The sequence below is a fragment of the Paenibacillus rhizoryzae genome (assembly GCF_059686995.1).
The window spans coordinates 1,094,693-1,152,363 of the sequence record NZ_JCAALT010000001.1; the positions used below are offsets into that span (position 1 = coordinate 1,094,693).

59 protein-coding genes and 2 pseudogenes (1 of these 61 cut by a window edge) are annotated in these 57,671 nt (G+C 47.7%); 49 read left to right on the plus strand and 12 right to left on the minus strand.

What is annotated here, in order from left to right; translation table 11 throughout:
* Positions 1–305 carry the 5' portion of a spore germination protein gene (locus AC6ESO_RS05000; RefSeq protein WP_497090412.1) on the minus strand. 1,168 nt of this gene lie to the left of the window's left edge, so the window shows 305 of its 1,473 coding nt (coding positions 1–305); the start codon lies at positions 303–305; the stop codon falls past the left edge of the window.
* Positions 306–512: 207 nt separating this feature from the next.
* Here AC6ESO_RS05000 and AC6ESO_RS05005 point away from each other — a divergent pair, with 207 nt between their 5' ends.
* The 11 genes from AC6ESO_RS05005 (at position 513) to AC6ESO_RS05055 (ending at position 9,922) form a co-directional block, all read left to right on the plus strand.
* Positions 513–878, plus strand: coding sequence for a DUF6864 domain-containing function (locus AC6ESO_RS05005; RefSeq protein ID WP_497090413.1), 366 nt, complete (start codon positions 513–515; stop codon positions 876–878).
* Positions 875–1,189: a hypothetical protein gene (locus tag AC6ESO_RS05010; protein WP_497090414.1), complete on the plus strand. Its 315-nt coding sequence runs from the start codon at positions 875–877 to the stop codon at positions 1,187–1,189. The genes AC6ESO_RS05005 and AC6ESO_RS05010 overlap by 4 nt, the downstream gene beginning before the upstream one ends.
* Positions 1,190–1,273: 84 nt before the next feature.
* Positions 1,274–2,272, plus strand: a complete 999-nt coding sequence (locus tag AC6ESO_RS05015) for a mannonate dehydratase (protein WP_497090415.1) — start codon at positions 1,274–1,276, stop codon at positions 2,270–2,272.
* A gap of 287 nt (positions 2,273–2,559) precedes the next feature.
* Positions 2,560–3,576 carry a LacI family DNA-binding transcriptional regulator gene (locus tag AC6ESO_RS05020; protein WP_497090416.1) on the plus strand — a complete coding sequence of 339 codons (1,017 nt, stop codon included), beginning with the start codon at positions 2,560–2,562 and terminating at the stop codon, positions 3,574–3,576.
* Positions 3,577–3,605: 29 nt separating this feature from the next.
* Entirely contained in the window at positions 3,606–4,430 is an 825-nt protein-coding gene (locus AC6ESO_RS05025) for an ABC transporter permease (protein WP_497090417.1), read from the plus strand.
* A 105-nt stretch (positions 4,431–4,535) separates the two neighbouring features.
* Positions 4,536–5,582: an ABC transporter ATP-binding protein gene (locus tag AC6ESO_RS05030; RefSeq protein WP_497090503.1), complete on the plus strand. Its 1,047-nt coding sequence runs from the start codon at positions 4,536–4,538 to the stop codon at positions 5,580–5,582.
* A 33-nt stretch (positions 5,583–5,615) separates the two neighbouring features.
* Positions 5,616–6,818 carry an extracellular solute-binding protein gene (locus AC6ESO_RS05035; RefSeq protein WP_497090418.1) on the plus strand — a complete coding sequence of 401 codons (1,203 nt, stop codon included), beginning with the start codon at positions 5,616–5,618 and terminating at the stop codon, positions 6,816–6,818.
* The gene (locus tag AC6ESO_RS05040; protein ID WP_497090504.1) at positions 6,818–7,660 is read left to right on the plus strand and encodes an ABC transporter permease; all 843 of its coding nucleotides are present in this window, start codon (positions 6,818–6,820) and stop codon (positions 7,658–7,660) included. The genes AC6ESO_RS05035 and AC6ESO_RS05040 overlap by 1 nt, the downstream gene beginning before the upstream one ends.
* Complete coding sequence (locus AC6ESO_RS05045; protein WP_497090419.1) at positions 7,660–8,127, plus strand: hypothetical protein; 468 nt, start codon at positions 7,660–7,662, stop codon at positions 8,125–8,127. Before AC6ESO_RS05040 ends, AC6ESO_RS05045 begins: the two co-directional genes overlap by 1 nt.
* Position 8,128: 1 nt before the next feature.
* Entirely contained in the window at positions 8,129–9,124 is a 996-nt protein-coding gene (locus AC6ESO_RS05050) for a CehA/McbA family metallohydrolase (RefSeq protein WP_497090420.1), read from the plus strand.
* A 42-nt stretch (positions 9,125–9,166) separates the two neighbouring features.
* A complete protein-coding gene (locus AC6ESO_RS05055; protein WP_497090421.1) occupies positions 9,167–9,922 on the plus strand; it encodes a glycerophosphodiester phosphodiesterase in 756 nt (251 codons plus the stop codon).
* A gap of 59 nt (positions 9,923–9,981) precedes the next feature.
* On the opposite strand, the gene AC6ESO_RS05060 is transcribed toward AC6ESO_RS05055, so the two are convergent.
* From AC6ESO_RS05060 to AC6ESO_RS05075, 4 genes are all read right to left on the minus strand, one after another.
* Entirely contained in the window at positions 9,982–10,215 is a 234-nt protein-coding gene (locus AC6ESO_RS05060; protein WP_497090422.1) for a hypothetical protein, read from the minus strand.
* Positions 10,215–11,414, minus strand: coding sequence for a Ger(x)C family spore germination protein (locus tag AC6ESO_RS05065; protein WP_497090423.1), 1,200 nt, complete (start codon positions 11,412–11,414; stop codon positions 10,215–10,217). The genes AC6ESO_RS05060 and AC6ESO_RS05065 overlap by 1 nt, the downstream gene beginning before the upstream one ends.
* 267 nt (positions 11,415–11,681) lie before the next feature.
* Positions 11,682–12,512 (minus strand): GerAB/ArcD/ProY family transporter, encoded by an 831-nt coding sequence (locus AC6ESO_RS05070; protein ID WP_497090424.1) that lies wholly within the window; start codon positions 12,510–12,512, stop codon positions 11,682–11,684.
* Entirely contained in the window at positions 12,509–13,993 is a 1,485-nt protein-coding gene (locus AC6ESO_RS05075) for a spore germination protein (protein ID WP_497090425.1), read from the minus strand. The genes AC6ESO_RS05070 and AC6ESO_RS05075 overlap by 4 nt, the downstream gene beginning before the upstream one ends.
* A 218-nt stretch (positions 13,994–14,211) precedes the next feature.
* Between AC6ESO_RS05075 and AC6ESO_RS05080 the strand changes: the two genes are divergently transcribed.
* The 8 genes from AC6ESO_RS05080 to AC6ESO_RS05115 all read left to right on the plus strand — a co-directional run bounded on the left by AC6ESO_RS05080 (position 14,212) and on the right by AC6ESO_RS05115 (position 20,605).
* A complete protein-coding gene (locus tag AC6ESO_RS05080; protein ID WP_497090426.1) occupies positions 14,212–15,141 on the plus strand; it encodes an ABC transporter ATP-binding protein in 930 nt (309 codons plus the stop codon).
* Entirely contained in the window at positions 15,134–16,078 is a 945-nt protein-coding gene (locus AC6ESO_RS05085; RefSeq protein ID WP_497090427.1) for an ABC transporter permease, read from the plus strand. Before AC6ESO_RS05080 ends, AC6ESO_RS05085 begins: the two co-directional genes overlap by 8 nt.
* 199 nt (positions 16,079–16,277) lie before the next feature.
* Positions 16,278–16,622 carry an ArsR/SmtB family transcription factor gene (locus tag AC6ESO_RS05090; protein WP_497090428.1) on the plus strand — a complete coding sequence of 115 codons (345 nt, stop codon included), beginning with the start codon at positions 16,278–16,280 and terminating at the stop codon, positions 16,620–16,622.
* Positions 16,623–16,673: 51 nt separating this feature from the next.
* A complete protein-coding gene (locus AC6ESO_RS05095; RefSeq protein WP_497090429.1) occupies positions 16,674–17,150 on the plus strand; it encodes an ArsI/CadI family heavy metal resistance metalloenzyme in 477 nt (158 codons plus the stop codon).
* Between the two features lie 51 nt (positions 17,151–17,201).
* Positions 17,202–18,494: an arsenic transporter gene (locus tag AC6ESO_RS05100; protein WP_497090430.1), complete on the plus strand. Its 1,293-nt coding sequence runs from the start codon at positions 17,202–17,204 to the stop codon at positions 18,492–18,494.
* Between the two features lie 22 nt (positions 18,495–18,516).
* The gene (gene arsC, locus AC6ESO_RS05105) at positions 18,517–18,942 is read left to right on the plus strand and encodes an arsenate reductase (thioredoxin) (RefSeq protein ID WP_494817663.1); all 426 of its coding nucleotides are present in this window, start codon (positions 18,517–18,519) and stop codon (positions 18,940–18,942) included.
* A 91-nt stretch (positions 18,943–19,033) separates the two neighbouring features.
* On the plus strand, positions 19,034–20,182 hold the full coding sequence (locus AC6ESO_RS05110) for a chromate transporter (protein ID WP_497090505.1): 1,149 nt from the start codon (positions 19,034–19,036) through the stop codon (positions 20,180–20,182).
* A 102-nt stretch (positions 20,183–20,284) separates the two neighbouring features.
* Complete coding sequence (locus tag AC6ESO_RS05115) at positions 20,285–20,605, plus strand: YolD-like family protein (RefSeq protein ID WP_497090431.1); 321 nt, start codon at positions 20,285–20,287, stop codon at positions 20,603–20,605.
* Here the strand turns inward: AC6ESO_RS05115 and AC6ESO_RS05120 are convergent.
* Positions 20,604–20,798, minus strand: a pseudogene (locus AC6ESO_RS05120) (cupredoxin domain-containing protein); the annotation flags it as partial. The gene AC6ESO_RS05115 and the pseudogene AC6ESO_RS05120 overlap by 2 nt on opposite strands.
* A 155-nt stretch (positions 20,799–20,953) precedes the next feature.
* Between AC6ESO_RS05120 and AC6ESO_RS05125 the strand changes: the two are divergent.
* The 3 genes and pseudogenes from AC6ESO_RS05125 to AC6ESO_RS05135 all read left to right on the plus strand — a co-directional run.
* A pseudogene (locus AC6ESO_RS05125) lies at positions 20,954–21,139 on the plus strand (aldo/keto reductase); the annotation flags it as partial.
* An 84-nt stretch (positions 21,140–21,223) separates the two neighbouring features.
* Positions 21,224–22,072, plus strand: coding sequence for an NAD-dependent epimerase/dehydratase family protein (locus AC6ESO_RS05130; protein WP_497090506.1), 849 nt, complete (start codon positions 21,224–21,226; stop codon positions 22,070–22,072).
* A gap of 69 nt (positions 22,073–22,141) precedes the next feature.
* Positions 22,142–22,318, plus strand: a complete 177-nt coding sequence (locus tag AC6ESO_RS05135) for a hypothetical protein (protein ID WP_494817669.1) — start codon at positions 22,142–22,144, stop codon at positions 22,316–22,318.
* 58 nt (positions 22,319–22,376) lie between these two features.
* Here AC6ESO_RS05135 and AC6ESO_RS05140 read toward each other — a convergent pair whose 3' ends face one another.
* A complete protein-coding gene (locus AC6ESO_RS05140) occupies positions 22,377–23,564 on the minus strand; it encodes an MFS transporter (protein ID WP_497090432.1) in 1,188 nt (395 codons plus the stop codon).
* 118 nt (positions 23,565–23,682) lie between these two features.
* Here AC6ESO_RS05140 and AC6ESO_RS05145 point away from each other — a divergent pair, with 118 nt between their 5' ends.
* The 3 genes from AC6ESO_RS05145 (at position 23,683) to AC6ESO_RS05155 (ending at position 27,814) form a co-directional block, all read left to right on the plus strand.
* Positions 23,683–24,582, plus strand: a complete 900-nt coding sequence (locus AC6ESO_RS05145) for a LysR family transcriptional regulator (protein WP_497090507.1) — start codon at positions 23,683–23,685, stop codon at positions 24,580–24,582.
* A 188-nt stretch (positions 24,583–24,770) separates the two neighbouring features.
* Positions 24,771–26,006, plus strand: a complete 1,236-nt coding sequence (locus tag AC6ESO_RS05150) for a plastocyanin/azurin family copper-binding protein (RefSeq protein ID WP_497090433.1) — start codon at positions 24,771–24,773, stop codon at positions 26,004–26,006.
* 14 nt (positions 26,007–26,020) lie between these two features.
* Positions 26,021–27,814, plus strand: a complete 1,794-nt coding sequence (locus tag AC6ESO_RS05155; protein WP_497090434.1) for a multicopper oxidase domain-containing protein — start codon at positions 26,021–26,023, stop codon at positions 27,812–27,814.
* On the opposite strand, the gene AC6ESO_RS05160 is transcribed toward AC6ESO_RS05155, so the two are convergent.
* Positions 27,811–29,871, minus strand: a complete 2,061-nt coding sequence (locus tag AC6ESO_RS05160; RefSeq protein ID WP_497090435.1) for an ATP-binding protein — start codon at positions 29,869–29,871, stop codon at positions 27,811–27,813. The genes AC6ESO_RS05155 and AC6ESO_RS05160 overlap by 4 nt on opposite strands.
* Positions 29,872–30,091: 220 nt before the next feature.
* On the opposite strand from AC6ESO_RS05160, the gene AC6ESO_RS05165 reads away from it, so the two are divergent.
* A complete protein-coding gene (locus AC6ESO_RS05165) occupies positions 30,092–30,370 on the plus strand; it encodes a hypothetical protein (RefSeq protein ID WP_497090436.1) in 279 nt (92 codons plus the stop codon).
* Positions 30,371–30,814: 444 nt separating this feature from the next.
* On the opposite strand, the gene AC6ESO_RS05170 is transcribed toward AC6ESO_RS05165, so the two are convergent.
* Positions 30,815–32,188: an APC family permease gene (locus tag AC6ESO_RS05170; RefSeq protein ID WP_497090437.1), complete on the minus strand. Its 1,374-nt coding sequence runs from the start codon at positions 32,186–32,188 to the stop codon at positions 30,815–30,817.
* A gap of 213 nt (positions 32,189–32,401) precedes the next feature.
* Here AC6ESO_RS05170 and AC6ESO_RS05175 point away from each other — a divergent pair, with 213 nt between their 5' ends.
* The 7 genes from AC6ESO_RS05175 (at position 32,402) to AC6ESO_RS05205 (ending at position 38,424) form a co-directional block, all read left to right on the plus strand.
* Entirely contained in the window at positions 32,402–33,232 is an 831-nt protein-coding gene (locus AC6ESO_RS05175) for a vWA domain-containing protein (RefSeq protein ID WP_497090438.1), read from the plus strand.
* Between the two features lie 11 nt (positions 33,233–33,243).
* On the plus strand, positions 33,244–34,017 hold the full coding sequence (locus tag AC6ESO_RS05180; protein WP_497090439.1) for a hypothetical protein: 774 nt from the start codon (positions 33,244–33,246) through the stop codon (positions 34,015–34,017).
* Between the two features lie 4 nt (positions 34,018–34,021).
* Positions 34,022–36,223, plus strand: coding sequence for a protein kinase family protein (locus AC6ESO_RS05185; protein WP_497090440.1), 2,202 nt, complete (start codon positions 34,022–34,024; stop codon positions 36,221–36,223).
* A gap of 213 nt (positions 36,224–36,436) precedes the next feature.
* Entirely contained in the window at positions 36,437–36,667 is a 231-nt protein-coding gene (locus tag AC6ESO_RS05190) for a DUF3221 domain-containing protein (protein WP_497090508.1), read from the plus strand.
* Between the two features lie 92 nt (positions 36,668–36,759).
* Positions 36,760–37,104 (plus strand): YojF family protein, encoded by a 345-nt coding sequence (locus AC6ESO_RS05195; protein ID WP_497090441.1) that lies wholly within the window; start codon positions 36,760–36,762, stop codon positions 37,102–37,104.
* Between the two features lie 23 nt (positions 37,105–37,127).
* A complete protein-coding gene (gene bshB2, locus AC6ESO_RS05200; protein WP_497090442.1) occupies positions 37,128–37,787 on the plus strand; it encodes a bacillithiol biosynthesis deacetylase BshB2 in 660 nt (219 codons plus the stop codon).
* A gap of 184 nt (positions 37,788–37,971) precedes the next feature.
* On the plus strand, positions 37,972–38,424 hold the full coding sequence (locus tag AC6ESO_RS05205) for a VOC family protein (RefSeq protein WP_497090443.1): 453 nt from the start codon (positions 37,972–37,974) through the stop codon (positions 38,422–38,424).
* Between the two features lie 53 nt (positions 38,425–38,477).
* Here AC6ESO_RS05205 and AC6ESO_RS05210 read toward each other — a convergent pair whose 3' ends face one another.
* Entirely contained in the window at positions 38,478–38,846 is a 369-nt protein-coding gene (locus AC6ESO_RS05210; protein WP_497090509.1) for an ArsR/SmtB family transcription factor, read from the minus strand.
* Positions 38,847–38,976: 130 nt separating this feature from the next.
* Here AC6ESO_RS05210 and AC6ESO_RS05215 point away from each other — a divergent pair, with 130 nt between their 5' ends.
* Positions 38,977–40,110 (plus strand): NADH:flavin oxidoreductase, encoded by a 1,134-nt coding sequence (locus tag AC6ESO_RS05215; protein ID WP_497090444.1) that lies wholly within the window; start codon positions 38,977–38,979, stop codon positions 40,108–40,110.
* Positions 40,111–40,280: 170 nt separating this feature from the next.
* On the plus strand, positions 40,281–41,762 hold the full coding sequence (locus AC6ESO_RS05220; protein ID WP_497090445.1) for an aldehyde dehydrogenase family protein: 1,482 nt from the start codon (positions 40,281–40,283) through the stop codon (positions 41,760–41,762).
* A gap of 67 nt (positions 41,763–41,829) precedes the next feature.
* On the opposite strand, the gene AC6ESO_RS05225 is transcribed toward AC6ESO_RS05220, so the two are convergent.
* Positions 41,830–42,486: a DUF1345 domain-containing protein gene (locus tag AC6ESO_RS05225; RefSeq protein ID WP_497090446.1), complete on the minus strand. Its 657-nt coding sequence runs from the start codon at positions 42,484–42,486 to the stop codon at positions 41,830–41,832.
* A 176-nt stretch (positions 42,487–42,662) separates the two neighbouring features.
* Here AC6ESO_RS05225 and AC6ESO_RS05230 point away from each other — a divergent pair, with 176 nt between their 5' ends.
* From AC6ESO_RS05230 to AC6ESO_RS05285, 12 genes are all read left to right on the plus strand, one after another.
* Positions 42,663–43,547, plus strand: coding sequence for a glycoside hydrolase family protein (locus tag AC6ESO_RS05230; protein ID WP_497090447.1), 885 nt, complete (start codon positions 42,663–42,665; stop codon positions 43,545–43,547).
* A 337-nt stretch (positions 43,548–43,884) separates the two neighbouring features.
* On the plus strand, positions 43,885–44,667 hold the full coding sequence (locus tag AC6ESO_RS05235) for a squalene/phytoene synthase family protein (RefSeq protein ID WP_497090448.1): 783 nt from the start codon (positions 43,885–43,887) through the stop codon (positions 44,665–44,667).
* 147 nt (positions 44,668–44,814) lie between these two features.
* Entirely contained in the window at positions 44,815–46,017 is a 1,203-nt protein-coding gene (locus AC6ESO_RS05240; protein ID WP_497090449.1) for an alanyl-tRNA editing protein, read from the plus strand.
* Positions 46,018–46,152: 135 nt separating this feature from the next.
* Positions 46,153–46,983 (plus strand): PPK2 family polyphosphate kinase, encoded by an 831-nt coding sequence (locus AC6ESO_RS05245; protein ID WP_497090450.1) that lies wholly within the window; start codon positions 46,153–46,155, stop codon positions 46,981–46,983.
* A gap of 236 nt (positions 46,984–47,219) precedes the next feature.
* Positions 47,220–47,453, plus strand: a complete 234-nt coding sequence (locus AC6ESO_RS05250; protein WP_497090451.1) for a hypothetical protein — start codon at positions 47,220–47,222, stop codon at positions 47,451–47,453.
* 219 nt (positions 47,454–47,672) lie between these two features.
* Positions 47,673–48,242 (plus strand): dihydrofolate reductase family protein, encoded by a 570-nt coding sequence (locus AC6ESO_RS05255; RefSeq protein WP_497090452.1) that lies wholly within the window; start codon positions 47,673–47,675, stop codon positions 48,240–48,242.
* Positions 48,243–48,501: 259 nt separating this feature from the next.
* Positions 48,502–48,876 (plus strand): hypothetical protein, encoded by a 375-nt coding sequence (locus AC6ESO_RS05260; protein ID WP_497090453.1) that lies wholly within the window; start codon positions 48,502–48,504, stop codon positions 48,874–48,876.
* A 156-nt stretch (positions 48,877–49,032) separates the two neighbouring features.
* Positions 49,033–50,058, plus strand: coding sequence for a polysaccharide deacetylase family protein (locus AC6ESO_RS05265; protein WP_497090454.1), 1,026 nt, complete (start codon positions 49,033–49,035; stop codon positions 50,056–50,058).
* Between the two features lie 621 nt (positions 50,059–50,679).
* Complete coding sequence (locus AC6ESO_RS05270) at positions 50,680–51,933, plus strand: RNA polymerase sigma factor (protein WP_497090455.1); 1,254 nt, start codon at positions 50,680–50,682, stop codon at positions 51,931–51,933.
* A 155-nt stretch (positions 51,934–52,088) separates the two neighbouring features.
* Positions 52,089–52,469 carry a YciI family protein gene (locus tag AC6ESO_RS05275; protein WP_497090456.1) on the plus strand — a complete coding sequence of 127 codons (381 nt, stop codon included), beginning with the start codon at positions 52,089–52,091 and terminating at the stop codon, positions 52,467–52,469.
* Between the two features lie 459 nt (positions 52,470–52,928).
* The gene (locus AC6ESO_RS05280) at positions 52,929–53,081 is read left to right on the plus strand and encodes a hypothetical protein (protein WP_497090457.1); all 153 of its coding nucleotides are present in this window, start codon (positions 52,929–52,931) and stop codon (positions 53,079–53,081) included.
* A 209-nt stretch (positions 53,082–53,290) separates the two neighbouring features.
* Positions 53,291–53,824: a hypothetical protein gene (locus AC6ESO_RS05285; RefSeq protein WP_497090458.1), complete on the plus strand. Its 534-nt coding sequence runs from the start codon at positions 53,291–53,293 to the stop codon at positions 53,822–53,824.
* A 64-nt stretch (positions 53,825–53,888) separates the two neighbouring features.
* On the opposite strand, the gene AC6ESO_RS05290 is transcribed toward AC6ESO_RS05285, so the two are convergent.
* Positions 53,889–55,237, minus strand: a protein-coding gene (locus tag AC6ESO_RS05290; protein ID WP_497090459.1) for an IS3 family transposase whose coding sequence is annotated in 2 segments (ribosomal slippage) — positions 53,889–54,793 and positions 54,793–55,237 — 1,350 coding nt in all. Because the reading frame shifts where the segments join, the coding sequence is not laid out codon by codon here.
* A 242-nt stretch (positions 55,238–55,479) separates the two neighbouring features.
* On the opposite strand from AC6ESO_RS05290, the gene AC6ESO_RS05295 reads away from it, so the two are divergent.
* Complete coding sequence (locus AC6ESO_RS05295; RefSeq protein WP_497090460.1) at positions 55,480–56,427, plus strand: phosphotransferase family protein; 948 nt, start codon at positions 55,480–55,482, stop codon at positions 56,425–56,427.
* 76 nt (positions 56,428–56,503) lie between these two features.
* Entirely contained in the window at positions 56,504–57,247 is a 744-nt protein-coding gene (locus AC6ESO_RS05300; protein WP_497090461.1) for a copper amine oxidase N-terminal domain-containing protein, read from the plus strand.
* The last annotated feature ends 424 nt before the right edge of the window (positions 57,248–57,671 follow it).

Sequence of the window (57,671 nt, forward strand, 5' to 3'; positions counted from 1 at the left end):
TCATCCAGAGCCGGATCCAGCTGCAGGAAAATGGAACCGCGAGCCAAACTGCGCAAAATATCCTGCAAGTTTGAAGAAGCTTGGATTCCTCCTATCGGAATTAAAGCTTTTAAATCATCCAAGCCGTTCAATTCGCAATTGGAAACTTGAATATAGGAGAGCACATCGTGGTGAAATTGTTCCTGATTGATCAGCGTTTTATAATACGAGAAATAAATGCATGTATCGTTTAACTTTAAGGTTGTTTGCAGAAAGTCGTCGGATTTTATACGCTCTTTCAAAGCTTTATGTAAATCCGGAAGCATACAGCATTCCACCTATCCAAGAAAAATAACTCATATTATTATGCTGTTCCGGGTAGTGGGTTATACCCTAAACTGTAATTGATCCGCGACAGATAGCGATTCCCGCTTCGTGTTAAGGCCATGGATTGATAGACATGAACGCTCGCACCTGCTCGTACACTATAATAGTGAGCTTGTTCGAAGACAAATTGTCGCGGAGGGATAACGATGAGAATAATGTCCGGCGGGTTCGAAGCCGTCTATCATGGCCGCATACTCGCCTACGATATGAATCCGATTGAAATCGTGCTGTCGGAAGAGAACGATCCGCTCACATTCGTGTTCTGCATTGAACATGAATCGGAACGGAATGACTTCATGACGGATATCCGGTTGGTCCGTTACAACGAAGTCCGAATCGCCTGTGTCAATTTTCCGCGGGGCAAGCCGATCGGAAATGAAGATATGATCCAGCTCGGCGTGTTGAACAACCGCAAACTATCGTTGCGTTACGAAGTGACCATTAATTACGATGCGACGTCCTGGGCACTGTCCTTTACGTTCTACTCGGGCGAGGGGGTCGGGCCGACATGAACAAAATCGAAATTCAGGATCCGCGGGTAGCCAGTAAGATCATAGCGGCGAACGCTGAGAATAATAAGCGAAAAGCGGAGCTCGGCTTCCTCGGCAAATTCTTCGGTTCGGGCGAGAATGTGCGCCTGTATATTGTAGGCACGATCACGCTAGGTGTTCTTCTCATCGCGCTGGTATATACGCTGATCCCCGACCAATTTCGTTCGCCCGATTTCGGCTTGAAGGAAATGTGGACGCTCGTGGTGCTTCCGGTCGAATCGACGATTATCGGTTATTTGATCGGATCGAAGTCGAAGGAAAACGGAAGTTAGTCACAGCGCCCAGTAATCTGGTACTATTGCAATAGAGTCAGTAGTTTACAAGATTTGCAAATTGGAATCGGACGGTGATGAAGTGTGAAGCAAAACATGCGGATTGCCTTAGGCCAAACGCAAGAACTGACACATGAAACCATGACTTTTGCCAAGCAATTAGGCGTAACGAGTGTTCAACTAAACACCCCAAAATTACCCGGAGAATATTGTTGGGCGTACGAAGATTTATCTGCGTTAAAGCAAACTTGCGACGACAATGGATTGTTCTTGGAATCCATTGAAAATGTCCCTATTCGCTTCTACGATAAAATTATGCTCGGATTGCCAGGCAGGGACGAGCAAATCGAGAACTATTGCACCATCATCCGTCATCTAGGGCGTGTTGGGATTCCGATACTCGGTCACCACTTCATGCCGAATTTTGTTTGGAGGACCTCCTCAGAGCCGGGCCGCGGGGGTGCAATGTGCACGGCATTTGATCTTGATGTTGCGGCGAGCGGCATTAACCAGGTGAAGTATGCTTCAAACCGGGAAGTAAGAATACCTGATGAAGCGGTTATGTGGGACAACTATGCTTATTTCTTAAATGCTGTGATTCCCGTAGCGGAACAATCAGGTGTGCGGCTTGCGCTCCATCCCGACGACCCGCCGGTTGCAATGCTTGACGGAACAGCTAGAATTTTCTATAAAGTGGAGAATTTCAAGAAAGCAGCGGCTTTAGCCAATAGCGATGCATGGGGATTGAATTTGTGCCTTGGCTGCTGTTCGGAGATGGTCTACGGAGCAGCAAATGTCATGGAAATGATTCGCTATTTCGGGCCGATAAATAAAATTTGTTATGTGCATTTTCGGGATGTTCAAGGAACGATGCCGAAGTTTCAAGAGTGCTTCCTGGGTGAAGGAAACTATCATCCCGCAGAAGTATTGCGGGAGCTGAAGCAATCGGGATTTACTGGTTTCTTAATGGACGATCACGTGCCAAGCGTCATTAATGATTCGGCATGGGGCCATCGCGCGCGTGCTCATGCCGTTGGATATATGCAGGGTCTATTGAATGCGCTCGAGCTCCTGGAAATATGAAGAATCAGCATCATTAAATGATCTATAGACTAAAGCTGCCACGGGATATCCGGGCAGCTTTTGTTTATTTACAGTCTTACTAAGGACATTGTAAATTTACATTTTACACAAAACCACCGAAATTAAGATATATTTCGGTGGTTTTTCATTTTAATGGCTATTTTTAGCGCCAGATTTACAATTCCTTTGGCCTGGTTTAACGCAGTAGAAACATCTACTCCTTAATCTATAGATATGGGAACGATCCCATGTGGGAACGGTCTCACAGCAGTGAAAGGGAGTGCATCGTGGATAATCCGACCATCAAAGAAATCGCCCGGCGCGCTGGAGTGTCCAAATCTACCGTTTCGAGGATTATTTCCGGAAATGGATATTCCAGTCCGGAAGCGCGCGATAAGGTGCTTGGGCTGATCGAGGAATTGCAATACAAACCAAATGCGGTTGCAAGGGCGATGGTATCGCAAAGGACGCATAACATCGGGTTGCTCTTGTATAGACGAGATCATCCGATTGCCTCACATCCCTTCTACGGGAAAATCATCGATGCCGTCCTGATGGAATCGGCACGGCTGAACTATTCGATATTCGTTACAACGGATCACGATATGTCGTATCGGTCAGCCGACTTCATGATCGAGAAACGAGTGGATGGCCTCATTCTGATCAGTCGGCTGCAGCAGAACGTCATCGATCATATTACAAACTTCGGCATCCCATTTGTCATGGTGAACGGTTCGACGGACGTCGATGGCGTCATCCATATCGTGAACCAGGATGAAGAAGGAGGCAGGATGGTCGCCGAACATTTGACGCAAACCGGGCATGAACGAGTATTCGTCATCGCTGGTCCGCAAAGCCATCGAAGTCACCATTTACGTTTGAAGGGGTTTATGACTTCAATCAGGCAGGCCGATATGCAAGATTCTGATGCGGTGATTCAATCCGCGGCGACTTCGACTTTTGGAGAAGGATACGAAATCATGAGCCGTCAATGGGGTCTATTTCGGGAGGGCGGATACACGGCGCTCTTCGCCACAAATGACATGCTCGCGATGGGTGCGATGAAATTTCTGCTGGATCAGTCGGTTCGTATTCCCGAGCAAGTCTCGGTAGTTGGATTCGATGACGTGGATTTCGCGGCTATGTTCTCGCCATCCTTGACAACGGTCAAGGTAGATACCGGGGAGATGGGCACGCAGTCCGTTCGGCTCTTAGACCAACTGATCCGTCAGGAACAAAACATTGAGCATCCCAAGCAGCTGCTCCCTCGGCTGATTATCAGACAGTCAACCCAATCACTATAGATCCAAATCGAAAGGAGCGATAACCCTTCATGCGCTGGTATTTCAAAGCACTTGGAACAAGGAAAATTATTGAATTTATCGTGCTTGTCATCTTCGTCATCTTCTTTCTGGGACCGCTGCTAAACTTGGCTATTCTGGCCTTTACCGGAAAATGGAACTACCCGGACGTAATGCCGCATCAATGGTCCATGAAATGGTGGTCCTTCGTCTTCAAACAGGAGGATATCCCGCAATCCATCGGCTTATCTTTCATGATTGCCTCTATTGTAACAGGACTGTCCATCGTGCTGTGCATCCCGGCGGCTTATGCGTTCGCACGCATTCGATTCCCATTCAGTCGTTTCTTCTTATTCTCGTTCCTCCTGACCCATGCCTTTCCGAAGATGGGGCTGTATGTCTCGATCGCGGTATTATTCTACAAGCTCGGCTTGATGAATACGCTGCTCGGTGTTGTCCTGATCCATATGATCAACGTGCTTATGTTCATGACATGGATTCCGACCGCCGCCTTCCGGAATGTACATCAAGCGCAGGAAGAATCGGCGAGAGACGTTGGAGCCGGCCCGATCCGGGTATTTCTCAAAATTACCTTGCCAATGGCATTGCCAGGCATTATCGTCGCCTCAATCTTCACATTCCTTAACTCGCTTGATGAAGCGCAGGGTACGTTCCTGGTTGGTATCCCAAATTACAAAACGATGCCGATTGTCATGTATTCCATTATCAGCGATTATCCGGCATACGCCGGCGCGGTGTTTTCCATCATTCTGACCGCACCGACGATTATTCTGCTGCTTGCCGCCAAACGTTTCGTAAGCGCGGATGTCATGTCCAGCGGGTTTACGTTGAAATAACGATGCAATTATTGCAAACCAAAGGAGGCCATTAAGAGTATGATTCAGGCCATTCAAGCTATTCGAGACAAGCAAGAAGTTCAACAAGTCCGAGACAGTCGAAACATACAACTCTCCGTTCAACAGCTGTCGAAACGCTACCGCACCGGCGAAGGGGTTACCTCCATTTCGCTTGATGTGCATAAGGGAGAGCTCGTTACGCTGCTTGGTCCTTCCGGCTGCGGCAAAACAACGGTGCTGCGCAGCATCGGCGGGTTTCTCGAACCGGACTCCGGCGATATTCACATCGAAGGCGTAAGTGTACTCAAGTCTCCTCCGGAGAAACGTCCGACTTCCATGGTGTTTCAGAGCTACAATCTATGGCCGCATATGACGGTGTTCGACAACCTGGCATTCGGTCTTAAAATACGAAAGATGAAGAAGGCTGACATTCGCAAGGAGGTCAGAGACGTCCTGAAGCTCGTTCGCTTACCGGACGCCGAGAACAAATATCCCGGCCAGCTTTCGGGCGGACAACAGCAGCGCATTGCGCTTGCCAGATCCCTGCTCTTGAAACCTGCTGTTCTTCTACTCGATGAGCCGTTCTCTGCGCTGGACGCGAAGCTGCGGCATGAGATGCGAGAGGAGTTGCGTGAGATTCAGGCGGAAACGGGCCTTACGATGGTATTCGTCACGCATGATCAGGAGGAAGCATTGTCGATTTCGGACCGCATCGTCGTCATGAATCATGGCAAGATCGAGCAGATCGCTTCCCCGCAAGAGATATACGATCAGCCAAGCTCGCTGTATGTCGCTCAATTTATCGGCAAAATGAACTATTTGAAAGGGGTGATTTCGGAAGGCCAAGTCACGGTAGGGAAGTTGAGGTTTCCAAATTCGAAATCGTTGTCCGGCGGGGGATGGCTGGCAATCCGGCCTGAAGATGTCATCATGTCCAGTCAAGAGCAAGAAGGTTTGCCCGGCATCATCAAACAGATTATGGTTCTAGGCCACTATGCCGAAGTATCGATTCAATTACCGGAGCACGGTGTCATCCGGGCGTTTCAGCCGCGGGATGCCGTCAAGGAACTAAATTCCGGCGACCAGATTTATGTCAGCTTCAAGAAAGTCATTACGTATCCGGAAGTTGAAGGCAATCGAATCCAAGCATGATCCAAAAACCCAATGCCAAGGAGGCAATTAACTATGTTTAGCAAAAAATCCACCCTTACTTTACTGACATTAACAACTGTTACCGCTGGTCTTCTCGCAGGCTGTGGAAGCACGAATAATGCCGAGAATGCCAACGCGGGAGCAGCAAACACCAATACGACGAATGCAGGCGGCAATACGGCCTCGGCGAATACATCGGCTGAACCGGTCGAATTCAGCTTCTACTTCACAGGCTCCGAGAACGTTAAGAATTTGTGGGACACGCTTGTGCCTATGTTTGAGAAGGACCATCCGAACATCAAGGTTAAAGAAGTTTATATTCCTTCCGGAACCGGTGCGCAGCCGACCTATGATCGCATTCTTGCAGCGAAACAAGCAGGCAAAGGCTCTGGCGACATCGATCTATACGAGGATGGGCTGAGCAACGTAACCCAAGGACAGAAGGACGATTTGTGGGAAACGCTTGATCCGGCCAAAATCGCCAACCTCGCTTCGGTTGACGCCAATACGATGAAGGACGTAACCAACCTGGCTGTTCCGTATCGTTCATCCGCTGTCGTGCTCGCGTACAACAGCGAGAAGGTGCCGACGCCTCCGAAAACATTAGACGAGTTGTTTGCTTGGATTAAAGCAAATCCGGAACACTTCGCATACAACGATCCGTCCACCGGTGGCGCAGGCAGTTCGTTCGTCACAACGACGCTATACGACAAGCTCCCCGAAGATGCGATTCATAATTCAGATCCGAGCATTGAGAAGCAGTGGGATAAAGGGTTCGACACGCTGAAGGATCTCGGCAAATACGTGTACGGCAAAGGCATCTATCCGAAGAAAAACCAAGGCACGCTGGATCTGCTTATCAGCGGCGAAGTGGACATGATCCCGGCTTGGTCGGACATGGCGCTTGAGCAAATCGGCAACGGCCAGCTGCCGGATACGACCAAAATCGCGCAAATCACCCCGGGCTTCAACGGTGGTCCGACGTACCTGATGGTGCCGAAGCTGTCAGAGAAGAAGGATGCGGTCAATGAGTTTCTGAACTTCGTGCTGTCGCCGGAAGCGCAAGCGGTAGTCGTAACCAAAATGCACGGTTTCCCGGGCATCGAGCTATCGAACATGCCGCAGGACATCCAGGATTCCTTTAAAGGCGTGGCTGAAGGCTTCCGTACATTCAACATCGGCGATCTGGGCAGTGAGATCAACAAACGCTGGCAAAGCGATGTAGCGGCGCAATGATGAAGAAACAAGTGAAAATGGGGATACTGGGATTGCTTCTGGTCATCCCCTCTTTTCTTCTGCTGTTCGTCACAGTCGTCATTCCAATCGCGGTTTCGTTCAAGGAGAGTCTTACCAATAAAGAGGGCGGCATCGACCTATCGAATTACAGGTACTTGTTCACTGACAAGCTGATGCGCTCCAATATTATTTTTTCGCTGGAAGTGACGGTTATATCGGTTGTGATCGTGCTTATCGTTAGTTATGCGCTGGCCGCTTACATGCGTTTCAACAAAGGCAAATTAGTCGGATGGATTCGGAATATGTATATGATCCCGATGTTTATACCTTCTGTCATCGCGACGTACGGCTTGATTCAGCTGCTCGGCAACCATGGCTGGGTATCGCGCTTTGTGCTGCTGCTTGGCGGCAGCGGCGTTCCACGCATTATTTTCGATATGAAAGGCATTATTATTGCTAATCTGTGGTTCAACATTCCGTTCACAACCATGCTGCTGGGTTCAGCCTTGGCGGGTATTCCGGATTCGGTGATGGAAAGCGCGAAGGACGTGGGAGCTGGCAGACTCCGTCTCTTTAGCCGGTTTATCGTACCGCTCACCTACAAAACGCTGCTTGTGGCGGTAACCTTCGTCTTCATGGGCGTTATCGGCTCGTTTACCGCACCGTTTCTGCTCGGACCCAATGCACCGCAAATGCTCGGCGTGTCGATGGAGCAAATTTTCGGTGTGTTTCAGGAGAAGGAGAAGGCTTCTGCGCTCGCGTTCTTCACCTTTCTGCTTTGCTCGTTCATGGGCTACTTCTACATTCGCAGCATGATTAAGGAAGAGGGGGCGCGTTCTTGATGAAACGTCTTCTCCTGGAAGCGGAGGGTCAGGTGAGTTCCGTCTGCTCCAAGTCCCATATTGCCTATAGCTTTCATTTGGATCGACAAGGCGGCAAACTCTGGATCGACTTCGCGTACGGGCCTAAGAATCTAGAGGACCGCGAACAAGCTTATTCGTTGATCGAGGCCGGCATCGACAAGTACACGGAACCGGCGCAGCGCGGTCGGCTGCTGGAGAAGTGGGAATCTTTCCTGCCGCTTAAAAACTTGATCATCGTATCCGTCGATGACCCCAAGGGGCATTGCGGCGCAGGTCATCGCCATGATCCGGAGCAGCTCCTGTTCATCGGAGTACAGGAGGCTTCTGCAGGCTTTGTCAGCGGCGAACTGACCAAAGGGTTGTGGCGGGTTACGTTAAGTCTGCATGAGATTGTAACGGATAACTGCCGGTACCGCCTGCGAATTCACCACGAGGAGGCGATATAGGATGCGCTGGATGGCTTGCGAACTTCATTCGCATACGTATCACAGCGACGGCAGGCAGTCCCTGCTGGAGCTTGCGCAAGGAGCAAGGGGACTGGGCTTCGACTGCATAGCCCTGACCGACCACAATACAATGACTGGCTTGAAGGATAGAGAGCGCGTCGAGCAGGAGACAGGCCTCAGCATTATTTCAGGCATGGAGTGGACAACGTTCTACGGACATATGGTGACGATCGGCCTAACCGAGTTCGTGGACTGGCGTCCGGTAGGGCCAAGCGATATTCATGCGGGAATTGAACAGGTCCATGCGCATGGTGGCATTGCCGGCATGGCTCATCCCTATCGCATCGGAAATCCGATGTGCACAGGTTGTTTCTGGGAGTTTGAGATTCAAGATTGGAATCAGCTCGATTATATCGAGGTATGGTCGGGAACGTTCCCGTCGATTAAGACGGACAATGCCCGTGCGTTTCGTCTATGGACCGAGCGGTTGAACGACGGCTTCCGAATCGCGGCAACTTCCGGACGGGATTGGCATGTGCAGGAACAGACCGAAGCTCCCATCTCCGTAACGTATTTGCGGCTCGATCCAAGCGAAGGCTGTCTCACTCAACAAGCCGTGCGCGCGCTTGCCGCTGGCAGAGCATCCGTAACAATGGGACCGCTAGTGACGCTTGAGCTAAACTCGAAGAATAGGGTTTACGGCATCGGCGATTGCGTGTCTGCGCAGGAACTTAGCCATAGCTATGGGGCTGTCGTGGAGATTGATTTTCAAGTTAGAGCAGGCTTATGGGAGTTTCCGGAAGCTCGGTATTTAATTACGTTAATGAGTAATCTCGGCGTGATCGGCGAACAGCTTGCAAGCACGGAGCAGGACCAATATCGCTTCGAGATTCCCGGTAATGATTTGAAATGGGTGCGAGCGGAACTCAAAGGAACCGTGCGCGGTGCGCGCACGACGATTGCTTTCACGAATGCGATTTACGCGGAATCGGAATAAACTTATAGTTAGCTTAAGACTGTAGTTAGGAGTGGGAGAAGAATGCTGCGAAGCTTTCCTTTGATAACGGCTCACGCCGGTTGCATGAACACGGAAGCTCATACGCTTCGTTCGGTTCAAATCGGTCTCGAGCTTGGTGCCGACGTAGTGGAAGAGGATATTCGGGTGACCAGAGACGGGATTCCGGTGCTGGCACATGATGATGAATGGATGACCTTTGAACGGTTGAATGTGAATATAGCTAGTATGACTTACGCGGAATTTATCGAATTGCAATTGGAGTCGGAGCGCGGCAAAGCGGCCGGACTCCTTAAGCTGGAAGACATGCTTCAGCTCGTGCAGGCATCTGGCAAAATCGTCAATTTAGACTTGAAAGTGGATGCGGCAATTGAGCCTGCTGCGGCGCTGGTCCGCAAACTCGGCTTGTCGCAGCAGGCTTTCTTCTCGGGCTGCGAGGTGCAACGGGCGCTGCTAGCCGAGCGACTGCAGCCGGAAATGCGTAAGCTTCTTAATACCAACATCGAGCTGTTCAAGACCTTGCCTTACCGGGAGGCGATGGTTCAAACCTGTGCGGATGCCCGCGAAGCATCGTGCTTTGGAGTGAATATTTATCACGGCCTTCTGCGGCAAGAGTTTGTGGAATATGCCAAAGGACTGGGACTTCCCGTATATACTTGGACCGTTGAGGATGAAACGCTAATGCGCCAATACGCGGAATGGGGCGTTCATTCGATCACGACACGCAATGTTGAAGCGCTGGTACGCGTGAAGCAGGAATTCGAAATGAGCAATATTTAATAGGATTAAATACCCGAAAGCCACATGGAGCCGATCAATGTGGCTTTCTGCACATTCAGTTAACTGATCAGGTACTTCCCGATCTGTTCAAATGGAATGGAGAAGATACTCATTGGATTAAACAGGAGCGACTTGCTTAAGAACACAACTGAATACATCACCGCAGCGAGTACCATTAAAACCATATAGATTCTGGCCGCCCTCAATTCGTGTTTGCGAAGAAGGCTGCGGACTTGAAAATAAGACACGGCAGCCGCGAATGCTATGAAACACAATACGTTCATTATTTGCATCAATCTACGTCACCTGTTTTCTCATTTCGGTATAACGGTAATTTGGCGTATCCTGTACCTACAACAGCTATCTTTGCGTCTATGGTTACATTTACATGAGGGTAAAGGCCAGTCCATGTAGAGGAAAGGCGCTTCCATTCCGAAGGGTAAGCAATATGCAGACTACGACCGAACCCGAAGACGTCGGCATTGAATTGCTGCTGGCTCTTCTTCACCGACTTTCCGATGGATTGAATGAGCTCAGAGGAGAGAAGTTTATTCAATAGCTCAACATTACTTGGCTGACTGAAGTCTAGATTAGTCTCGTTCTCAATGATCTCGCATTCACTTTGAATAGACACCTGCATGCGTACCGTATTTCCTTCCATTAGCGGATGGAAACCGTGTTTAGACTTCAGAATTTGAACGCTGACGTTGCCTTGACCTTGCGGAACGTAGACCGTAATAAAAGAACTCGACATATTCTTTGTAGCCCAATTCATAGCGCGGGTTTCTTCTTCGTTAAAATAACCAATTAACTTCATTTTCTTGAAAATGCCAACGCCATATAGCTTGATATGCGGTTCCGGTCCTGATGCAGGTGAGGGGGAAGATTCTTTAGACGCTTGTTTTTGAATAACCTCGAATGCCCCCATAATCGGTTCGATTCCCTCCGAAGAGGCGGTTGCATTAAAGTTCAAGATCGTTGTTGCGCTGCCGGACGGCTGCTTATGCAGGTTTTGAAATTGATCCGCCGGGATCGCTTCGAGCGCTACCGGATAATTAAGAAGCGTCATAGCATCCGCTCCTTTGGCCACGAATACCATATTTCTCATCCGCATATCCATTTCGCGCCCAAAGCTGTCAAATACCTTTTCCAACCCATGCCGTGCCATGCTTTCGCCAATGATAATAACTCTCCGATGAGAATAATACAGCTTAAGGTGGATCTTTTGCTGCAAGCGTTGGCGCGTATCGGCCAGCGTTTTTCCTTTAGCAGCGATAACGAAGAAGGACTTCGGGTCACCGCTGCTCCCGCTGGATTGCATCGGCGTCGGGATGGCAATTTGGACGCTTAGCGTTAGCGTTCCGTCCTTATTGAAATCTAAGCCGCTTGCAGTAACGATCGCTAGCTCCTTCACTTCTTTCCGATCCCAGCACCCGGTGATCAGAAGCAAACTCACGAGCATAGATGCGGCGATGGTGTTTCTAAGTCTCATGAATCGTCCTCCACCTGGCTTGGATCGAATCGATGCACAATAGGAGGGTTGGAATTAGGTTTGCAGCGATGAAGCTTGCAACAGGGAAGGAATAGATGTAGAACTGCAGGCTGATATCCATGCCCGGGGTATCTTTCAGGATCCAAATCGTACCGATAAAGACAATCAGTACCACGGGCAGTGTGATCGATCGCTGGTTCTTAACCTGGGAAATCCGACTGACGCAGAGACAAGTGACAAACAGAAATGTGGCCAGCTTCAGAAATCCTACGGAGACCCATATCGGAAAAATACAGGGTCAAGTCTTTCTAACACATCGCCTAAACTGATATAGCGGATTAAAGCTGCGTATGGGAAGGGGAATTTCGTTACGAGCGGACCTTCAATAAGGGTGCAGATAAGTACCGTTTTCAGCATGAAGAGGGTAATGATCAGCGTTGAATACAAGGAAGCCTTGCGAGCTTGTTTTTGATGATTCATAAAAGGGATTAAGAACGCGATGAGGATGGTTTCCCCCAGCCAGCCACTGGGTACAGAGGCGCCTCGTAAGATCGAGAGAAGTCCGTTATCTGCGACAGGTTGAAGATAGATCCCATTCCAATCCCGAATGGATATCAACAATATAGCGGTGGCAATAACCAGCAGAATCGGAAATATAATCTCGCCGCATCGGCCGATGACGCCTATGCCGGACCAAGCAGCTATCCCGCAGACGACAAACAACATCAGCAAGATTACGACATGGGGAGTAAGCTGATGCGAAATCACGGCGATGAGATCGGCAATCACTTTTGACATCATGGCTGTGTACACAAAGAGGAAGCACAAGTAATAGGCTTCAACTAATTTACTGATCCATCCTCCTAAAATGCGTCTGCTGTACTCAATAATCGTCATATTGGGGTAACGGGAAGCTAACGCAGTAGAAACATAGATACACCAAATGCCTGTGATTGGAGCAATCAATATGGACAGCCAGGCATCTTGCTTGGCAAATTGTGCAGGGAAGGCTGCGATATTAAAAATCTCAGTACCCAGGACCGAAACGCTAATAATAATAATAAATTGCCATTGGGTGAGTTTCTCCGTTCGATTCATCTGTGCCTCCTCATATTGAACCAAGGTCTTCGAATGAACACATCCTTTATTCCGTCCATGGAGAGCGGTGCTACTGGATAGAGGTAAGGTACGCCAAAGGAACGTAATGCAGCTAAATGGATGAGGATTGCAATAATGCCGATCATTAAGCCGTAAAAGCCCATAAAACCGGCCAGCAACAGCAGTGGGAAGCGCAGCAGGCGGAAAGCCAGTCCGAAGTTATAGCGGGGAACAATGAACGATGCGATACCGGTCGTTGCTACTACGATGACCACAGGAGCAGAAATAAACCCGGCCTGGACAGCAGCCTGTCCGATAACGATCCCGCCGACGATGGTGACGGCGGAGCCAATACCCTTCGGAAGACGTAATCCGGCCTCGCGTAAAGCTTCAAACATAATTTCCATAATCAGCGTTTCAATGATGGCAGGGAATGGTGACATTTTTTGCGATGAAGCAATGCTTAGAAGAAGGTTGGTTGGTAGAACCGGATGGTCATAACTGACTAACGAAACATACAAGGAAGGTAAAAGTAAAGAAACGGCCGTAAATAAAATGCGAAGCCAACGAATCGGCGTCGCAATGATCGATCGCTCGTAATAATCTTCACTTGCTTGCAAACCGGTCCAAAAGGTCATCGGTACTACTAGAGCGACAGGAGTACCGTCAGTTAATATGGCTATTTTGCCTTCAAGAAGACTCCCAATTACCACATCCGGCCTTTCGGTGTTCTGAATTTGCGGAAAGGGGGAGTATGGACTATCTGTAATAAGTTCCTCTATATAGCCGGACTCCAAAACTCCGTCGATTTGAATGCGGTGAAGCCGGTGACGAACATCCTGGAGTAAATCCTCCTTCGCAATAGATTTTAAGTAAACGATTACGACATCCGTCTTCGAAAGTTTTCCAATGGAAAATGTTTCGATTTTTAAATCGGCGCTCCGAAGTCTTACTCGTAATAATCCTGTGTTTGTTTGCAGGCACTCCACGAATCCCTCGCGAGGTCCGCGGACTACCGGCTCAGATTGGGGGTCCTCGATCGCTCTTCTTTCCGACCCTTGAACGGTTACGGCAATACCATAATCCACGCCGTCAAATAGAAAGACGACATCGCCTTTCAAGATGCTGTCTACTATGTCGCAAAGGAGAGCTGCCTTCTTTGTCATGCTAACTGGAATCAAGTTTGCTTGAATGACTTGTTCGATGCCATCCGAAGGTTCCATTTCCCGAGCGATGCTTGCGAACTGTTTGAGAATCATGCTCTCCAAATGGTTTCGATCGGACAGACCGGCGATATAAAGCGCGAGCATAGTGATCTGCATAGGGCTTGAGGAGGAATGGAACACGACGTCGGAACAATCTTGGAAAATGGCTTTTATCATTTGTTCATTTTTCGAGATGCTAGAATCTAACGGAACTTGATAATCTTGATGTTCGGGTTCTGAGGGATTCCCGCCGGAACGATGTTTTAGGAATTTCATTACGAAGTACTCCTTAAGCCAAGAATCAAGTTTTTAATGTGAATAAGTTGTCCATTATTACCCTTTTTATGCAGAAAAGCGCATGTGCGTTCGCCCGTGTTATCCTGATGAACAGCACCATTTAACAACAATAATACATCCTTAATTAATAAATATTTATTGCTATACAATAAATCTTAACTTAAAATCTAATTATACTTTATATAAGGAGACCAATTATGAGCAATGAACCTGTCCTCAGCTTGCGTCAAGTAACCAAACGAATCGGGCGTTCCACGATTATTGATAATCTAACGTTTGATGTTCCGCAAGGGGAGATTTTCGGATTTTTAGGGCCAAACGGGGCCGGCAAGACGACCACCATTCGCATGATGGTCGGTTTAATGTCCATTACCGAGGGCGAAATTTTAATCAAAGGGAAAAATATTAAAAGCGAGTACGAGCAAGCGATCCGTCATGTCGGAGCCATTGTGGAAAATCCGGAAATGTACAAGTATTTGAGCGGCTATCACAATCTCGTTCATTATGCGAGGATGGTGCCGGGCGTGACCAAGAAACGCATCGATGAAGTGGTTAATCTCGTTAAGCTGGACAACCGCATCCGTGACAAGGTTAAGAAGTATTCCCTGGGGATGCGTCAACGTTTAGGCGTAGCGCAGGCACTGCTGCATCGTCCGTCGCTGCTCATTCTGGACGAGCCGACCAATGGGCTTGATCCTGCGGGCATTCGCGAGCTTCGCGATTATTTGCGCCTCTTAACCCGCACGGAAGGCATTACCGTCATTGTCTCCAGCCATTTATTGTCCGAGATGGAGCTGATGTGCGATCGAGTTGCCATCCTTCAACAAGGTAAGCTGGTAGATGTGAAACCGATCCGGGAGTTTGTTCAGTCGGCAGACCAGGCGCAAACCTACCTCATTGAAGCTGAGCCGGTCGAGCGTGCGCTGGATGCAATGAAGGCGCTTGAATATGTAAACGAAGTGAGGGTTCTTCCTGAAGGGCTGGAGTTTATGGCCGAGAAGGAACGGATACCCGATATCCTGATGGATCTCATGGGATTGAATGTCAGAATCTACGGTGTTCAAGCGCAGCGGCAATCCTTGGAGGATCGATTCTTGGAAATAACTGGAGGCGGAAAAATTGGGTAGTCTGTTATTGAACGAAAATATGAAGCTGTACCGTCGGATCCGCACGTGGATCATGGTCGGAGTCATGATCGTTATTCTTGGCATTGTGAACTTCTCGGTATGGTACGACTACAATAATGATGCGCATAGCGGTACTTGGCAGGAGCATGTTGCCGCAGAGAAACAAACCCTGGAGAAAGCACTGCAGAAACCGGATCTGAACAAGGAAAGTAAACTCTTCGATGAAGAGATGGTCGCCAAATACGATTATCAGCTTAAGCACGATATCCGACCGGTCGATGGCACGATGTGGGTAGGGATCAACTTGTCGACGAACTTTGTGATCTTGATCACGTTATTTACCGTTATTGTCGCAGGGGACAGCATGGCGGGTGAATTCTCCTCCGGCACGATTAAGCTGCTGCTGATCCGGCCAAACAGCCGTCTGAAAATTCTTCTGTCTAAATATGTATCGATGATTCTGTTCGGGATCACGCTCCTCCTCATCATGGCTGCCGTATCTATCCTGATCAACGGAACGCTGTTTGGATTTGGGCACACCGACTTGCCCTTGCTACAGGTAAATGCTGACGGAGATGTCGTGGAACGGAACATGGTCGCGAACCTGTTGCAAACGTACTTGCTTAAAGGCGTTTCGACGATTATGTTTGTTACCATCGCCTTTATGATTTCGACAGCGTTTCGCAGCAGTGCGATGGCCATCGGGTTCTCCCTCTTTGCGATGTTTGCGGGTTCGATCGCTACGGAGTTTTTCCGAGCTTATACGTGGAGCAAGTATATTTTGTTTGCGAATATCGATTTAACCCAGTATTTATCCGGCCACCCTTATCAAGAAGGGATGACCCTCACTTTTTCCGCTGTTGTACTGATCATTTACTTCCTATTGTTTAATCTGGTCTCTTGGCTCGTATTTACGAAAAGGGATGTTGCTGCGTAACTGAGAGTATTCGTTGCATTAGCAAAAAAGGTAGCCGAAGGGGGCTGCCTTTTTTGTTTATAGAAGAATCCACTTGCGCGGGTAGTTTGTGAAGATAAATCAATTTTTTTTGATTAACTGTTGATACGCAGAAGAATGTGTGGTAGATTTTACTCAAGCGTTAAATCAAGAAAAATTGATCTAAGGGGAGGTGATCCCGATGAAAATAACAATCCCAGTCAATGAACGATCGACTGCGCCGGGTTCATTTGAAAAATACGAACAGAAATTTAAAGCATTAGCGGATCAAAAAAGGCTCCAGATCTTATATGAGCTTTGCCAGCGCGGCAATACCTGCGTCTGCGATTTAACCGAAGTGGTGGAAATGACGCAATCCAAGCTATCGTATCATTTGAAAATTCTGCTCGATGCCGACCTCATTACAAAAGAGACAAGAGGCACTTGGAGCTATTACGAACTGAATCCAAACGAAATAAACGCTCTGCTTTCCGAACAACTCTGCTGTATTTTTAGACCGGCGGATCATAATTCGGATTGCTGCTAAGTTTTTCGTTTATTTATCAAAATAAATTGATAAAAAGAGGAGTGTTAATGTATGAAAATGCACGTAGCCATTAATGTCAGAAATCTAGAACAATCACTTGAATTTTATAAAAAGCTTTTTAATGCAATACCGACCAAAGTAAAGGAAAACTACGCCAAGTTTGAGCTTGAAAATCCTTCATTGCATTTTTCGTTAAATGTGCGTCCATACGAGAACCGTGGTGTGTTAAATCACTTTGGTTTTCAAGTACAGAATACCGAAGAGGTGCTGGCAACCCAAACACGTTTGAAAGAAGCTGGTTTGATTTCCTTTGATGAAATGAATACCACATGCTGTTACGCAGTACAGGATAAAATTTGGGTATCGGATCCGGAAGGTAATCCATGGGAAGTATTTTATACCAAAGAGGATAGTGAGTTTGAAGCAGCAGAAGATAATGAGAAGACTCAACAAGATGTTTGCTGTGTTACACCTGCCCCTCAAAGAGTAGAGAATACAGATATGCACGCGGTAAACAAATGCTGCTAATTCGAAAAGCCCGCTGGATGCTGGATTGTTGCGAGTGATTGGGGGTACAGCATGACGATAATAGCGTTTCTTATTTTTCTGGTCACTTTAACGTTTGTCATTTGGCAGCCAAAGGGGCTTAATATCGGCTGGTCAGCAAGCGGTGGCGCCATTCTTGCGCTGATTTTCGGAGTGGTGGATTTTGCCGACGTCGGCACCGTCACCGGTATCGTGTGGAATGCGACACTTGCGTTTGTAGCCATCATTTTAATTTCACTAATTTTAGATGAGATTGGTTTCTTTGAGTGGGCTGCCTTGCATATGGCACGTCTGGCAAAAGGCAACGGAAAGCGGATGTTTGTGTACGTTGTTCTCCTTGGCGCGGCCGTGGCGGCATTCTTTGCGAATGATGGAGCTGCACTTATATTGACCCCCATCGTGCTTGCAATGGTGAGGGCGCTTAAATTTGACCAACGAATGATATTGCCGTTCATCATGGCGAGCGGATTTATTGCGGATACGACTTCGTTGCCGCTAGTGGTCAGCAACCTCGTCAACATTGTGTCGGCTGATTATTTTGGTATCGGGTTTGTGGAATACGCCAGTCGGATGATCATTCCGAATTTGTTCTCCCTATTGGCGAGCCTTCTGGTCTTATTCTTATTCTTCCGTAAGAGCATCCCTGACAATTATGATCTAAAGCAGCTTAGCAAGCCCGTCGATGCCATTAAAGATAAGAAGATGTTTCAGCTGTCATGGATTATCCTAGCAGTGCTTCTTGTTGCCTATCTGGTAAGCCAGTTCATCCATCTTCCGGTTTCGGTCATTGCCGGCGTAGTTGCCATATGCTTTATGTTGGCTGCACGCCGAAGTCCAGCCATTCATACATGGAAGCTCGTTAAAGGGGCTCCTTGGGCTGTCGTGATCTTTTCAATTGGAATGTATGTTGTTGTCTATGGGCTACGCAATGTTGGTCTGACAGACGAACTGGGCAGGGTCATACAAATCTTAGCCGACAAGGGACTATTCATCTCCACGATCGGAATGGGGTTCCTTGCAGCGATACTGTCTTCCATTATGAACAATATGCCGACGGTTATGATAGATGCCCTCGCCATTAAAGGAACTTCAACAGGAGGAGTTATTCGAGAATCCTTGATCTACGCGAATGTAATTGGCAGCGATTTGGGTCCGAAAATTACACCGATTGGCTCGCTTGCAACACTTTTATGGCTGCATGTGTTATCGCGTAAGGACGTGAAAATCTCATGGGGCAATTATTTTAAAACAGGCATCATACTGACAGTTCCGACGCTCTTTATTACGCTTTCGGGACTATATTTGTGGCTGCACCTGATTAACTAAACGATAAGGGAGATCAACTATCATGAACAACAAGCCGCTCGTTTACTTTCTATGCACAGGAAACTCTTGCAGAAGCCAAATTGCCGATGGGTTTTTGAAGGCGCTTGGCAGTGATAAATATGAGGTAAGAAGCGCGGGACTTGAAGCTCACGGATTAAACCCACGCGCGGTTCAAACCATGAAAGAAGCCGGCATAGATATTTCTAATCACACATCGGATGTCATTGATCCTGAAATTTTAAAGCAGGCGGATTACATCATCACGCTTTGTGGACATGCGAATGATAACTGCCCGGTTGTTCAGAACGACAAAGCGCAGAGATGGCATTGGGGCTTCGAAGATCCGGCTAAAGCAACAGGAACAGAAGAAGAAATCACGGCAAAGTTCCGTGAAGTACGCGATTCGATAAAAAAACGCATGGAGCTGTTTATTGCAGAAGGTAAATAAGAAAGGGAGAACCAGCTTGAACACTGAACAAGCAAACGCACGGCATGCGAACACATCGAAAGGTAAGTTGCGTACTTTGCTGGAGGTAGGTATGGTCTCGACGAAATTAGGACTTACTTCTTTCGGAGGGCCAATTGCTCACCTTGTATACTTTCAGAATGAATATGTTAAAAAAAAAAAGTGGATGGACGAAAGAACGTATGCGGAACTCGTAGCATTATGCCAGTTTCTACCGGGTCCTTCCAGCAGCCAAGTGGGAATGGGTATCGGTATTATTCGAGCTGGTATAGCCGGAGGAATAATAGCTTGGCTTGGGTTTACCCTTCCATCTGTACTGGCACTCGTTCTTTTTGCATTGGTCGTACAAGGATTTGACATTGGAAATACAGGTTGGATTCATGGATTGAAGATTGTAGCCGTCGCCATTGTAGCGCAAGGTGTCTATAGTATGGGAAAAACGTTAACACCGGATCGCAGCAGAGCTAGTATTGCCATTATTACAATGGCCTTTACGCTGCTGATGTCGACGGCATTAAGCCAGGTCATTCTAATCGTGCTTGCAGCTTTGGTTGGATTATTCCTTTATCGTAAAAAAGAAGCGCCATTAGCTTCAGAATTAGATCTATCCATAAACAGAGGGGTAGCACTGGGATCTTTAGTTTTATTTGCCGGTTTATTGATCGCTCTGCCTTTGTTGCACCGATTTACAAATAACCCTTGGCTTGCAATTGCCGATAGCTTTTATCGTTCAGGTTCCCTAGTATTTGGAGGAGGGCATGTGGTACTGCCTCTCTTAGAGAAGGAAGTTGTTTCTGCAGGTTGGATCAGCAAACAAGATTTTTTAGCGGGATACGGTGCGGCACAGGCTGTCCCTGGTCCATTATTTACGTTTGCAAGTTACTTAGGAGCCATGATTCGGGGAGTATGGGGAGCCGTACTTGCTACAATATCCATATTTCTTCCGGCGTTTCTTCTCATGGTCGGAACGTTGCCGTTCTGGAATCATATAAGAAAAAGCTCAAGTATGCGTGGTGCTCTGACAGGTGTTAATGCTGCCGTTGTTGGTATTCTGCTAGCTGCATTATATAACCCGATTTGGACTTCGGCGATACTTTCGACTGAAGATTTTGTGCTTGCGGTTGTTTTATTCGGCATGTTGGTATATTGGAAATTGCCTCCATGGATGATCGTCATTGTAGGAGTCCTTGGAGGCAGCGTTATTTCTTTCATGCTGTATTAATGGTAGACAACGTTCTTTAATGATTTAGTGAAAAAGATATGGATACAAGAACATTTGTTCGTGTATAATGATGATACCACTTTATAAAGGGTGATTATTATTATGGAGCATGAACAAGTGAATCAGGAAAACTTAGTTCTGATTGAACGGCAGGTCAAACAAGTCAGTTTAAACTTCCGAAATCGATATCGACGCCCCCCAAAGCCTAATTTAGACCCCTTTGAGCGTGATCAAATTATGAACGTGCTGATTGCATCATTAGGACTGCGCTACACAGTCCACTTAAGGCTATATCATGAGTTTGAAGATTGTGCCGTGATTGGTGTTATCGATAGAATAGATCCCTATACAAGGAAGGTCCTGGTTGATGGGGAATGGTTTCATATCGATAACATCATTAAAGCGGATTCCGAATTGGATTAGGTTGTTCCAGTAATCCGGCATCCGATCCAATTTGGCTAAGAGGTTCACCTGAATCAAGGGCTAATGTAAGCATTCGACTATTACAGCCGTTTAGTATTCGAAAACGATATTTTCTAGGTTCCACATCCAGATATGGCCAAACTTTACCATTCACAAGTATGTTATTCGCATCAAAAGGAGGTACTAACGAAGGGAAAAATAAGTATCAAAATGTATAGTTAGTATAATATTTATAATTAAATGAAAATAATTTCACTTCTTTAAATCATATATAAACTATCATAGAATGAAGAAGTCTTCTTGGAAAGAGAATACGAAATCAACTCGCGAAGCAGGAGGGAATTAGGCATTGCGCAAAACCTCGACATCACTGTCGGGAATCTGGCGCTTGCCTGGATTCTCCGTCAAACCAATGTCGCCAGCGCACTTATCGGAGCAAGCCGGCCGGAGCAAGTGTCAGAGAACGCCAAAGCGTCGGGCATTGAGCTTGGCGAAGACATTATGAACCGAATCGAAGAAATTTTAACGAACTAACCGAATTTCCGGTATTAGGCGATACAGCCTAGCAGATAATATTGCAAGAAATCAGTATCAGGAGAAGATGGAGGTGGATAGTTGATGACGAAAGTTGTCGTTACCGGTGGAAGCGGCATGTTGGGAAGCTGGGTGGTGCGTCATTTCGTAGAGCAAGGCTATGATGTGCTGAACGTTGATACCCGTCAACCGGTGGAATCGCTTTGCCCTACGCTCATCGTGGACCTTGAGGATCTAGGCCAAACTTACGGCGCTCTTGCAGGGTCCGATGCGGTCGTGCATCTGGCTGCAATTCCCAGAGCAGGCATGACTTCACCGGAGGTGACATTCCGCAACAATGTCATGTCAACCTACAATGTACTGGAAGCGGCAGCCGGTCTAGGCATTCGAAAGGCGGTCATCGCATCGAGCGAATCCTCTTACGGCATTGTCTTTGCAGTCCATCCGTTCGGTCCTCACTATGTTCCGATCGATGAGGCGCATCCGCAGCTGCCGCAAGACAGCTACGGCTTGTCCAAGATCGTGAATGAAGCGACGGCAGATATGTTTCACCGCAGGACTGGCATGCAGATTATATCGCTACGCCTCGGCAACGTAATTTCACCCGAATCGTATGAACGCTTCCCATCGTTCATTCATAATCCAGAAGAACGCGAACGCATCCTTTGGAGCTACATCGACACTAGGGATGCAGCGGAAGCTTGCCGCCTTGCTATTGAAGCGGATGGACTCGGGGCGGTAGCGCTGAACCTTGCGTCCGATGAAACCAGTATGGACATACAAAGCCGAGAGTTGATGTCAGCGCGTTATCCGGAAGTTTCCGACTTCCGCGAACCGCTGGGAGGGTACGAATCCCTGCTCAGCAGCGAGAAGGCGAAGCGACTGCTTAACTGGCAACCTAAATACAAATGGCGCGAACAGCTGCGCCAATAAACGTACAAGCCCGAACCCTCTCATTCCAACTCTCATAGAATGAGTATAAACGAGAGGGGGATGAACGCCATGCTAGCTCTATTGAACCGTATGCGAGGGAAATTTGTCGTGCTTAAAACAGCTTCGGCAGAGGAAATCGGAGGTCGTGTCATCAAAGTAAACAACGGCATTGTCATTATGCGAACCTTATTGGGGACGAAAATATACGTGCCCGTGAATAAAATCATTGCAGTCATTACAAAGTGATTGTAATGTCTACGCAAAAAAAACGTCCTCAGGTAGGACGTTTTTTGCTTTTCCGATTTCATCCCTTTTCAAGGGACGGACGATGTGCTTGCGCGCCAAGTATACGTCGCGACAACAGCAAGGCATAAGCCAGAAATACGATAATGATAAAACCAAATAACAAGTAATAACCACCGATATGGTAGAGTGGGCTGCCTACGATCGGACTGCAAGCCATTCCCATATATCGGAAAAAGTTATAGGCACCGACGGCAGTCGCTCGGTTTGCCGTGAAAGCGCCTGTTAATAGCGTCGTCTGCACAGGTAGCGAGATCCCGAGTGATAACCCGAAGAAGATGATTCCGGTTAGCAGCCAAGCTAAAGAAACCGAATAGAAGATGAGGAAGAACAATATCGAAAAGACATTTAAATAAGTCGTCAGAATGAGCAGTCTTTCTCCATCTGTCCGTGCTTGGAGCTTACCGCCTATATAACTGCCAACCACGATGCCAATCGACATCGGCAGAAAAACAAGTCCCTTTTGCTCGGCCGTCAATCCGTAACGGTCACTTAAGATGCTTGGCAGGAAGACTAGAAAATCGTAAAACACATAGTACTGGATAAACCCGAGATATATAATGGACGATCCGATCCGATTCTGAAGAATGGCTGCAAAATCCCGCAGTTGAAAGCGGCCCGCTTCGACGTTGTCCGGCTTCGTTTCCTTCAAATAGAGATAGTTGATAATCAGTACAAGCATGCCTGTTGCCGCAAGAGCGAGAAACACGGAATGAAAGTTGAATATCCCGCTAAGAAAGCCGCCGATAACCGGCCCGAGCACAGGTCCTAAGGAAACCAACATTTGAAAGGTTCCCATCGCTTGGCCGCGTTCTTTGCCATCGAACAAATCGCTGATCACCGTTACGGCAACGACGGATCCCGCAGCGATTCCAATAGCCTGCAGCGCTCGGAAGACGATAAGCAGCTCAATGTTTCCGGAGAAATAACACCCGACCGAAGCGATAACATACAGTGTTATACCGAAGAGAAGGACGTTGCGGCGCCCCTTCGAGTCCGTGAGCGGACCATAAATCATCTGCATGATGGCAAGAAATAAGGTGAACACTGAAATCGTCAAGTTTACGACGAAGGAGGTGGAGTGGAGTTGACTGGCAACCTCAGGCAAAACCGGGGTGTAAATCGTTTGCGTGAACGGCCCAAGAAAGGCAGCAAACGCAACTACATAAACAATGAATTTACGATTCATGATGTTCATTCCTTTCTATTAAATCTTACTGTCATCGTACTTGATATCGATTATTTATTCCAACGCATTGCATGCTATAATCTCATTGACTAGAAGGAATGAAATGGAGTGTGCGATGGTGGAACTTCTTCAACTGCACTATTTTCTCGCGGTGGCTCGTGCAGAACATGTGACCGAAGCTGCACGGACGCTGCACGTTACGCAATCCTCGTTAAGCAAAACCATTCAACGCTTGGAGGAGGACCTAGGGGTCTCGCTGTTTGATCGAATAGGCAGGAGACTGCAATTGAATGAGTTCGGAAGAAGATTTCTTCGACGTGCAGAAAGAGCATTGTTCGAATTGGAACAAGGAAAGCTGGAGCTTAGCGATTTATCCAGCCCCGATCATGGCACGCTTGAATTAGGGGTAACCAGCGCAAGCGTGTTACCGAGCATTCTTCGGGAATTTCGGAAAAAGCGGCCCAATATTCAATTTCATGTGCAAATGCTGACCACGCAGGAGATGATTATGCTTCTGGAGAGAGGGGAGGTTGATTATTGTTTGTCCTCGCCACCCGTCGAACGGGACGATATCGAATGTCAAATCGTGTTCATCGATCCCATCCTTGTCGCCGTTCCGATTGGGCATCGACTTGCGGATCGAAGCAGCGTATCTTTGATTGAACTGAAGGATGAATGGTTTGTCGGGGTAAAGGTCGGCTTCGGTACACGGGATTTAATGGATTCGGTATGTAGAACGGTTGGATTTGTACCTCATTATGTATACGAGGGGGATGAACCGGCAAGGCTGGTCAATCTGGTGGAAGCCGATATCGGCATAGCCTTCATCCCAAGCACGGCAAGGAATGAACGAGCACAAATCAAATATCTCCAGGTAGAGACTCACGAAGTCGTGCGGGAAATCGCTTTATTGTGGCACAAGAGCCGCTATATCTCGCCGGCTGCTCTCGAGTTTCGCGATGTCGTTATCGACTATTTCGAGGCTAGGGACGGCAACGCTGTAACTAAACTGATATGAGTTAGGATTACTCAACCGTTTTACCGGATAAGATGCAGGGGAGCCGTGTTAGCGCACGGCTCCTTTTGCGTTTAATCGGGGTTTAAAAAATCTGGGAAACAAAAATGGCAGTGAAGTGGTAGTGAACATGGAAGCGATTAACGGCTAAGATTCGAAAGGATCGAACTTATGATTGGGGAGGAACGAGGATGAAATTCATTCGTATTATGCTTCTCGTCACAATACTGGCGTTGACGGGGGTAACAAGCGCATTCGCGGAGAGCGACAGTGCGCCGCAAACTTGGGACGTATCCGTAGGCAAAATGATGTCGTCGGATACGGAAATGTTTTCCATGCAGCCAGGCGTTATCTACATTCATGAAGGGGATACGGTAAAATTCACGAACCACGACATGGCTGCACCGCACTTACTCGGCTTCTTGATTGGCAACCCGCCTCCGGCTGATGATTTCGATATTACGAAATTTTCGCCTCCAAGCGGTTCTGCTTGGTCAGGGGATACCATGCTATTCTCGCCTGAATTCCATCCGATGGAATCGTATTCCATCACGTTCACGAAAGCAGGCGCTTATGCCTATTATTGCTTGATTCACCCGGTGATGAAAGGGACGGTCGTCGTCGTTCCGAAGGGCGGCCTCATTCCGACCAAGGCAGAACAGGCTGCAATGAACAATGCCCTGCTTGACGATCAATCGAAAGTGGCCGCGGATTGGAAAACCTTCTACGGCAAAGTGAATTACGACAAGAACAAGGATGCAACGCTGACGTATAAAGTGTTCGCGGGCTTTGGCAATTCGCAAGTTATGGTCAACGCTTACTTACCGGGAGAAGTGTACATTAATGCGGGGGATACAATCGAATTCGTGGCCGGGGCCCCCGGTGAAGCACATACGGCTGTCGTGAATGCGCCGAAAGGCATGCAGGTATTTACGGAGAAAGGCGTTAATCCTGACGTTGTGACACCGCATGGCCCGGTATATGACGGCACCGGTTTCGCGTCTGCCGGCGTATTGATGCCGAATGCTCCGGGTTTCGGTCAACCGAGCTTCAAGCTCACCTTCACGAAGCCTGGAACCTATACGGTGACGGATGTGTTATGGGGCTACTCCGGCAAAATCGTCGTCGCTCCGAAAGGCGCTGTTAAATTAACGGTGAATGACAAAGCGCTCGTCACGACGGCGCTAGTGAAGAACGGACACGTCTTTGCACCGCTCTCCAGCGTTGCAAAAGCGCTTGGAGCCTCGTATCAGGTTTCCGGCAAAACAATTATGATCGGAGGCAAGAAGCTTGCTGCTACAGCCGATTCGGCTCCATATGTGACAAAAGGCGTTGCCTACGTCGCCGTGGACTCCGTGGCGCAGCTGCTTGGCAAAACCTATACTTGGGATCCGACAGCGAAGCTGTTGTCTGTTCGAACGAAATGAGAATGCCATTCATTGTGAAGAACGTTCGGGAGCAAGCGCTGCTGTTGTCGGCAGCGCTGCTTCTTAGCGCTTTGGCATTGTGGTTCGCAAGGCCGGAGCCCGCGGCGGGAGCAGCGGAGGGAGCGAATCAGACCGCGACGCCGGCATTGACCGAGAACGCGCAGGTCAAACGCTTCCATCTCTATGCGACCGATGGAGAAATCAAGCTGGCGGATGGCAAGAAGCTGTACATTTGGGGCTATAGTTTGAAGAACGAACCCGGAACAGCGACGCTGCCTTCTCCGACGCTTACGGTGAACGAAGGCGATCATGTCGAAGTGACGCTGACGAACATCGGTCCATCCAATCAACAGGTCAAGAAGCTTGCCCATACGATCCATTTTCACGGACTGGACACCGACCAGGCGAATGACGGCGTTCCCCATACGTCGCACGCCATCTTGCCAAGCGAAAGCTACACGTATCGCTTCACAGCGACGCATGCAGGCACTTATTTCTATCATTGCCATGTGGATACGATCGAGCATTTGCAGATGGGGATGCATGGAGCTTTCGTCGTTCGGGCGAAAGGCGGCATTCCGGAAGCTTGGACAGGTGGTCCCCGCTATGACAAGGATTACGTGTTCCTGCTCAATGAGATCGACCCGAAATGGCACGAAGCGGTCGAGAAGGGGGAAACGTATGATAGAACGGACTACCATCCGCGCTATTGGACGATCAACGGCAAATCATATCCCGACACGGAGAACGATCCAACGTCAATGGTGGAAGGGCGCGTAGGGGATACCATTCTGATCCGGCTCATCAATTCCGGTTACGATACGCATTCCATCCATATGCACGGCGAGCACTTTGAAGTGATCGCTTCGGATGGCAGGCCGCTTCCCGCGCCGCTTACGAAAGATACGATCGAGATCGCTCCGGGGGAAAGGTACGATATTCTTGTCAAGCTGACCCAAAGCGGTCATTTTCCGATCCATAGCCACAACATTAAAGACAATACGAATGACGGCGAGTACCCGGGCGGCATGCATACGATGATGATGAGCTCCCCGGCATTGCCGAACGTTTCCGTTAAGCTGACAAGCGGGAAAAAAGCTGCGCTCATCGATGGCAAAAGCATGCCTCTTGCTGCGGCGCCTTTCCTTCAGGATAAGCAGCTTTACGTGCCGATAAGGCTGTTACAGGAGGCAGCTCGTTTCGGTATGCGAAAAGACGCGCAAACAGGCTCGTACGTTCTGACGCTGAAGGCGAACGAACTGAAGCTGACCGCCGGCAGTAAGGAAACGGTCTATAACGGAAAAAAGGCGGTATTAACCGCCCCGGTCGTACTAACGAAAGGAACGACATTCGTTCCGCTCAGCTTAGCCGAGAAGTTCATGGGAGCCAAGCTCCTCGATTCAGGCAATGGTGAATGGGTTCTGAAGCTGCCCCAATTACCGCCTTCCCCTTCAACGCTAACGGTAGCAGCGCCTACGGTTGCGGACCCTGTTCCGGAAATGCCCTCCGCGTTGCCGATTCCCCCAGCAGAGGATCATATGTCGCATGAAGAGGATGGCATGACCGTTACGATCAGCGCATCAGGCTTTTCCGTTAAAGAGCTTCATGTGAAGCCGGGAACGACCGTGATATGGGTGAATCGGGATAAACAAGCGCATACAGTCACCGATTTGGATAATCACTTCGACAGCAAGAGTATTCCTGCTTCAGGCTCTTGGCGTTACACGTTCAAGGATGCGGGCACGTATTTGTACTACTGCTCCGTGCATCCGACAATGCAAGCGACAGTGGTAGTAGATTCTAGCTAGCCCAGCAGAATGTCGGAAAGCAGACCGATCCCTTTTTTCAAATAGCGGTAATAGGTAGTCGTTGCAAGACCGAGTCTAGTGGCGACTGCCTCGTGGGATCCAATTTCTTCGATGTAAAATAACTGCAAGATCCGCGCCTGCATGCGCTCCTGATTTTTACCGCCGGCTAAGCGTTCAAGAATATCCGTGATTTGCTGCGAAATGCAGGCAGCAGCCGATTCGTTCCGGTTTTTGAAAAGAGCTCCGGGGAGCAGGCTGCTGATCGCATCCAGAAGCGAGGCTTCCCGACCGAGCGAGTGGAAATGTTCAAGCGTTTGCTTGACGAGTTGAAACCGAGCGTCTTTCGAGGGTGGGATCGACTTTACGAAGCCGGGAGTCGGGATCCGTTGAAAGAAATCATCGTTTCTTAGGTCAATTCGCGCCGCTTTCCAATGAAGCCCTCCCGCAGAGACGTAATCAGCCCAAGGCATCCGTTCGAAACCAAGCCGGCAAAGCGACTCCACCGGTCCTTCAATCGGAATGAGTATGGAAACCCGCTTGCCCGTAATTCCGTGAGAGAAATGCTCCTGTACAATGACCGAGCTTAGCTCAGGCTCGAATTCGCGTCTCACGCCAAGCATCCAAATCAAATAATCGTTATCTTGCAGCGCCGTTCCCTGAATGAATGTGACGTAAACGGGGTTTTGCGCAAATATAAGACGCGTTTTCTCGTTGAGCGGCATAAAGGTGTATACGCCTGCGACTTCATTATCATGGAAAACAACCTGAAAAGAGGATGGTTCTGCTTCCCAAACGGCGTCTAGGAAGGTATGCTGCAAGGAATCATCGCTTAAAAACGGAGGGAACGCGAGAAAAAACTGCTGAACCCATTCCCGGAGCAGCGGAATGTGTTCTTCACTTGCGGCACGGATTTTGAATCCCGACCTGTCGCTGGCAAAATAAAAGCTCCTCATGAATTCGTCGGACATTAGAAATGCCTTCTCAAGCCGCAGCAGCATTTTCCGTTCTTCATCCCGTGCAGCCGTATTCATCCATCGCCGTTCAATTGCGGACAGAGCCCGCTGTTTGTATAAGGCATGCGTCTCGGGGGCGCGATGCTCCAGCTCGGCGTTGATCCATTTGCGAACGGCATCCAGAATACAATAGCCGCCTTGCGAGAACAGTTTGATATATGGCATATTGCAAAAGTCATTGAACTGTTCTTGCGTAATCGCTTCGCCTAGAATCCACTGAAGCAAGTCTTGGTCGAACCGCCATGGAATCGATGCGGCCGCAAGCAGCCGTTTGAATTGCTGGGGATCTCCGTCCCGGAATAAGGCGCGATCCATCGATGCGATAATTGCTTGGGTATGTCCACCGCCCAGAAACCAAGCAGCTCCGTGCTTTAGTACCGTATCGCATGCCAGCGAGAGCGCCAGAGGAATGCCTCCTGAGAACTGTTCGATCGCATATCGAAGCTCCGGATCGGTGATGTCGCATGCGATTAAATAACGTTCCATTTCTTTGCGGTTTAGCGGCGTTAATCGCATGTTTCGAAACATGCCGCTCCACTCGGATGCGGACAGCGTCCCTTCGTCAAGCGGATGTCTGCCGGCCGAGCAAACTTTGACGCGCACGGTAAGCAGAGGCAACCACTTGTCCCAAAGCCACTCTTGGATGTATCCCCTGCGTTCCATGCTATCGAGGAGCAAGACGATTCCGCCGCAGTTCTGCGCGATTTGGTTGAGCAACTCGGCTTCCTCTTCCCCTGGCAGCCCGTTCGTTGTTTGGTCCACGGGGAATCCGGCCTTAGCGAGCTTAATCCGAATGGTTTCCGCGAAATGTGCCGGGTGATCAAAAGAACGGCCATCAATATAGAAGACGAGACCTTCTCTTACCGTCCATTGGAAGGCACGCAGCAAAGCGCTTTTGCCGATTCCTCCAGGGCCGCAAATATGAATGAAACACCAGTCGTCGTTGCTGTCGCTCAATTCCTGCCGCATGACGCCAAGTTCTCTTTCCCGGCCGACAAACCTTTTTTGTTCTAAATCGTTCAGCATCTGACGAACCAACTTCATCGTGGACTCATCGCTCCCGTTATGCGCTATGTAAAATTAGTTTGATATGATCTTAACCGCTTTGGAAATAAAAAGCTGTCGAACTATCATACGGTTTGGGAAATATTTACTAATTTATACAAATGGTGCTTATGGACATTAATTTGGTATATTTTTAAATCGAAACAATATGATTTAATCAGGACAAATGTCCTATAATGAAGCAAAGGTGGAATTATGCATGGCAATTGCTGTCATCGTTGATAACCCAGGATTTACTCAAGAACAATATGAACATGTTTTACAACAGCTTGCGCTACAAAACGGGATACCGGAAGGTTGTTCCGTTCATTTTGCCGGACCAAATAACGGAGGATGGCAAGTGATTGAAGTTTGGGAATCCGCTGAAGCCCAGCAAGAATTCTTTCAAAACACATTAGGCCCTATCTTCAGTACAATGAACCTTACTCAATTTCCTACTGTTCAAGTCATTCCCGTACACCGAATAATAAAGAATTAACGGACGTTGCCCAAAGCCATTTAGCTCGAGGGAGGGCAAAGCATACATATAACCTTGCAACCTAAAAAAGGTGAATTCAAACGCAGCGTTTGAGTTCACCTTTTTTCATGCTGGCGGTCTTAGAAAGGATTCCTCGTCATCGGCACCATTGATTTTACCTTGAATAGTATAGTGTTAAATCACGTTCTACGAGGGATAACATGGCATTATTACGAAAGTATATAATCGTTAATCTGTTGATCTTCATGGTGTGCGATCTCTTATTAACGGCGGATGGCACTTTTCGCCCTTTGCTGGGTTCCGTACTCTTCTTTGTTGCAGTTGTATATTTACTAAATATGTCGAAGTTTGAGAAGGCTTTATTTGGATAGGCTGAGTCTGCAAGTTCATTTTATATGTGAAGAAAAGCCGCCTAAAACGCGGCTTTTTTGATATATTATGACATTACCCCGCTTGAACGTCGATTCTGGGCGAATCGACGGCCTCTTCGAATTGAATGTTGGCAGAGCTGACTTTGAACATTTTAGTCACATACAGGAGGTAAATAATTCCCAATGCTGCCCAGCTTAAGCCAAGCATAAAGGAGTTGTGCTCCAGATTAAACCACAGTATAAAGACGAAAATCGCTCCTATTGATGGTATAACTACATGAGCGAGGAAGCTGGTTACGGATGAATACATTTTCCTTCTCCATGCATAGTGTACAATCACAGACAGATTAACGAACGTAAAGGCAATCAGCGCCCCAAAGCTAATGAATGAAGACGCTGTCTCCAAATTGAAGAAAATGGCGGTCATGGAGATCAGTCCGACGATAATAATATTCCCGACAGGCGTTCTCAAACGAGGATGTGCGTAACCGAATAGCTTGTTCGGCAGTACGTTATCTCGACCCATCACAAACAGCAGGCGGGATACGCTTGCATGCGAGGAAAGTCCCGATGCTACGGTAGAAGCGAACGAAGCTGCAAGAAAGAACAACTGAAAGATCTTTCCGCCAACATAAAGGGCGATCTCGGGCGAAGCTGCGTCAGGATCGCTAAATTTAGAAACGTCAGGGAAGATCGCTTGGGCAAAATAGGATCCGATGATAAATAACAACCCGCCGATAAGCGCCGTGAGGAAAATCGCCTTAGGGATCGTAGCGGCCGGATTCGTGGTTTCTTCGGAATACGTGGTTACAGCATCAAAACCTAGAAACGAGAAACACAATACGGTAGCTCCAATGACCAAAGAGGAGATGCGCATATCCGAATCATATAGAGGTCCGCTAGCCAGAACGCTTCCATACCCTACACCGTGCATTAACTCCTTGAACGAGAGAATGATAAAAAATACAACAATAAGTACTTGATAGAGCACTAATAAAGTATTGAACTTAGCGATAGAAGTGAGGCTCCATATATTCGCGCAGGTAATGACCAGCACGAAGGCTGCAACCAAAATCCATTTCGGCACGTCGGGGAAAATGGCTGAAAGATAAATTTGGGAAAGCAGTGCATTGACCATAGGGAGAAGAAGGTAATCCAATAAGGATGACCAGCCTACCAAAAAACCAAGATGCGGGTTCATTGTTTTTTGCGTATAGGTATAAGCTGAACCTGCGCTTGGGTAAACCTTCACCATTCTCCCATAACTGAATGCTGTAAAAAGCATGGCGACAAGAGCAATCGCGTAGGCGACCGGTACATGTCCTTCGGTAGATCCGGATACAATTCCAAAAGTGTCAAACAAAGCCATCGGAGCCATATAGCCCAGTCCAAGCATCACTATAGACCAAAGTCCCAGTGAACGCTTCAAAGTTACAGCGTTGTGCAATTCCAATTCCTCCTGATGATAAACTGTGCAATTTAAGTAATATACCACATCTCGGTTTATGCATAAATATAAAAAATTTTGAATTCCGATTCATGAGAATCCATAGATTGAGAAGCTGCCGCAGTTCTTCTGCGCCAGCTTCTTTTTTTATTGTCAATACTTTGTCCCCGTTCGAATAGGAATAAACATGTACCTATTGTGAGGGGTGAGCGCATGTATTCAGCTGAAATCAGCCGATCGAATCCATCGTGTATTTTGTTCATTATCGACCAGTCCGGGTCCATGTCTGATCCGTTTGGGGCAAGCACCAAGGCCGAGAGCGTTTCAGACGCCATCAACCGGTTATTGCAAAATCTCGTTATCAAGTGCGCGAAGTCGGAAGGGATACGCGATTACTATCATGTTGGCGTAATTGGCTATGGCGCCGGTGTCGGTCCGGCGTTCGGAGGTGTATTAGCGGGAAAAGAAGTGGTACCGATTAGCGAAATTGCCGATAACCCGTCAAAGCTGGATAAACGTCTGAAAAAAGTGCCGGATGGGGCAGGAGGGCTGGTTGATCAACTCGTCAAGTTTCCGGTCTGGTTTGAACCGATCGCAAACGGAGGAACGCCGATGTGCGAAGCCGTGAGAACGGCTCAAACCGTTCTGACGCAATGGATCAATGAGTACACGCACTGTTTTCCGCCGGTTGTCATTCATATCACGGACGGGGAATCGACCGACGGCGATCCGACTCTTGAAATGGAACAACTAAGAGCGCTATCGACGGATGATGGAAATGTACTGTTATTTAACCTGCACATTTCGGATAGTCCAAGCGCGGTGGAGCTCCGTTTTCCGGAAACCGCGGATGCGCTGCCAGACGCTTATTCCAGAGTGCTTTACGAAGGCTCAAGTCCGCTAACGCCTTTTATGATCCAAGTTGCCAATCAGGAATACGACTTGAATCTTTCGGATGGAGCAAGAGGGTTTGTGCTCAATGCGGATTTGACGCTGGTGATCCAGGCGCTTGATATCGGCACGCGTCCGGCCAACCTGCGGTAAGGGCTTTAGGTATGCGAATCGAAAGCGAATGTTTTTCATTGCCGAAGGCAGGGAATCGCAGCGATGAATACGAAGATGCCTCCCATAGCAGCACACATGTTCACAAGGAGACGACAATCTGTAGATTCGCCATAGCGGATGGGGCCAGTGAGTCCTCCTATGCTGAACTGTGGGCGAATTTGCTCGCAAGCGGCTATTGCTTTGGCAGATTCGGCGATACGCAGATTCATAAGTCCATCTCCCCATTATCGAAAGCTTGGCAGAAAAAAACCAACGGCAAAAATCTCCCCTGGTATGCGCTAGAGAAGCTCAGCAGCGGGGCATTTTCCACATTAGCGGGGATCACGTTCCGATATGCGATAGATGCCGAGTCTGCGGCATTTGACGCGATAGCGGTCGGCGACAGCTGTATTTTTCATGTTCGAGGGGATACGATGATCGCCTCATTTCCTCTAAACACAGCGGATGATTTTGGGCGCCGACCTGTTCTCATCTCGAGTAACGCGGCTAGTAACGTCCAGCTTAAAGCGTTTGTTCATAGCTGGAGCGGCAATGCCGAAGAGGGAGACGAGTTCTGGTTGATGACCGATGCCCTAGCCTGCTGGCTGTTGACTTGTTACAAGGAAGATCGCAGCGTGATAAGGCTAATCGGTAATCTGGCTGGCGAGCGTGACTTTATTCATCTCGTACATGAACAAAGACGGCGGCCTCACCGTGAAGGCCATTTCTATCTTAAGAACGATGACGTTACATTCTTTCGTCTAAAACTGGTTAAGGGGAAGTGAGGCGATGTTCTGGCCCACTCCGCAGGATTATAGGGAAGCCATCCAAAATCCGCGTATCTGCTTCAAGGACCCGGAGCTGCAGGCAGGCCTCCCGGAATTGGATAAGCTCGGCTTGCCCCGTCCGATATCGGGAAGCTTCGCCACCGTGTACAAACTGAAGTGCGGTGAGCGAGAGTGGGCGGTCAGGTGCTTTACCAACAATGTAAAAGATCAGAAGATCCGTTACGATGCCATCAGCTTGCATTTACGCTCGAATCCGCTCCCTTATCTCGTCCCTTTCGAATATCTATCCGAGGGCGTCAACATTAACGGACAGTGGTTCCCGGTCGTGAAAATGCGGTGGGTGGAGGGAGAGTCACTGCTCGATTACATGGGGCGGAATTTGCATCGTACCGACCTGTTGCAACAGCTCGCCGATAAATGGATAACAATGACCCGCGAGCTGCGCTTGGCCAATATTGGGCATGGTGACTTTCAGCATGGAAATATATTGATCCATAAGGATGAAATCATTCTGATCGACTACGACGGGATGTATGTTCCCGCTTTAAACGGCATGCCGAGCAATGAGCTCGGTCATCGAAACTATCAACATCCGGGGAGGAATGAAAGGCATTTCGGCACCTATATCGATCACTTCTCGGCTTGGGTAGTTTGGATATCGATCGCGGCTGTATGTGCCGATCCCTCGTTATGGCATTCGCTTGAAGCGGGGGAGGCGGAGGAAAGCCTGCTTTTTCGACGGAAGGACTTTGTTAGTCCGGATACATCGCGGGCATTCGAATTGCTTGCGCTTATTGAAGATGAAGAGGTACGATCGTCAGCAAACTCCCTTCGCGCATTCGCGATAATGGAAGTACCGGAAGTGCCTAGACTCCCCGATTCCGATTCGGAGGAGCGAACCAACCTTTCTTCAAGCCTCCATATCTCGGCGTTCTCTAAAAATGGATCCTTTCGAACTTCACTAACCGTCTTGTATGATCGGTTTATAAAGCAGATGCCGCGTAAGGCTGCCGCTATATCGCCGCCAGAAACTTCGTATTCCGGTGGAGCGTCGTGGGTTCTGGACCATATTACGTTGGAAGAGACGCCTCGCGTGCAACGATTAACGAATCTGTTCTTGCAGGAGAGCGTTGTTTCCTACCTGATCTTATTTACAACAGGGTTAGCCGCGGCAACTTTGTACAGTCGTACCCCGGTCGCAGCGCCATTCTTCTGTTCGATGATAGGTTTTGGAACGGAGATGGTCTTTTTAAGCTGGCGATATGGGAAAATTCCAGTCGTTCAGGAAAAGAGAGCCACGTCCAAGAATAGGAAGAGGCTGGAGCTTATCCTATCGGATTTGAGAATCGAAATGAACGAATTGAACGCAATCAAGCAAAATTTCAGTCAAATTGAAGAGGAATTGATAAACGATTGCGTACACAGGTTCGAGGAAGCAGCTGATCGGGAAAGGCATGAATCGGAAGCGGTGGAGAAGGAGCTTCATAATCGTTTAAGCGGATTAGTTGGCGAAAGACGTACCATTGACCAAGAGGAAAAAACGGAGCTTTCCGGCAAACTGGCCTCGTTCCAAAAAAAATGGCTGGAAGAACAAATAATCAAACATAAGATTAGCCAGGAACATATTCCGGATATCGACGATGAGACAAAACGACGTTTAAGAAAGAGCGGCATTCGTACGCCGGCCGATTTCATGGACATTACGATCAATCAGTCCTATGGTCGCAAACAAATCGACAAGGCTTATTTGATTTTACAGAACGGCGGTTCGGTTCATGTAGGCATGAGCCGATCTCAAGCGAAAGCGCTGGTCGACTGGAAAAGAAAAATCGAACGCAGGTATCGCACTAAAATTCCTCCAGTCCTTCCTCGCAGTGAAATCTCCGCGATAGCGTTAAAGTATAAGGATCGGAAGTCAACGTTAACCGATGCGGAACAAACGTATATAACCGCTGCACAGGAAAGGTTGAATGTGATCAAGCAGGCTCACCATCCTGAATTGGAATCCTTAATGAAGGAAGTGGAGGCTGCAAGAACCCGGCTTGCGAACGAGCTTCATCACTTTGATAGGCAAATCGATGAACGAAGTAAACGCCATTCAGACAAACTGGAGGAATTCCATGATCTAAACAAACGAATGGCATCCTACATGGATGTGCAGTTTGTAAGGTACGTAAAGCAAGTATTCCTGTTTCGAAGGTAATCAGCCGCCATCCCAAGATAGTATCCCCTTCCGGTAGCCGGGAGGGGATTTTTAGGTCGCCATAGATCAACCGAATCGTTGAGATGAGCAACTATTGCACCGCTCATGCGTTTAAGGTGTAAAGACTACGAAAGGAAGCGAGTTTCATGAAGCGTATGACCCTTACTGCGCTGGCTGCTGTTATACTGTTAACCGGTCGGCACAATCTCGAAAATCGACAACGAGTCGCATCGTATTCTTGTTCTGGAAGACGGAAAGACTGAACCGAGCTACTGGTGTAGCTTCAACAATCATTCGGAGATGGTCGACAGCGCCGGGCGCTCAATCGCCTTTGACGATTTGAAGGATAAGGTCAAAGTGCGAGTATGGATCAACGGCGGAGTAGAGGATTCCTTCCCGGCGCAGGCGGGAACCCGCAGACTCGAGCTCGTCGCCTCGGATTGACTTCGACGGGCCATTTCTATGATTCGCGTTTAAACGCTTTGATACGCGGCAAGCATGAAGAAGGAATAGCGGAGGACGAAGGAGGAAAGAACATGCAGCTCATCGATAAAAAGAAAGTTCAGCAATTTATCGATATCCTTATCAATGAGGAATTATATATCCATCTCGAGATGACTACGGGAGCTTACGCCGCGCATCTGGACCGTACGAAACATCCGGCCGCAACCTTTATTTCGAACGCCGTTATTCGTTATTCCCACGGCTCGATTTCCGGGGACGGCCCTTATCGCGTCGGCTTGAAAACGGAGCAAGGGTGGGTTTATTCCGAGGGGCTTACCCACTACGAAGAGTCGGATTCCGAAAGGCTCATTCTTGCGGGGCACGACGCTGCGGGAAAACTAATCGTGGCGTTGCAATTGAGCCGCAAACCATTCTAAGGGAAAGGGAGATTGGAACAATTATGGAACGTCACATCCTAGTTATACTTCCGCATCCGGACGACGAAGCATTCAGCGTATCAGGGACGCTCGCCATGCATCTCGACCAAGGATCGTCGGAAGTCACTTACGCTTGTTTGACTTTAGGAGAAATGGGCCGCAATATGGGTATACCCCCATTCGCCAACCGGGTCACATTGCCCGCGATTCGCAAGCAGGAACTGGAAACTTCTTGCCGTGCCATTGGCATATGGGATATCAGAATGCTTGGCTTTCATGATAAAATGATCGAATTCGAAGATCAAGCGAAGTTAGACGGAAGCATCGAAGCGCTTATGAAAGAGCTGAATCCTTCGTTGGTCATTACTTTCCACCCGACGCTGAGCGTTCACCCCGATCACAATGCATGCGGGGCAGCGGTAATCCGTACGATCGGCAGAATGCCGGCCGAGCGTAGGCCGACCGTGCACTGCATGGCATTCGCCAATAATCATGAACAGGAAATCGGCAAACCTGATATCATTAATGACGTTAAAAGGTACCTGAAGCAGAAGATGGCGTCTATTCAAGCCCATAAGTCCCAGTTCCAAGCCGCTGAATTGTTAGGCAGCAAGAAATTATCGGATGCGGAAATCCAGGCACGCTTCGGAACGGAACGGTTTTGGACGTATCGCTTCTCATAAAACAGTATTCAATTTCATGAAGGGTCATGGAGTAAAAGCTTGAGAAATCAGGCTTTTTATTTTTTGGCCTATATTAAACTTTAATGTTGAGAATTGAAATATGCGAACTAATGTTCTATGATAAGGGTAATATCACTGTCATGAACTGTGACAAGAAGTTAATCGTTTGGAAGGAGATCAAACTATGGCAGAAAACAAATTACTAAGAATGGACAATGTTGGCATCGTTGTAGAATCCCTTGATAACGCAATCTCTTTCTTCGAGGAGATCGGCTTGAAGCTCGAAGGGCGAGCTACTGTCGAAGGTGAATGGGCGGGTCGCGTAACCGGGCTGGGTTCACAGTGTGTAGAGATTGCTATGATGGTTACGCCAGATGGCCACAGCCGTATTGAACTTTCGCGATTTCTCACCCCACCTACGATATCAGATCACCGAACTGCTCCTGTAAATGCCCTCGGTTATCTACGCGTCATGTTCACCGTTGAAAACATTGACGAAATGGTAGCCAGACTCACTAAATCTGGTGCTTCACTCGTTGGGGAAGTGGTTCAGTACGGGGACTCGTATCGGCTCTGCTACATTCGTGGACATGAAGGACTTCTAATCGGTTTGGCGGAACAACTCCGTAAAAAATAAGTGAAACAGCGTCAGTCTAGGACTTGAATGTCCATACTGACGCTGTTTTACATTTAGTCTATGGTTACGTTGGAAATAGAGTCGTTGGAGCCTTCATAGGCATTTAGAATGGAACTGAGCAAGCCGGGAAATCTATCTTCCAGATCAGCCGATCGAATGGACAAGTAACGCTGCGTTCCCTGCACGCGAACCTGTAAGACCCCCGCTTCGCGCATCGTACGAACATGGTGGGACAAGGTCGATTTCACGACGTTGGCATCGATGCCGCCGCAAGTGCTTTCTCCTATTCTGCTGATTTCTGCAACAATGGATAGCCGGACGGGATCACTGAGCGCATACAGGACGGACGAGAGATGAATATCGGCTTTGTCCGGGTGATATAGTATCTTCAGGATGCTTCCTCCTTGTCGAAAGGTAGTGATTGCATTCTACCACACCCCATGCTATATTTCTATTGTTCGATAACAATCGAATTATTAAATAAGCAAGTTTTGGAAAAGCATATTGCAAATGAAGTCTTTATAGAAAAATAAGTGGTGTGGAGGAATAACCATGACAAATTTAAATACCAGTCAAGCAACGAACTCGCATTCCGTAGAAGCATTGTTCAAGCCTATTTCATTAGGGAGTCTCAGCCTAGCCAACCGGATCGTGATGGCACCGATGACGCGGGCTTTCTCACCGGGAGGTGTACCTGGACAGGACGTAGTGGATTATTACCGTAGACGCGCGGAAAACGGCGTTGGCTTGATCATTACGGAAGGCACGCTGATTAATCATCCAGCAGCAACCGATAATCCGAATATCCCTAACTTCCACGGAGAAGAAGCGCTTGCAGGCTGGAAACGTGTCGCTGACGCAGTGCACGAAGCGGGAGGACGGATCGTACCGCAGCTCTGGCATGTCGGGATGACCCGCAAGAACGGGTCGCTTCCTCATCCGGAAGTGCCATCGATCGGACCTTCAGGACTTAATCTACAGGGTGAACAAGTGAATGAACCGATGAAGCAGTCGGAAATCGATCAAGTCGTACAAGCTTACGCGCAAGCAGCCGCCGATGCGAAACGGATCGGCTTCGACGGTATCGAACTGCACGGCGCCCATGGTTACTTAATCGACCAATTCCTCTGGGAGAAAACGAATCAACGCACGGATAAATACGGCGGCGATTTAATAGCACGCACCCGATTTGCCGTCGAGATCATCGAAGCTTGTCGCCGCGCAGTTGGTCCTGACTTCCCGATCATCATTCGATTGTCGCAGTGGAAATCGTCCGAATACACGGCCAAACTCGCTGCTACGCCTGAACTGCTCGGTCAATTACTTGCTCCTCTCGTGGAAGCGGGTGTAGATATATTCCACTGCTCGACCCGCAGGTTCTGGGAACCCGAGTTTGAAGGATCTAGCCTGAATTTTGCAGGATGGGTGAAAGCATTAACGAATAAGCCTACGATCACGGTAGGGTCCGTCGGTCTTGATGATGAATTCCTGGGATCCTTCAGAGGCAAAAGCGCAGGAACATCCGACATCAACGAGCTGCTGGTCCGGTTAGAGCAGAACGAATTCGATCTCGTCGCTATTGGACGCGCCTTGTTGGTGGATCCTGCTTGGGCGGAGAAGGTTCGGGGCGAACGGTTCAATGAACTACTTCCATTTTCCCCTGACGCATTAAGACGGTTGTACTAATACGGCTAATGGGTACAAAGAACAAAAAGAGATGACACTTGTGCCATCTCTTTTTGCTTTGCGGCAGGCTGTAGAAGCTTACGATAGATGTCAGTTATTAAAATGGACATTCTCCCATATATTTGTGAGTGTAGTGAAAATACAAGCTCTTAATGGAGGGATGTCAACTAATGACACAGGAAGTTAAAGTAAACCAATCGATTGAAAATCGACTCAAGCAGCCGCAGCTCCTATTCATCAATGGTCAATTTGTGCCTTCGGTGGAAGGCCAAACATTCGTAAGTTACAACCCGGCAACCGGAGAACCGCTTGCACGGGTGCACGAAGGCAAAGAAGAGGATATCAACCTCGCCGTTGCTGCGGCAAGAAGAGCTTTTGAGAACGGTCCTTGGCGTACGATGAGCGCCTCTGAGCGCGGTCGTCACTTGTTTAAGCTTGCCGATTTAATTGAAACAAACCGCGAAGAGATTGCGCAGCTCGAGTCGTTAGACAACGGAAAACCAATCCGCGAAACGCGAGCAGCCGATCTTCCGCTTGCGATAGATCATTTCCGATATTACGGTGGATGGGCAACCAAAATTACCGGACAAACGATACCTGTTGCCGGCGAGTATTTCAACTATACCCGCCATGAGCCTGTCGGAGTTGTCGGACAAATCATACCTTGGAATTTCCCGCTGTTAATGGCGGCATGGAAACTGGGTCCAGCCCTTGCCGCAGGCTGCACTGTCGTATTAAAGCCAGCAGAGCAAACTCCGCTTTCCGCGCTTTATTTGGCAAGGCTTATTCAAGAGGCCGGTTTTCCGGATGGTGTCGTTAACATTGTTACTGGCTTTGGCGAAACGGCAGGTCAGGCTCTTGTTAATCACCCTGACGTGAATAAAATCGCCTTTACCGGATCTACCGAGGTCGGCAAACTCATCGCGCGTCAAGCGGCGGACCGTGTCAAACGTGTCACTCTGGAGCTTGGCGGTAAATCGCCGAACATTATTTTGCCGGATGCCGATCTCTCCCGCGCCATTCCCGGCGCGCTTTCCGGCGTAATGTTTAACCAAGGACAGGTGTGCTGCGCGGGCAGCCGCGTGTTTGTGCAGAAGAAAGCTTACGACAACGTGGTTGCTGACATGGCGTCCTATGCGGCAAAAATCAAGCAGGGACCCGGCATTTCCGCAGATACGGAAATGGGTCCGCTTGTGTCACTGGAGCAACAGCAGAAGGTCCTCGGCTATATTCGCCAAGGACGTGTAGAAGGTGCGGAGCTTGTTTGCGGTGGGGAGGATCGCTTCGATGCAGGCTACTATGTCAAACCGACGATCTTTGCTGCCGTTGACGAGTCGATGACCATTGCCCGCGAAGAGATCTTTGGTCCGGTTATATGCGCGATTCCATTCGAATCCATCGATGATGTAATCGAAAGTGCCAATAACAGTGAATACGGACTTGCCGCCGGACTATGGACCGAGAACCTCAAAAATGCGCACTACGTCGCTAACCGGCTTCGGGCAGGCACGGTGTGGGTCAACTGTTATAACGTGTTTGACGCCGCGTCTCCGTTTGGCGGGTATAAACAATCAGGCATCGGACGCGAAATGGGCGACTACGCGCTTCGCAATTATACCGAAGTCAAAAGCGTTTGGATTAATATGCAATAACAAGGAGAGCTTTGGCGATGCCGCCAAAGCTCTTTTCTGTTCCTTTATTTTCATCGAACCGGACAACTTACGCGATGTTGATCGCCCGCGCTGCCAATACAGCGACAATCACGAGCGAAATGCAGGATTGGACCATCATAAGGAGTTTTGCTCTTCTCGACAAAACCATCGTATCCGTCGGGCTGAAGGCGGTGTTCGTGTTAAAAGCAAGATATAAGTAGTCCAGAAACATGGGTATCCATGGCGTCCATCCTGTGAGTTCAAAGGTCATCTGCGGGAATAAAAAATCGGGACGCTCACTTGTTCCGCTATGCCTCTTTAACGGACCGCCGCGGTCGATTTCCCAATACCAGACGGCGAATACGCCAATGTTGCATATCCATAGCAAAGCGGCGCTTCCGAACAAATCAGCCGCGGTAGTCGTATGATTGAACAAGGCATATAGCAGAAATGCCAAGCTGGTAACCAGTCCCAGTGTTATTACACCAGCCATTCCAAGCCCAAGTATCCGTGTCCAGCCATGATGACCTCTCATCACACTGACGGTCAACGGAACCAGCAGCATAGAGAGGATGAGAATTACGATCCAACTCGGGATTGCGTTTAATTTCTCGGCGATGAGACTAAGCAGCAGCCCGATGATGACAACCGCTGCGAAAAAGGCGGAACGGGGGATGCGGATATGGTGGCGCTGTTCCGTTGAGCGGGTTTGCTTATCCGGCAAGGGATACACCTCGTTTTCGAATTCGGTATTATCTGATTACTTCTATAATATCGCAGAATAGCAGACAAAACTCCACCTTGTGCGTACAAAAACAACACTTCGATTGCTGCTGCTCCATGCTAAAATGGTTCCAGCCTTATGTTGGGTTACCAATGAATAAGCAGGAGTGATAGGAAATGACGCAGCAACTGTATAAACCGGTCATAACGAGTGAATGGAAAGTCTTATTCAAGCCGGAAAAAACGGGATGTTATGTGAATGATCATACTCTGGTTCGAGCTCGTGATGGAGCATGGCACGTGATTGGAATAACGGCACCGACATCCCATATCAATCCAGAACATGAACGATACTTTACGCATGGTTGGGGCAACAAGCTAGACCGACCTTTTACTTCCGAAAAGAAGACGATCGACCATGGCACTCGGGCATGGGCACCAGGTGCGATTGCCTATAATAATCGATATTATATGTATTACGGCCCTGCTCCTGCCAAGATGGCAGTCTCCCCGGATCTTGATCATTGGATCAACCATGAGGTGCAGCTAATCGGGACTCCGATTGATTCTTGCCATCGCGACCATATGCTCATCCAGATTAACAATTATACTTGGGCTATGTATGTTACCGGAATAGACGAAGAGGGCTACGGCTGCATCTCGGTATTGGTATCTAACGATCTGATTAGCTGGAGATTCGTGCAGTATGCATTGACAACCTCCGGTGCTGCAGCATTAAAGCCGGGTTGGGGGGCGACAGAGTCTCCGTTCGTCGTGCGATATCATGATGCCTATTATCTGTTAATTACCTATACGGATTGCAGTGACGACACTTACAACCAAACCCTTGTGTTTCGTTCCCCAAACCCGTATGACTTCGGGGATTTCAATGGTCAACCTGACAATCCCATGGTCGTTGCTAGGTTGTTTGGACATGCCTCTGAGGTTGTGTACGACGCGGATACGGAATCTTGGTATATTACGACGTGCGGCTGGCCTGGCAAAGGGATTCCGCATGAAGGAGCGGTTTCAATTGCACGGTTGGAGTGGCAGTTGGAGTAACGGTATAACTCATAAGAACAACGAGGAACGAGCGTATTCTAAAATGTAACACGATTGACATCCAATTTTCATCTCGGTTTAAGGAAAGGGATCTATAATAAACCTTGACCCCCTTTTAAAATATACACTTTAGATCCGCAGCCCGTTGCTGCGGCTCTCTTTTTGTTAATTGAGGTAATCGGCATGTTTCTTTTACTTCACTACATAAATATATTGCAATTTTTCGAGGAAATGGTATGTTTACTAGATTGACTATTATCGCATGTTATCGGATATATAATAGCTATACTAATGCTTGGAGGGATTACACATTAATAACGAATTCTTGAATGATGCAATGGCCATGCTGAAAAAAACGAGTCGCACTTTTTATATTCCGATCAGCCGCTTGGATGTAGGGTTGAAGGAAGCTGTAACATCTGCCTATCTGTGCATGCGTGCAATAGATGAAATAGAGGATCATGAAGATCTTTCCGATAAATTGAAAGTGGAGCTATTAATCGGGTTAAACGATGCATTCCAATCGCCGCATGTTACTGAGGCCATACAACAAGTACTATCGCCGTTTCGAGAGGTATTGCCAGCAGTTACGATGCGACTCGATGAGTGGGTCGTTCTTTGTCCTTCCACGGCAGCCCCAATCGTAAATCGTTACATCGCAAAGATGGCTTTACAAATGTCCGAATGGGTTCATAGCGGGTGGCATATTCATACGGAAGAAGATTTGGATCGTTATACGTATAGCGTGGCTGGCATGGTAGGAGAAATGCTTTCAGAACTTTGGTTATGGCATGACGGAACTGAATCCGATTTAACGAAGGCGGTTGCTTTCGGAAGAGGTTTGCAGGCCGTGAATATTCTCCGAAATAGAACGGAGGATATTAAACGTGGCGTTGACTTCTTTCCTACCGGATGGGGATTCAAGGAAATGCAGCAGTATACGCGACGCAATTTACAAGATGCCGACTCTTATATCGCAGACTTGAAAGATGGTCCGGCGTTGAAATTTTGCAAGGTGCCTCTTGCATTAGCCCATGCTACGGTAAACCTCATCGCTATTGGCGGAAGTAAATTAACAAGAGATTCCGTTCTGAAAATTGTGAGTCGTGTGACCGGATAATAGGATTAACGTTATAAAGTAGTGAAAAAGAAGCCGTTGCGTGTAACGGCTTCTTTTCTGTTTGTTGTTGTGAAAGACCTATTAATTCGGAGTCATTAGGATAAAATAGAATGAGAAGTCATTATGCGAAAGAAATGGGAATGAACGATGACAATTAGACTGTATTATAATTCTTCCTATGTAACCGAATGGGAAACAACGATTACGAAATCGGTCAAGAGAGAGGATGGATGGTACATCCTCTTGGAGGAAAGCGCATTTTACCCTCATGGTGGGGGCCAACCTTGCGATACGGGAACGATCAACGGCGTCGCCGTATTGGATGTTATAAGCGAGGAAGATGAAGTGCTGCATAAAGTAGAACGATTGCCGGAGGGTAAGGCGGCGTCATGCCGGATTGATTGGCAGCGAAGGTTCGATCATATGCAGCAGCATAGCGGTCAGCATCTGTTGTCAGCGGTTTGCCTAAAGTTATTTGATGCAATGACGCTAAGTTTTCATCTGGGGATTGAATCCGCAACAATCGATGTTGAAAAGCCTGAGCTAACCCCGGAGCAGTTATCCCATCTGGAATGGGAAGTGAACCAGGCCATCTACGATAATCACCGAATTGCCAGTTATATGGTTTCCGAGGAGGAGGCTAGCCGTTTGCCGCTGGCAAAGCCGCCAAAAGTGTCTGGGACCGTACGGATTGTCGAGATTGAGAACGTGGAATACAATGCGTGCGGCGGGACGCATGTCTCGTCTACGGGTGGAATTGGGCTGATCAAGCTGCTGAGAACCGAGAAGATGAAAGGGAATACGCGAATTTCATTCAAATGCGGTAACCGTGCCTTAACGGAATTTAACGATTGCTTGGGGATTATAGGGAAGTTATCTCTAAAATTCAATGCCGGGAAAGATGATATTGTCGCTCGCGTTGAGAAGTTGGAGCAAGAGCAGAAGCAGCTTCAAACGGAAATGGCCGCGCTCAAGGAGCAGAATGATGCTTTTGTCGCACGGGAGCTCTTGGAACGACATGAAAGCTGCATGATCGCGCATCAGTTTGAGAACAAGCCTTTGAAAGATTTGCAAAACCTGGCGATAAAACTGACGTCAATGACCAATGATCCCGTGCTGCTCGCCGATCTTGCGGATTTCAAAGTGGTGCTGTCGCATAGCGGGGAATTCGAGCGGTCTTGCGGCGCATTTTTTAAAGAACATCTAGGGGCGTACGGCGGCAAAGGCGGAGGCAGCAGCACCATGGCGCAGGCTGGCTTCGGGACTTTGAATGAAGCGTTGGCGTTCTACGAATTCGCAAGAGTTATGTTCATGAGTAGTGTTGGCCGTTACGTTAACGGAGAACGTTAAACGCATCTCTCGATTCATTTTTTGTTCGTATGGTTAAATTTTTCAGTAAGATCGAACAAAATGATCGAGACGGGTTTTGATGCTATCATCTCGAATATTCGTCCAGAAATAAAGAAGTGTCTGAGGAGGTCTCTTATGTTGAAAAACTATCGGCTGACCAAAGGTATCAAGCACGGTCTGAGTCACTTCGATCCAAACGATACAGGCGGTTATGCAAGCAAAGAAGAAATTCAAGAAGAATTCGAACACATGGAACGGAAGCTTCGCAATCTGCAGGACAAGCTGTTTGCCTCGAAGACGAATGGCGTGCTCGTTTTATTCCAGGGGATGGATTGCAGCGGGAAGGACGGCGTCATCAAGAAAGTACTGTCCAACCTGAATCCTCAGGGCTTTCGGGCGGAGAGTTTTAAGAAACCGACTCTTGAAGAGTCTGCTCATGACTTCTTATGGAGAGCGCATAAGGTTGTCCCTGCCAAAGGCTATATTACCGCATTTAATCGTTCTTATTATGAGGAAGTGCTCATCACCCGTGTGCACGGTTTGATTCAGGACGAGGAAGCAGCAACCCGGATGAAGCATATACGTCATTTCGAGAAGCTTCTAACGAACAATGGCGTGTTGCTGATCAAAATTTTCCTGCATATTTCGCCCGAATTTCAGCTCGAGAAAATCCGCGAACGGCTGAGCAACCCGGAGAAATTATGGAAATTTGACCCAAGCGATCTCAACGAGCGGCATTACTGGGATTCCTATATTGAAGCATACGAGGATGCTTTCCGATATACGGCAACCAATCACGCTCCGTGGCATATCGTCCCAGCCAATGAACGATGGTTCCGCGACTACTTGGTGCTCCGGACTATTGTACATTCCCTGGAGAAGTTGGACCTTTCTTATCCGGAACCGGACATCGAAACACGAAAGCTTCTGGAGCAACTCCAATCCAACGCCTCCCTGTCCCGATAGTTGAAGGACCAACCATCGTGGACGAAAAATCACAACTAGTTGGGAAATAGAAGGAGTGACGCAATCGGCGTCGCTCCTTTTTTACTATTTATAAGAACTTCCATTCGGCGAAAATAGGCTGTAAATACGCAAAGAAGGTATGCGAACACATATTGAATTTATGCACATAGAATATTGAAATCAAGTTAAGCGTATTCGTAAAAGAAATGGCGTCATTTGAATGGAGTGGCATCATCATGTACGACTCGTTAAGAAGCGTCAAAATCATTTCGCTCATTCTTATTGGACTCGGCATCTTCTTTTTTTTGTTAGAATTAGCGGCTGCAGGAAGCGTATCTATAGTTGGTCTAGTTTTGTTCATGATCGGATTCGGGCTGAATTCTTTGATGCGCGCGGTAAGAAGCGAGCTCGAGAAACTGCGGTTAGAGAATGCCGAATTGAGAAGACAAATGAAGGAAAAATGGAAATGAACATACTGAAGTCGGCTGATAATAAAGCCGGCTTTTTTCATGAATATTTCCTGGGTAACCGCAGAAATGTGGCATTTTCGACAATATACAATTGGCAGCGCTTCACTACGATCGGGCAGGTTAGTTTAATAAGTAGTATACTAAGATAATCAACAACTTGTCTTCGAAGAAGATTTAGATTTCCACTTGAAACAATCGAAATCGGAGGAGGAAGCAAACATGAGAAAACTCGTATTGTTCATGCATGTGTCACTGGACGGGTATGCGTCGGATTCGAAAGGAGGACTCGATTGGATTCCGTACAACGAGGAATTAGAGAAATACGCCGAGGAGGTCGTAGCCGAAGTGGGCTCTCCCGTATACGGACGCACGACATATCGATTGATGGAGAGCTACTGGCCCACGGTGCTGGACGATCCGAATGCGTCGAAACACGGTATCGAGCATGCCACGTGGCTGCAGGATGTTAAGAAGATCGTCATTTCCGGCTCGATGGACGCTGCCGAATGGAACAATACGATGCTGATCAAGGACAATATCGCAGAGGAAATCAAGACGCTCAAGGAGCAGCCAGGCAAAAATCTCGTCATCTTCGGAAGTCCGGGGGCGGCGAAGACGTTGCTTGAGCTCGGCTTGATCGACGAATTCCTGCTGACGATTTGTCCGGTCATCTTGGGCGGCGGAAAATCGGTATTCCACGGCGACGGCGAGAAAATCAAGCTCAAGCTGCTGTCCAGCCGAACGTTCAATTCGGGCATTATCGCAGCCCGCTATGAGTTGGAGAAATAGAACGATAGTTCAACACACAAGGCTGCCGGCCCAAACCGGCAGCCTTTATTAATGAGCTAACGGGGTGACGGCATATTTATGTAAATACCGAAACGGACTCCTTGACATTTAAAACTGTAACCAATATAATTACAGTAATAAGAAGAAAGAAGGACGGCTAGTCGGGCAAACTGCTTATTTATCGTCCTTTTTTTTTAGTTAAACTGTAACTGAAATTTATACAGTTATTTGTCCATTCTAATGATAGGTGGTGCTGACGATGAGCTTTGCGATCAGTGATTGGGTACAAGGCAGAACGAAGGACGGGGAACTAATTCAAGGATTTATTACGTCGATGAACGAAAAACAAAACACTGCAAGCGTTTATGTCGTTCAATCCGATCACGATGCGGCGGTCGGCACTACGGTCACTGTGTTGAGCAGCTGGATAAAGGGGCATCCGGCGGTGCAGCTGTTGGATTACGAGGAGCCGATCCTAGACTTTATCGAGCTGGCGCTGGCCACGCGCGACGAAGAATGGTTCAGGGAGTTGACGGAGCGGCTTCACGAGGTGGTGGTGCAAAAGAAAGCGAGCAGAAGTAACAGCGCTCCGATTCTGTATCACCGAAATAGTTTCGGCCGCATCATCGGATGAGGCTAGTGTCGATTGAAAGTGTCCGTAAGAAGTCCGCGCAAACGCGGGCTTTTTTCTTTATAGGATTAAGTTCTTTAGTGTTTCAGGTTCTTTTAATGTTTCCGTGATATTTTGGATAGGAGAACATATAGAACTTGAAAGTGGGATGGGTAGCGTATGCACAGAAAGATTTACAAATCGAGGGCTGTCTTCTTCTTTGCGTTCATCTCGCTGATTTTCGTTGGAATTAATCCTCATATCCTTCAAATGCATTTGTTTCGTCCTTCCAGTACTGTCCGATCCGTCACTGCTGAAGCAAGAACTCGGGCAACACGCTCAGAGAAACCAACTCAAATAAAAACGACGAATGGAAGCACCCTGCATTCCATTTATTACCACGATAAAGTGGCTGTCTTGATGTTCCACGATATTGATCCGGTGTCCAAAGGCGGGGATATTATTACTCCGCGGAAATTTTCACAAGTGCTGGACGACCTGATGACGCGAGGCATTCATTTCATCACGCTGGAGCAATTTCGAAAATATATGGCGGGAGGCAGCGTGCCGGATAATGCTGCTTTAGTAACGTTTGACGACGGCTACGAAAGCTTTTACAACTATGCATACCCAGTTATGAAACAGCGTTCGATCGGCGGTGTTTGTTTTGTCATTACGGGGGATTTTAGCAAGCATGCAGATGTGTATATCCCCCATATGACTGCTAAAGAGATTACCGATATGGTCGTATCGGATCCTGACATTGAGGTACAGGCACATACCGATTCGCTTCACTACAAAACAGACCGGAGGCACGACGGCTTAACAGCCTACTTGGTGCAGAAGGGCGTTAAAGAAACGAAGGCACAGCAGTTGCACCGAATCGACGACGACACGAAATTGAGCATCGCCAAGTTAAAAATGCTAAATATCCGTCGGATCGATACCTTCGCTTATCCTTACGGGCTATATACGCCTACCGCAATTAAAGTTTTAAGAAGCAACGGCATCCGTTACGCCTTTACGGTCCAATCCGGGCTCGCAACACGGAAGACGGACCCTATGTTACTGCCTCGCATCAACGCAGGTTCGCCGAGCTTGACGGCGGCATCGATATTCAGATCCATAATGAGAAGTATGCAGCCGAATCAGCCTAAGCTAAAGCAGATTCACATTCCTGCTTCCCCATTAATCTCAGCAGCATAATAATCGTTAAACGCCTGACGTTTCTTATGAATAATGAATTTGCTGCGGTATAACTTTGGTTCTAACAGAGAATGATAACTGAGGAGCTTGCCCCGGCAACTCCTTTATTTTGTTGGCACTATAGAGTAACTATGCGACAGCAGCCGGCGAAGATTTATCGTCCACTGGAAGGTTATGCCAAGAATGAAGGGGATAAAAGTCGACATAAACCGCAAAGACTTGTGCGTAGTATCCCCGTCCATAGTGACTGTAATCGATAACGGTAGTTGATTAAGCCAACGGGAACGAGAGTTTTATAAATGTAACACGATTGAAATCCTATTTTCATCAGTTTAATGAAGTGTCTCTATAATAAAACTCGACCCCCTTTTAAAATATAAACACTTTAGACACGCAGCCCGTTGCTGCGGGTCTCTTTTTATTTATTGAAGTTACAGGCAGGTTAATGCAATTTTATATATCACTTTCCCTACTAGCAAATACTTTAAGCGCGGTGAACCTTATTATTGGTAATGGCAAGTTTTTGGGAGAAAATTCAAGAATAAAGGGGTTTTCCATTAAATCACGAAAAATAAAAGAGTTCTGATCTTGTGCAATAGGAGTAAGGGAGGGGGTATTGTAATGGATGAGGCTATAAATCGTTCCATCGATGCGATTTGGAGGAGTGAATCGGCCAAGATCATTGCAGTTCTCACACGGATCGTGCGAGATGTTGGACTAGCCGAAGATCTTGCACAAGATTCGCTACTTATCGCCCTCGAGCGCTGGCCGCAATCAAGCATACCCGATAATCCGGGTGCTTGGCTGATGACAATTGCAAAACGTCGGGCTATCGATCTGCTGCGAAGAAATAAATTGAGGGATCGCAAATATGAAGAGCTTGGCTACGAGTTGAACGCGTATGACGAGTCGGATTTCGATTTTGGACTTGATGATTACTTTGGAGATGATATTCTCCGCCTGATATTCATGACCTGCCATCCAATTTTGTCGCCTGAGGCTCGTGCGGCACTCACGCTGAGACTACTCGGAGGACTAACGATCAAGGAAATCGCAAAATCGTACCTCATTCCGGAGTCAACGGTCGCACAACGAATTACGCGGGCCAAGCGAACGCTTTCGGAGATGCGCATTCCATTCGAAGTCCCACCGAAGGCCGAGCTCACGACTCGACTGTCCTCGGTTCTCGAGGTGATCTATCTCATGTTTAACGAAGGATACTCCGCGTCTTCCGGCGATAGGTGGTTGCGGCCCTTACTTTGCGAAGAAGCCCTGCGGCTAGGCCGTATATTAGCGGAAATCACACAAAATGAACCCGAAATCTATGGGCTGGTTGCGCTTATGGAATTCCAAGCGGCGAGATTTAAAGCGCGGGTCGACCCAACCGGAAAACCCATTCTGCTGATGGATCAAAACCGGGCGCTCTGGGATGATTTCCTGATCAAAAGCGGTTTAGCATCGCTTGATCGTGCCGAGCGACTTGGCGGGGAACTCGGCCCTTATTCACTTCAGGCGGCTATTGCTGCTTGTCACGCCCGAGCCCGAACCGCTTTGGAGACAGATTGGGTTCGGATATCCGGGCTTTATCATGAACTCTCCCAAATGACAGCATCGCCTATCATAGAGTTGAATCGTGCGGTTGCCATATCGATGGTGCATGGACCGGAGATTGGACTACAGATCGTCGATGGGTTGCAATCCGAGCCTTCCTTAAAAGGCTATCATTTATTACCGAGTGTCCGTGGTGATTTTCTTATGAAATTGGGGAGACTCGGAGATGCTCAATTGGAGTTCAAACGCGCCGCAGCGCTTGCGGGCAACACCTGTGAGCGAGAACTGCTATTGAAACGTGCTGCTGAATGCGCCGAAAGCTAGGTTCTAAAAAACAAACCTGCAGAAGAATGATCTACGTAAAGATAAAGAAAGATTTTTTTGAGAACTATTTTCTTGAATATGTCGTTTTTAATGCTTACCGTTCGTCGAATAAATAGAGGCAACAATGAATGCTTCAATTTAACGTTAGAGGAGAAATGAGAATGAAATTCCTGTGTTTGGGTTACTTGAATTCAGAGAAGATGGATGCCCGCCCAAAGGACGAGATTGATACTTTGATGAATGAATGCCCGCCTCATCTGGATAATTTTTATAATAGTGGCCAAGTGATCATCGATGCTGGACTAGCTTCCGAAACAAAATGCTTGCGGCGAGCGAATGGGAGAGTAAAGGTTATGGACGGTCCTTTTATCGAAACGAAGGAAATGATCGGTAGTGCTTTTCTTATTGAAGCACGGGACATGGAGGAAGCGATCCGGATTGCTTCTTTACATCCGACCGTACAAGTGCCTTCGGGCGAGGAATTTGGTTGGGGGATTGAGATCCGCCCGATCCATTACTTTCAATCGAGAGATTAGAATCAACTGTTGTACGGTAAGTATCGACAGAAAAGCCCTTTCTCCTTTGGAAACACATCCAGACCAATGATTTGGATTCAATTATTTATGAGGTCGCCCAGAAAGATCTGGTGACCTCATAATACGAACAGGATACGATAGTTCTAGAATAAAACAACGGCAGCCGACCTTATGATCGGCTGCCGTTTTCATTGAAGTAACGGGCTGGTTATTTTAGTTGCATCGCGAAGAGTATTAACCTTGTAATTTCAAAATTTCAATATTGCCCCGTGTCGATATCGCATAAGGATAAACCTTCCAAACCATCATCTTTTGTCATTCCTACGGGTAAAATCTTTCGTTACCTACTTGTAACTGCTTCGTTACCGTTCTGTCATTCCTTTAGAGGCTGGTGTGGGTAATATGAGGTTGTAAGCCAACCGTCGCTTGTCTCCAATAAAGTAAGAGGTGAAATTCTATGTGTTGTACAAATCGAAACACTCGTTTAAATTAGCCGGCATTCTGGCCTTAACCGGATTGATTGCGGGAAGTTCCAAGATTAAACGCCATTGCGTGCAAACGACGGTCGCCGCTGTTCGTTACGAATGGGGCGAACCGGATGTAGGCCGGTGACTTGAAAGGCAATCATTACGAAATGCACAATCTTGGCATGGGAAGAGGCGGCTACGGCTTTGGCATCAATAAATCCGGCGTCATTTACGAATTGCACAATTTTGGGACGTCCCTTGCTAAGTGTTGATGGAGAGTTAGAGATCACTGGCCGCTCACGGTAGTGAATTATGGTCAAAAAAATACGAAAAGCTTTTGAGGAGGAAATGAACATGAAAAAGAAAAAAAAGGGAGCCGCAGCGTTGCTGCTGCTGGTGGCTGTTGTCGCCGTATCCGTACCGGCAATAGTGTCCGCAAACAGAGCGAATCATGCTGAACAAGTAGTACCAGTCGTTGCACATGCGAATCAAGTTCACCAAACCGTCTATGAAAATACCCAATATGGCTTCCGTTTCACGCTGCCGGACAGTTGGAAAGGGTACACGATCGTAACGGACAAATGGTCAGGTCAGGATGCGACAGACGGTAAGGTCATCGAAAGCGGCGCGTCCATCGGCATCCGTCATCCCGAATGGACCGTTGACAAGCCTAGACAGGACATCCCTATCTATGTCTTTACGATCGATCAATGGAGCGCGCTTCAGCAGGAGAAATTATTCATCGGCGCAGCGCCTATGGGACCAAGCGAACTAACTCGCAATGACAAATACGTGTTCGCACTTCCAGCGCGATATAACTTTGCCTACCTTGATGGCTACCAAGAAGTGGAAGAGATCTTGAAGGACAATCCCATTCAACCGTTGTAATCGAATGTAAAGAAAGAAGAAATCCGCTGAAATGATGTGACCCCCAAAAGTTAGACACTATATATTAGGCTACTTCTATGGCATGAGTCCGGTACTGTATGGGGCTCATGCCTTTTAGTTTTGCCTTAATTCTACTGTGATTGTAATACGAAATGTATTGATCCAGTTCTGCTTTAAACTGTTCAACACTCTCAAATTCTTGTAAATAGAAGAATTCTGACTTTAAAGTACCAAAGAAGCTTTCCATGACCGCATTGTCGTAGCAGTTTCCTTTTCGTGACATGCTCTGCGTTATTCCACGTTCCTTTAATGCTTTCTGAAAATGACGCATTTGGTAATGCCAGCCCTGGTCAGAATGAATAGTTAGGTTATCTTCATCATCTAATCGTTCAAATGCCTTGTCCAGCATACCGGAAACAAGCGAGTATTGGGGGCGGGATTCAACGGTATAGGTAATGATTTCTCCATTAAACAAGTCGAGTATTGGTGATAGGTATAGCTTCTCTCCAAATAACTTGAATTCCGTAATATCTGTTACCCACTTCTCATTCGGTTTTGAAGCGCTGAAGTTCCTCTCTAGAATGTTCGGCGCAACTTGACCTACATTTCCTTTGTACGAACGATATTTCTTCTTACGTACAATGCAGGACAAGCCCTGTTCACGCATAATTCGTTGAATCTTCTTATGGTTCACAGGGTTTCCCTCATTACGCAGTACGCTTGTGATACGTCGGTATCCATAGCGGCCCTTATGCTCATGATAAATCGCTGCGATACGCGCTTTTAGGGCTGCGTCTTTATCTGGGCGATCGAATGATCTGATCCAGAAATAATACGTGCTGCGTGGGATCTGAGCGAGCTCAAGCAGCGATGTTAACGGGAAATCTAACCTTAGCTCAAAGATTACTTGCGCTTTGTCTTGCTTTGTAATTTTTCCTTGTTTTGAACTAAGGCATTCAACTTTTTTAAGTAGGCGTTCTCCATTCGTAGACGCTCTAATTCTGCATGTAAAGCTTCCACGGAACCTTCAATGGGAGTTGATTTGTTTGTTTCTTTTTTCATCGGTAAACGCCCCTTTTTCTTTGGTTGTAGGGCGTCTTCACCTAGCTGCTCTAGAACCTTCTTCCACTGCAAAATGGTTGAAGGTGCTGGAATGTTAAACTTAGCAGCTGTTTCTAAAACGGACGCCCCTGACTCGTTCATAAAATTCAGTACATCCATTTTAAACGCTTTTGAGTAGTTTGAATATCTCTTGGTTAAACCCTCCATACCATTCACTCGATAGAGGGCTACCCATCTTACAATAACTTTGTTGTCTGCACCGATGCGAGCGCCAATCTCCCTGTAAGACTCCGTGCCATTTAAATATGCCTGCACGGCTTGATACTTCTCTTCTCCAGTAAACTTACTCAAAAAAACACCCCGCTTGTTAGATGATGTCTAACAAATGGGGTGCAGTTCAAAACAGCGGATTTTTTCTTTTTTTTACCCGATGTTCAGCAGGCTTCGCATTTTGAAGGCAGTAAGCCAAAACGACTTGTCTGCACTTTGTTGAACGAACGGGCAGGAAATTTTATCCATTTGGAGAATGCTATTTACAGAATCAACTTTCCAAATCGACAGCATATAATCCTTGACGAATGAGAGGACATGCCATGAAATCTATGAGGTTTGATATCTTAACGATCCAAGCTATCTTCGATAAGCATAGTCTCGGACGAATTGATCGTATAGAATATTCGGATCGGGGAATCGTGAATCCTTGTGTTTTTATTAACGATCATTATGTAGTTAGAGTAAATGCTAGAGACGTGGATCTCCCGAAATTTGACAATGAGCAACAAGCGCTTCGAATGATGAAATCGGAAGGCATACCGGTTCCAGATGTTTATGTATTTGATAACAGTCATGAACATTTACCATATGAAATTTTGATTACAAGGAAGATGCCGGGCATCGATATATGGAAATCATTAGAAACGGCTTCCGATGAATCAAAAATCAAGATGGCATACAATTCGGGTGTTTTGCTTGCCAAAATTCATGGTATTGGGCGGGATAAGTTTGGAGAGCTTGCTCTCTCGTCTAATAATCAATATGACAACTGGCAGCAATATCTAGTAGAGGGAATGAAGCAAAGAACCAATCGCTGTCTGAAGCTTGGAATTTTAAATCCTGAGGAAGCCGAGCGTTATGTCTTCGTATATAAGAGAGCAACTAGTTTGTTCAGTGGAATATCAACAGCATCGTTGGTTCACAACGACTATCACTTTGCGAACATACTGTGTGCAGATGGAGAGATTACCGCTATTCTAGATATGGAGTGGTCGATTTCCGGCGATCCGGAGTTCGACTTCAAATCGCTGCATTCCAAGGATGTATTTACGGATGCATCGGAAATGCAGCAGGCATTCATGGCAGGTTATTCAAACCTACGCAAGCTGTCACCATTATTTGATATCAAGGAGTTATATTATCAGCTCTTTGAAACAGTCGAGCTCATTTCGGTGTCCTATCTGCATTGGGGAGAAGAATCCTACCAGGGGTTTAAAGCTAGTGCCAAGTCATGGTTGGAGCGGATTGAAGCTGCATGGTCAACATGAGTTCGAGGGATTTTTCTCGTGTGCCTCACGTCAAATCTAATGTAAAATATGGAATTCGTTGGGAGTCATGAATGCAATGAATAAATGGATCAAACCGATGGTAACCGCTGCGTTGGGAGGCGTCCTCTTGATGGGCTCTTCCGCGTATGCCGCTACGCCCACACCGAACCAGGTCTTCATCGATGGTCAGTTGCAGAACAGCGCTATTACGGTGCAAGGGCGTACGTTGGTGCAATTGCGTTCTCTTGACGATCCCGCTTGGCTTACTTACGCCTACAACGCTAAGACGCGAACAGTCACGGCGCGCAGCAAGGATAACCGCAAGATTGTTCTTCTCCAAGCGGGACAAAAGACCGCAACGGTCGACGGCAAGCGTGTGACACTGGACGCGACCATTGTGAACAAGGACGGTCGCACTTATGTGCCACTGCGATTCATTAGTGAGTCGCTTGGCGCTTACGTCTATTATTATTCCACGGACAAGCGTGCCATTGTCCGCACTCCCGTCGGTCAGACGGCATTCAACACGCTTATGCGTGGGGATCTGACGGAGGCGCGCAAGCTCGTTACAAAACTAAGTAGGATCATTGCGTCGAACGCGCTACAATCGAATGGAGAAGGCTTCACGGTGACATATACGTTCCCTGAAGGGGAGGCGCTGCGGTTCACTGAGGACTACAAAGGGCTAACCAGTTACTTCGAGGTAAATGCAGACGGACTGCCGGTAGCCAAATGGCAGCAAGATTCACCGTTGTTGTCGTCGGAACAGCGAGAGTGGGGTACAAAGCCGGTAGCGGCAGCTGCTCCTTGTTTCATTTAAGTAAGGTTAAGCAGTGCTTTAATGAGGAGGCGAGAACCATTAAAGACCTTCACGATACTGATGCTCCGGAAGGTTTTAATGCTATTAAAGAGACGGAGGGGAATGCAGTAACTTTCAAAAGGGGAATTTTACAAGCTCTATTAGGTAAAATTTTAACCACGACAATCACAACCCCTATCTTCAGTTTATTGCCTGGTCTTGCGATGTCGAATCCTTTTGGTGAGCGTGCAACTAACTTTCAAGGCTATTTGCTCGATACTATTCAGATAACCCCTGTTTATATGTTATATAGTTTCCCTGTTATTCTCTTGTATGGGGTCCTAACTTCTGGGGTATGAAGGAAAAGGAAAGGTGGCAACTACCAAATCGATTAAGCTAGCGGGGAACGATAGTTGAATACTCACGTATAAGGAAGCTGCCGGTT

Coding starts and splice junctions, on each gene's coding strand:
- AC6ESO_RS05110 (WP_497090505.1), top strand. CDS start 19,034: ATGGTCTCGACGAAATTAGGACTTACTTCTTTCGGAGGGCCAATTGCT.
- AC6ESO_RS05165 (WP_497090436.1), top strand. CDS start 30,092: ATGGCAATTGCTGTCATCGTTGATAACCCAGGATTTACTCAAGAACAA.
- AC6ESO_RS05160 (WP_497090435.1), bottom strand. CDS start 29,871: ATGAAGTTGGTTCGTCAGATGCTGAACGATTTAGAACAAAAAAGGTTT.
- AC6ESO_RS05205 (WP_497090443.1), top strand. CDS start 37,972: ATGGCAGAAAACAAATTACTAAGAATGGACAATGTTGGCATCGTTGTA.
- AC6ESO_RS05295 (WP_497090460.1), top strand. CDS start 55,480: ATGAAATCTATGAGGTTTGATATCTTAACGATCCAAGCTATCTTCGAT.
- AC6ESO_RS05090 (WP_497090428.1), top strand. CDS start 16,278: ATGAAAATAACAATCCCAGTCAATGAACGATCGACTGCGCCGGGTTCA.
- arsC (WP_494817663.1), top strand. CDS start 18,517: ATGAACAACAAGCCGCTCGTTTACTTTCTATGCACAGGAAACTCTTGC.
- AC6ESO_RS05245 (WP_497090450.1), top strand. CDS start 46,153: ATGTTGAAAAACTATCGGCTGACCAAAGGTATCAAGCACGGTCTGAGT.
- AC6ESO_RS05185 (WP_497090440.1), top strand. CDS start 34,022: ATGTTCTGGCCCACTCCGCAGGATTATAGGGAAGCCATCCAAAATCCG.
- AC6ESO_RS05270 (WP_497090455.1), top strand. CDS start 50,680: ATGGATGAGGCTATAAATCGTTCCATCGATGCGATTTGGAGGAGTGAA.
- AC6ESO_RS05250 (WP_497090451.1), top strand. CDS start 47,220: ATGTACGACTCGTTAAGAAGCGTCAAAATCATTTCGCTCATTCTTATT.
- AC6ESO_RS05075 (WP_497090425.1), bottom strand. CDS start 13,993: ATGAAATTCCTAAAACATCGTTCCGGCGGGAATCCCTCAGAACCCGAA.
- AC6ESO_RS05060 (WP_497090422.1), bottom strand. CDS start 10,215: ATGCAAATAATGAACGTATTGTGTTTCATAGCATTCGCGGCTGCCGTG.
- AC6ESO_RS05140 (WP_497090432.1), bottom strand. CDS start 23,564: ATGAATCGTAAATTCATTGTTTATGTAGTTGCGTTTGCTGCCTTTCTT.
- AC6ESO_RS05025 (WP_497090417.1), top strand. CDS start 3,606: ATGCGCTGGTATTTCAAAGCACTTGGAACAAGGAAAATTATTGAATTT.
- AC6ESO_RS05130 (WP_497090506.1), top strand. CDS start 21,224: ATGACGAAAGTTGTCGTTACCGGTGGAAGCGGCATGTTGGGAAGCTGG.
- AC6ESO_RS05195 (WP_497090441.1), top strand. CDS start 36,760: ATGCAGCTCATCGATAAAAAGAAAGTTCAGCAATTTATCGATATCCTT.
- AC6ESO_RS05230 (WP_497090447.1), top strand. CDS start 42,663: ATGACGCAGCAACTGTATAAACCGGTCATAACGAGTGAATGGAAAGTC.
- AC6ESO_RS05080 (WP_497090426.1), top strand. CDS start 14,212: ATGAGCAATGAACCTGTCCTCAGCTTGCGTCAAGTAACCAAACGAATC.
- bshB2 (WP_497090442.1), top strand. CDS start 37,128: ATGGAACGTCACATCCTAGTTATACTTCCGCATCCGGACGACGAAGCA.
- AC6ESO_RS05215 (WP_497090444.1), top strand. CDS start 38,977: ATGACAAATTTAAATACCAGTCAAGCAACGAACTCGCATTCCGTAGAA.
- AC6ESO_RS05180 (WP_497090439.1), top strand. CDS start 33,244: ATGCGAATCGAAAGCGAATGTTTTTCATTGCCGAAGGCAGGGAATCGC.
- AC6ESO_RS05235 (WP_497090448.1), top strand. CDS start 43,885: ATGGCCATGCTGAAAAAAACGAGTCGCACTTTTTATATTCCGATCAGC.
- AC6ESO_RS05150 (WP_497090433.1), top strand. CDS start 24,771: ATGAAATTCATTCGTATTATGCTTCTCGTCACAATACTGGCGTTGACG.
- AC6ESO_RS05095 (WP_497090429.1), top strand. CDS start 16,674: ATGAAAATGCACGTAGCCATTAATGTCAGAAATCTAGAACAATCACTT.
- AC6ESO_RS05100 (WP_497090430.1), top strand. CDS start 17,202: ATGACGATAATAGCGTTTCTTATTTTTCTGGTCACTTTAACGTTTGTC.
- AC6ESO_RS05045 (WP_497090419.1), top strand. CDS start 7,660: ATGAAACGTCTTCTCCTGGAAGCGGAGGGTCAGGTGAGTTCCGTCTGC.
- AC6ESO_RS05275 (WP_497090456.1), top strand. CDS start 52,089: ATGAGAATGAAATTCCTGTGTTTGGGTTACTTGAATTCAGAGAAGATG.
- AC6ESO_RS05070 (WP_497090424.1), bottom strand. CDS start 12,512: ATGAATCGAACGGAGAAACTCACCCAATGGCAATTTATTATTATTATT.
- AC6ESO_RS05010 (WP_497090414.1), top strand. CDS start 875: ATGAACAAAATCGAAATTCAGGATCCGCGGGTAGCCAGTAAGATCATA.
- AC6ESO_RS05005 (WP_497090413.1), top strand. CDS start 513: ATGAGAATAATGTCCGGCGGGTTCGAAGCCGTCTATCATGGCCGCATA.
- AC6ESO_RS05175 (WP_497090438.1), top strand. CDS start 32,402: ATGTATTCAGCTGAAATCAGCCGATCGAATCCATCGTGTATTTTGTTC.
- AC6ESO_RS05285 (WP_497090458.1), top strand. CDS start 53,291: ATGAAAAAGAAAAAAAAGGGAGCCGCAGCGTTGCTGCTGCTGGTGGCT.
- AC6ESO_RS05300 (WP_497090461.1), top strand. CDS start 56,504: ATGAATAAATGGATCAAACCGATGGTAACCGCTGCGTTGGGAGGCGTC.
- AC6ESO_RS05055 (WP_497090421.1), top strand. CDS start 9,167: ATGCTGCGAAGCTTTCCTTTGATAACGGCTCACGCCGGTTGCATGAAC.
- AC6ESO_RS05040 (WP_497090504.1), top strand. CDS start 6,818: ATGAAGAAACAAGTGAAAATGGGGATACTGGGATTGCTTCTGGTCATC.
- AC6ESO_RS05135 (WP_494817669.1), top strand. CDS start 22,142: ATGCTAGCTCTATTGAACCGTATGCGAGGGAAATTTGTCGTGCTTAAA.
- AC6ESO_RS05035 (WP_497090418.1), top strand. CDS start 5,616: ATGTTTAGCAAAAAATCCACCCTTACTTTACTGACATTAACAACTGTT.
- AC6ESO_RS05065 (WP_497090423.1), bottom strand. CDS start 11,414: ATGAGACTTAGAAACACCATCGCCGCATCTATGCTCGTGAGTTTGCTT.
- AC6ESO_RS05050 (WP_497090420.1), top strand. CDS start 8,129: ATGCGCTGGATGGCTTGCGAACTTCATTCGCATACGTATCACAGCGAC.
- AC6ESO_RS05220 (WP_497090445.1), top strand. CDS start 40,281: ATGACACAGGAAGTTAAAGTAAACCAATCGATTGAAAATCGACTCAAG.
- AC6ESO_RS05240 (WP_497090449.1), top strand. CDS start 44,815: ATGACAATTAGACTGTATTATAATTCTTCCTATGTAACCGAATGGGAA.
- AC6ESO_RS05115 (WP_497090431.1), top strand. CDS start 20,285: ATGGAGCATGAACAAGTGAATCAGGAAAACTTAGTTCTGATTGAACGG.
- AC6ESO_RS05260 (WP_497090453.1), top strand. CDS start 48,502: ATGAGCTTTGCGATCAGTGATTGGGTACAAGGCAGAACGAAGGACGGG.
- AC6ESO_RS05265 (WP_497090454.1), top strand. CDS start 49,033: ATGCACAGAAAGATTTACAAATCGAGGGCTGTCTTCTTCTTTGCGTTC.
- AC6ESO_RS05255 (WP_497090452.1), top strand. CDS start 47,673: ATGAGAAAACTCGTATTGTTCATGCATGTGTCACTGGACGGGTATGCG.